At 47.8% G+C, this 41,590-nt stretch carries 35 protein-coding genes; 8 read left to right on the forward strand and 27 right to left on the reverse strand.

What is annotated here, in order from left to right; genetic code table 11:
- Both araD and CSX02_RS11885 read right to left on the reverse strand, forming a co-directional pair.
- On the reverse strand, window positions 1-487 hold a 487-nt coding region (gene araD / locus CSX02_RS11880; protein ID WP_099386828.1), incomplete at its 3' end, for an L-ribulose-5-phosphate 4-epimerase AraD.
- Between the two features lie 12 nt (window positions 488-499).
- Window positions 500-2,098, reverse strand: coding sequence for a xylulokinase (locus tag CSX02_RS11885; RefSeq protein WP_099386854.1), 1,599 nt, complete (start codon window positions 2,096-2,098; stop codon window positions 500-502).
- 193 nt (window positions 2,099-2,291) lie between these two features.
- Between CSX02_RS11885 and CSX02_RS11890 the strand changes: the two genes are divergently transcribed.
- Window positions 2,292-2,942 (forward strand): L-rhamnose mutarotase, encoded by a 651-nt coding sequence (locus CSX02_RS11890; protein WP_099386829.1) that lies wholly within the window; start codon window positions 2,292-2,294, stop codon window positions 2,940-2,942.
- Here the strand turns inward: CSX02_RS11890 and CSX02_RS11895 are convergent.
- The 11 genes from CSX02_RS11895 to CSX02_RS11945 all read right to left on the reverse strand — a co-directional run bounded on the left by CSX02_RS11895 (window position 2,930) and on the right by CSX02_RS11945 (window position 21,865).
- Window positions 2,930-8,140 (reverse strand): EAL domain-containing protein, encoded by a 5,211-nt coding sequence (locus tag CSX02_RS11895; protein WP_099386830.1) that lies wholly within the window; start codon window positions 8,138-8,140, stop codon window positions 2,930-2,932. The two genes, CSX02_RS11890 and CSX02_RS11895, sit on opposite strands and share 13 nt — an antisense overlap.
- Window positions 8,141-8,267: 127 nt before the next feature.
- Window positions 8,268-9,635, reverse strand: a complete 1,368-nt coding sequence (locus CSX02_RS11900) for a TrpB-like pyridoxal phosphate-dependent enzyme (protein ID WP_099386831.1) — start codon at window positions 9,633-9,635, stop codon at window positions 8,268-8,270.
- A 191-nt stretch (window positions 9,636-9,826) separates the two neighbouring features.
- Complete coding sequence (locus CSX02_RS11905) at window positions 9,827-11,089, reverse strand: zinc-binding dehydrogenase (protein ID WP_099386832.1); 1,263 nt, start codon at window positions 11,087-11,089, stop codon at window positions 9,827-9,829.
- Window positions 11,090-11,121: 32 nt separating this feature from the next.
- Window positions 11,122-11,544 (reverse strand): PTS sugar transporter subunit IIA, encoded by a 423-nt coding sequence (locus tag CSX02_RS11910; protein WP_031542879.1) that lies wholly within the window; start codon window positions 11,542-11,544, stop codon window positions 11,122-11,124.
- A gap of 32 nt (window positions 11,545-11,576) precedes the next feature.
- On the reverse strand, window positions 11,577-13,673 hold the full coding sequence (locus CSX02_RS11915; RefSeq protein ID WP_099386834.1) for a BglG family transcription antiterminator: 2,097 nt from the start codon (window positions 13,671-13,673) through the stop codon (window positions 11,577-11,579).
- A gap of 30 nt (window positions 13,674-13,703) precedes the next feature.
- Window positions 13,704-15,068, reverse strand: coding sequence for a PTS mannitol transporter subunit IICB (locus CSX02_RS11920; RefSeq protein WP_099386835.1), 1,365 nt, complete (start codon window positions 15,066-15,068; stop codon window positions 13,704-13,706).
- A 201-nt stretch (window positions 15,069-15,269) separates the two neighbouring features.
- Entirely contained in the window at window positions 15,270-16,955 is a 1,686-nt protein-coding gene (locus CSX02_RS11925; RefSeq protein WP_099386836.1) for a methyl-accepting chemotaxis protein, read from the reverse strand.
- A 74-nt stretch (window positions 16,956-17,029) separates the two neighbouring features.
- Window positions 17,030-20,092, reverse strand: a complete 3,063-nt coding sequence (locus CSX02_RS11930) for an HD domain-containing phosphohydrolase (protein ID WP_099386837.1) — start codon at window positions 20,090-20,092, stop codon at window positions 17,030-17,032.
- A 24-nt stretch (window positions 20,093-20,116) separates the two neighbouring features.
- Window positions 20,117-21,046, reverse strand: coding sequence for a cysteine synthase A (gene cysK / locus CSX02_RS11935; protein ID WP_099386838.1), 930 nt, complete (start codon window positions 21,044-21,046; stop codon window positions 20,117-20,119).
- A 13-nt stretch (window positions 21,047-21,059) separates the two neighbouring features.
- Complete coding sequence (locus tag CSX02_RS11940; RefSeq protein ID WP_099386839.1) at window positions 21,060-21,371, reverse strand: acylphosphatase; 312 nt, start codon at window positions 21,369-21,371, stop codon at window positions 21,060-21,062.
- A 44-nt stretch (window positions 21,372-21,415) separates the two neighbouring features.
- Complete coding sequence (locus CSX02_RS11945; protein ID WP_031542866.1) at window positions 21,416-21,865, reverse strand: Lrp/AsnC family transcriptional regulator; 450 nt, start codon at window positions 21,863-21,865, stop codon at window positions 21,416-21,418.
- Window positions 21,866-21,978: 113 nt separating this feature from the next.
- On the opposite strand from CSX02_RS11945, the gene CSX02_RS11950 reads away from it, so the two are divergent.
- The 6 genes from CSX02_RS11950 to CSX02_RS11980 all read left to right on the forward strand — a co-directional run bounded on the left by CSX02_RS11950 (window position 21,979) and on the right by CSX02_RS11980 (window position 29,025).
- Complete coding sequence (locus CSX02_RS11950; RefSeq protein WP_207653788.1) at window positions 21,979-24,369, forward strand: HD-GYP domain-containing protein; 2,391 nt, start codon at window positions 21,979-21,981, stop codon at window positions 24,367-24,369.
- A gap of 1,185 nt (window positions 24,370-25,554) precedes the next feature.
- Window positions 25,555-25,767 (forward strand): sulfur carrier protein ThiS, encoded by a 213-nt coding sequence (thiS, locus tag CSX02_RS11960; protein WP_242970482.1) that lies wholly within the window; start codon window positions 25,555-25,557, stop codon window positions 25,765-25,767.
- 1 nt (window position 25,768) lies between these two features.
- Window positions 25,769-26,404: a sulfur carrier protein ThiS adenylyltransferase ThiF gene (gene thiF, locus CSX02_RS11965; protein ID WP_099386841.1), complete on the forward strand. Its 636-nt coding sequence runs from the start codon at window positions 25,769-25,771 to the stop codon at window positions 26,402-26,404.
- On the forward strand, window positions 26,397-27,161 hold the full coding sequence (locus CSX02_RS11970; protein ID WP_031542857.1) for a thiazole synthase: 765 nt from the start codon (window positions 26,397-26,399) through the stop codon (window positions 27,159-27,161). Before thiF ends, CSX02_RS11970 begins: the two co-directional genes overlap by 8 nt.
- A gap of 9 nt (window positions 27,162-27,170) precedes the next feature.
- The gene (thiH, locus tag CSX02_RS11975) at window positions 27,171-28,445 is read left to right on the forward strand and encodes a 2-iminoacetate synthase ThiH (protein ID WP_099386842.1); all 1,275 of its coding nucleotides are present in this window, start codon (window positions 27,171-27,173) and stop codon (window positions 28,443-28,445) included.
- Window positions 28,438-29,025, forward strand: coding sequence for a thiamine phosphate synthase (locus CSX02_RS11980; RefSeq protein WP_242970483.1), 588 nt, complete (start codon window positions 28,438-28,440; stop codon window positions 29,023-29,025). Before thiH ends, CSX02_RS11980 begins: the two co-directional genes overlap by 8 nt.
- Before the next feature lie 16 nt (window positions 29,026-29,041).
- Here CSX02_RS11980 and CSX02_RS11985 read toward each other — a convergent pair whose 3' ends face one another.
- A complete protein-coding gene (locus CSX02_RS11985) occupies window positions 29,042-29,272 on the reverse strand; it encodes a purine biosynthesis protein PurH (RefSeq protein WP_099386843.1) in 231 nt (76 codons plus the stop codon).
- A gap of 132 nt (window positions 29,273-29,404) precedes the next feature.
- Here CSX02_RS11985 and CSX02_RS11990 point away from each other — a divergent pair, with 132 nt between their 5' ends.
- On the forward strand, window positions 29,405-30,478 hold the full coding sequence (locus CSX02_RS11990; protein WP_099386844.1) for a GGDEF domain-containing protein: 1,074 nt from the start codon (window positions 29,405-29,407) through the stop codon (window positions 30,476-30,478).
- Between the two features lie 347 nt (window positions 30,479-30,825).
- On the opposite strand, the gene CSX02_RS11995 is transcribed toward CSX02_RS11990, so the two are convergent.
- The 13 genes from CSX02_RS11995 to CSX02_RS12055 all read right to left on the reverse strand — a co-directional run bounded on the left by CSX02_RS11995 (window position 30,826) and on the right by CSX02_RS12055 (window position 41,504).
- Window positions 30,826-32,052, reverse strand: coding sequence for an MFS transporter (locus tag CSX02_RS11995; protein WP_099386845.1), 1,227 nt, complete (start codon window positions 32,050-32,052; stop codon window positions 30,826-30,828).
- 77 nt (window positions 32,053-32,129) lie between these two features.
- Window positions 32,130-33,005, reverse strand: a complete 876-nt coding sequence (locus tag CSX02_RS12000) for an Rgg/GadR/MutR family transcriptional regulator (protein ID WP_099386846.1) — start codon at window positions 33,003-33,005, stop codon at window positions 32,130-32,132.
- Window positions 33,006-33,008: 3 nt separating this feature from the next.
- Window positions 33,009-33,392: a DUF1284 domain-containing protein gene (locus CSX02_RS12005; protein ID WP_189281565.1), complete on the reverse strand. Its 384-nt coding sequence runs from the start codon at window positions 33,390-33,392 to the stop codon at window positions 33,009-33,011.
- Between the two features lie 17 nt (window positions 33,393-33,409).
- Complete coding sequence (gene sdaAA / locus CSX02_RS12010) at window positions 33,410-34,270, reverse strand: L-serine ammonia-lyase, iron-sulfur-dependent, subunit alpha (protein WP_099386848.1); 861 nt, start codon at window positions 34,268-34,270, stop codon at window positions 33,410-33,412.
- A 21-nt stretch (window positions 34,271-34,291) separates the two neighbouring features.
- Window positions 34,292-34,954: an L-serine ammonia-lyase, iron-sulfur-dependent subunit beta gene (gene sdaAB, locus CSX02_RS12015; RefSeq protein ID WP_099386849.1), complete on the reverse strand. Its 663-nt coding sequence runs from the start codon at window positions 34,952-34,954 to the stop codon at window positions 34,292-34,294.
- Between the two features lie 26 nt (window positions 34,955-34,980).
- Window positions 34,981-36,276 (reverse strand): DUF5605 domain-containing protein, encoded by a 1,296-nt coding sequence (locus tag CSX02_RS12020; protein ID WP_099386850.1) that lies wholly within the window; start codon window positions 36,274-36,276, stop codon window positions 34,981-34,983.
- A gap of 685 nt (window positions 36,277-36,961) precedes the next feature.
- Window positions 36,962-37,372 carry a flavodoxin family protein gene (locus CSX02_RS12025; protein ID WP_099386851.1) on the reverse strand — a complete coding sequence of 137 codons (411 nt, stop codon included), beginning with the start codon at window positions 37,370-37,372 and terminating at the stop codon, window positions 36,962-36,964.
- Window positions 37,373-37,464: 92 nt separating this feature from the next.
- Window positions 37,465-38,112, reverse strand: coding sequence for a YoaK family protein (locus CSX02_RS12030; RefSeq protein ID WP_031542834.1), 648 nt, complete (start codon window positions 38,110-38,112; stop codon window positions 37,465-37,467).
- A 20-nt stretch (window positions 38,113-38,132) separates the two neighbouring features.
- A complete protein-coding gene (locus CSX02_RS12035; RefSeq protein ID WP_099386852.1) occupies window positions 38,133-38,939 on the reverse strand; it encodes a nitroreductase family protein in 807 nt (268 codons plus the stop codon).
- A gap of 93 nt (window positions 38,940-39,032) precedes the next feature.
- The gene (locus tag CSX02_RS12040) at window positions 39,033-39,926 is read right to left on the reverse strand and encodes a hypothetical protein (protein WP_099386853.1); all 894 of its coding nucleotides are present in this window, start codon (window positions 39,924-39,926) and stop codon (window positions 39,033-39,035) included.
- Window positions 39,919-40,050 (reverse strand): hypothetical protein, encoded by a 132-nt coding sequence (locus CSX02_RS14000; protein WP_272756535.1) that lies wholly within the window; start codon window positions 40,048-40,050, stop codon window positions 39,919-39,921. Before CSX02_RS14000 ends, CSX02_RS12040 begins: the two co-directional genes overlap by 8 nt.
- A 1-nt stretch (window position 40,051) precedes the next feature.
- Complete coding sequence (locus CSX02_RS12050; RefSeq protein WP_031542829.1) at window positions 40,052-40,822, reverse strand: nucleoside phosphorylase; 771 nt, start codon at window positions 40,820-40,822, stop codon at window positions 40,052-40,054.
- Between the two features lie 28 nt (window positions 40,823-40,850).
- Window positions 40,851-41,504: an HAD family hydrolase gene (locus CSX02_RS12055; protein ID WP_242970484.1), complete on the reverse strand. Its 654-nt coding sequence runs from the start codon at window positions 41,502-41,504 to the stop codon at window positions 40,851-40,853.
- Window positions 41,505-41,590: the final 86 nt, after the last annotated feature.

Genomic DNA, 41,590 nt, shown 5'->3' on the forward strand with positions numbered 1-41,590 from the left:
GCGTGTATTCCGGATTGATGCCGCGTGTCTCGAAGGTTTCGATGATGACCTTTCCGGTATTTTGCTCATAGGCTTCATTGATTTCGTCGGTGGTCAGATTGCGTGCGCACGGAATCGGTCCAAGGAAATAATCGGCGTGCGTGGTGCCGTAGAGCGGAATATCACGTCCCGCCTGCGCCCATGCGACTGCTTCCGGAGAATGCGTATGGACGACACCTCCGATACATGAGTATTTGCGATAGAGCTCGATGTGTGTGGCCGTGTCGGAGGAAGGCTTGTATTTGCCCTCGATGCGATTGCCGTCGAGATCCATGACAACCATATCCTCCGGGGTGAGGACATCATAGTCGACGCCACTTGGTTTAATGACAAACAATCCGCTGTCGCGGTCGATGCCGCTGACATTGCCCCAGGTATAGGTAATCAGGCCGCGCTTTGGCAACTCCATATTGGCTTCATATACTTCTTGTTTCAGTTGTTCTAACATATCAATTCTCCCTTATGATAACGAAAGTGCTTCGATTGCAGCCTGCTGTACGGATACTGCTCTGCGGTAGTTTGCAATATATGCGTCAAATCCGCGCACATCGTCCGGATCCGGATCAACCGTAGTTGCTGTTTCATTTGCAAAAATACATTGATTCAGATACTGCTGCAATGTCGGATAGGTATCGCGGCAAAGCATATAGGAAGCAAGGATTGCCATGCCCCATGGGCCACCTTCGCCTGCGGTAGACATCAATGCGACCGGCGCATTCATTGCGGCTGCAAGGATGTTCTGTCCTACTCCTTTGGTTTTGAACAGACCTCCATGACCATAGATGCGGTCAACTGCCACCTGCTCTTCTTTGAAGAGGATGTCGCATCCGACCTTTAAAGTTGCAAGCGACGCATACAGATGCGCACGCATGAAATTGGCGAGATTCACCTTTGCATCCGGTTTGTGGAATACCATCGGGCGGCCTTCGTTCGTACCGATAACCGGTTCACCCGAAAGGGTATTGAATGCGATAATTCCGTCGCAGTCTTTGGCTCCGGTCATCGCATTGGTATATAATTTTTCATAAATGTCATTGATTGGAATCTGCATGCCGAACAAATCGGAAAATTCCTTGAACAAACCAATCCACTTGTTCAGATCCGAAGTACAGTTGTTGCAATGAACCATCGCTACCGTATCACCGGATGGCGTGGTAACCAGATCCAATTCCTCATGCACTTTTTGCAATTCCTTTTCGAGGACCACCATCGCAAAGACACTGGTGCCGGCTGACACATTTCCTGTGCGCACCGCAACCGAGTTGGTCGCAGTCATACCGGTTCCGGCATCGCCTTCCGGTGGGCAAAACGGAATCTGCGCCTGCAGATTGCCGCTGACATCAAGCAGTCCTGCGCCCTCCTCTGTCAATGTACCGGCCTCATCACCGGCCAAAAGCACCTGTGGCAGAATCTGCTGCAATTTCCACGGACAGGCTGCCACTTCGTCAAGAGAATTGAATTGTTCGAGCATGCGCGCATTGTAGTCTTTTGTTTTGGAATCAATCGGAAACATGCCTGATGCCTCACCGATGCCGAGCACTTTTTTGCCGGTCAGTTTCCAATGGATATAACCTGCCAGCGTAGTGATATAGTCGATTTTTGACACATGTTCTTCTTTGTTCAGAATCGCCTGATATAAATGTGCAATGCTCCATCTCTGCGGAATGTTAAAGTCAAATTCGCGCGTCAGTTTCTCTGCCGCCTCCTGCGTGATGGTATTGCGCCAGGTACGAAATGGTGTCAGCAATTCACCGTCTTTGTCAAACGGAAGATATCCATGCATCATTCCCGAAATTCCGATGGCCGCTACACGCGTCAGCGTAATGTCATACTGTTGGCGAACCTGTTGCGCCAGATCGGCGTAGCAGTCCTGCAAGCCCTTCCAGATTTGATCGAGGCTGTAGGTCCATATGCCGTTCACCAGCTGATTTTCCCAGTCATGTGCACCGGTTGCGAGCACCTGCGCGTTTTCGCCCACAAGCACTGCCTTGATTCGTGTCGAACCGAATTCGATTCCGATGACTGCTTTTCCATCTGCAATCAATTGCTTTTTGTTCATATATTTTCCCCCTTGAACAAATGTAATATATTTCCATATAAAAATATACAACTTATCCCCCCCTATGCACAAGTTGTATCTCATATTCATAATAAATTCCCCAAAACAGTATGATTTTCCCCTTTGTTCCTCATCTGCTTTGTACTACTCTGAAAATAGAAAAAAAGGCACTGCCGTGCCAAAGGAGGAGTCTATGATTCGTAATTCTTTTGCCTGGCGATTAAAGCCGGGAATGCGCGAGGCGTTCGGGCGCATCCTGCGTGAAAACTGGGAGGCAATCAGCGCACATCTGGCCATTTGCGAATTCCATAATTTTTCTGTCTGGAATGCCGAGGATTTATTGTTTGGTTATTTTGAAACGGACTATGACCTTGCAGAATTGAAGGAGAGTCGAAAAGAACCGTTCCGTGAATGGAATCGCAAGCTTTCAGACTGTATTGACTGGATTTCTGAGCCATGGAAGGCCATGCGCCTGATGTATCAGGACTTTGGAATTGTCCGCAGCGAAAAAGATCTGATTCGTCACCGCGTCTTTATGACGCGCCTGAAACCCGGTATGGAAGAGGAATACAAGCGACGCCACGACGCACTCATCGAGGCGCGCGGCGGAAAAATCACGCCGGGACCGGATAGCAATTTTTCTATCTGGTACGCCGGCGGATATATTTTTGGATATGATGAAATTGATACGACTATGGAGCGCGACCGCACGCAGGCCGACATTGATGCTGACATCGCCTGGGAGACACGCATGTTTGAAATCATGGACTGGATTACCAATGATGTCGACTGGATTTCCGGAGAAGTCCATGCACCTGTGCGCCTGATCTGTCAGCGCCGATAGCGCTCGTGATCACGATAATAGAGACTCTTGTCGTGATACATTTCCTGATCTGCTTTTTGAATCGCCTGATCAAGCTCGTTTGCCCCTTTGGCCCACGCGAATCCCGCAGCCATCTTCGGCGCGCGTGGGTCACTCAGACGCGCTCTTAGAATTTCATTTCTGCTTTCAAAATCACTTTTCGCAATTCCCTCCAGCACAATCGTAAATTCATCGCCACCACTGCGGTAGATATGGTCTTTGCCGTATACTTCCACCAATACATTGGCGGCATTGCGGATGAACTGGTCTCCCGCTTCATGTCCATTGACATCATTGACTTCCTTTAAACCATTCAGATCGAGGAAAACAATTCCCACCGGACCATCATAGTTTTTCAATTCGGCTCTGCGCATCAGCATGGCATTTCGGTTATGCACACCGGTCAGATCATCAAAGCTGTTAATGCGCTGGAAATAATGCGCATTCATCTTCGCGCCGATGAAGAATACCACCGCTTCGAGAATTTGTTTCGTCATATGCAGTTCCGAGATTCTGTAGTTTTCCACAATCATAAATCCGGTCACCATGCCGTTGTTGTAGAATGCGGTCACCATCATATTTCGAACACCTTTGCGTTTTAAAGCGAGATACAGTGCAGAATTCGTGATGCGATAGACTTCAATGTCCTCGATGACGATACATTTCTCATCCTTGAGCTGGCGCTCCCATGCTTTGCAATACGTCTCATAATCGAGATTCTGCAGCATATCTTTTTCCGATTCAACCGTTTCGGCGCACCACTCATAAATGTTGGTCACCATACTGCCATCCCGCTCGAACAGCATCACACGGTCCGGATGAATCTCTGCGGTAATGACTCCCATTACCTGCTCAAGTCCGGTCATAAAGTCATGCTGTTTTTCCAGTATTCGCTCAATTCGTGGTCCCATGTCGCGCAGGGCCGCATCGGTTGCTGTGATGGATTGCGGTACCGGCATGTCCACTTTGCTTTCTATATCAAGCATACGACGCATATACATCTCGCGCTTCATGAATTTTGCACCTATGAATTTGCCAATGGTCTCCAAAACCATTTGTGCGTTGATATAATCATCGGCATCAAAATTGTCCACGCCGAAATAGCCCACCAGATAGCCATCCAGGTAAATCGGCACAATCAGGATATTATAGATATCCATGGACCGCATATACTGATACGTCGCAGAATTGGTCTCTTTCAGTCCGCTGATATCATCCAGCCTGATGCACGAATTGTCTTCGAGTATCTTTTCCCATTGTGCAATCTTCTGATAAGGCATATCGTGGCGCTGTTCCATTGCGGATTTCACGCCTGAAGACAGCCATTCAAATGTGCAGGTAACCACATTCCGGTCTGTTTGCAACAGGTAAGCGCGATCGGCCTTGGCGCACTCGCCCACTTCGCTCAAAATGGTTCGGATCGTATCCTCAAAGTCCAGCACATTCTCGCTCTTTGTCAGAATCCGGATGATGACCTCCTCGGAAGAAAGCATACGGGCAATATTTTTCTCCTGTATCTGCTCATTTTCGATTGAAACACCCAGGAATACACAGCCTCCCTGCATACTGGCCGGTCCCGCGATCAGTTCTACATTTCCTCCAAGTGCTCCGCTGTATGCGCGTTCATGGATCAGCTCGCCTTTGCTTCCGCGTGCACAATACTCAAGCCAGCGCTTGCTGGTATTCGGAAACAGCTCGAGATAGCTATGTCCCAGCAGTTCTTTGCTCGATTTGCCGGTCATTTCACAGTATTTGTGGTTCGCATAAATATATGTCATATCCACATTCTTTTCGTCTTCCATAATCGGACGCATGATGACAAACGGCAACGGCATTTCATTGTAAGGATCAACCTCTGTCAGTGCCTTTGCGCCATGCTTGCGTTTCTGGCGCTGCTCATTCTTTTCATCCATGCGATTGTAGGCAAGCGTCATGACATCCCGTACATCCATGCCCTCCGATCCGCGTGCAATTCCATAGTGGAAATGCAGATTCACAAGGCGACCATTGATTTCGCGGATATGCTCGATGTGCTCCTTGCACTGCTGAATACTGCGCGTGATATCTGCATCCGCCAGGCCTCGTTCACAAATGCCAAATTCACATCCGTTCATATGTGCAATGGTCGCACGCACATCAAATCCCTTGCGAATCTCATCCGCAATCGTCTGAATCAGGATGTTGGCAGTCATTTCACCAAAGTCCCTCAAAAATGTCTCATATTCCGGCACCGTCATCAAAATATAACTGTAGTCTTCATCATTGAGCCGGTAATTGTCATCCAACGCCAAAGCCGTGCTAAACAGACAACTGGTGTTCATCATACCGGTGAGCGGATCCATCATGGCCGCATGGTACAAATCACCCTGCTCGCCCATGTCCTGATCAATATCCACAAAATAGCCCATCAGACCGCTGATGATTCCCTCATGATAAATCGGGAATTTGGATGCAAGAATATTATGTACCACATTGTCGACCACATTCTCGCCTCGCGAGTTTCGAATGACATTTCCGGTCTCAAGCACTTCATTTTCATCTTTTTGAAATGGCGCATCATTCAAATGCCAACGGATTTCCTCATCCGTTTTGCCTGCAATTTCAGACAAATCATCGAACCCGTAATATTGCAGAAATGCTTCGCTCGCTCCGCAGAATCTCCGCTTATCATCCTTCCAGAACAATTTGATTCCGGAATCATTGACAAACGCATCCACCAGGTCGCTGTCCGTAATCTGCGCCTCGTTTCCCTTGGTGCCTTTATCATCCGACATCAATGTCAGTCTGTCACCGATTGAAGTCGGTTTCACACATGCAAGAATACGTGAACGGTTCGCATCCGGAAGCGCAATCAGATAGAATTCCATCCAGTTATAATTGCCATTTGGCTGACGCACACGGAAATAATCCACAAAATATCCGTGGCTGCTCTGCGCAAGGCGCCTCCGCACGCCTTCGGCCGATGCCATATCCTTAAATCGTTCAATATCATCGTAATACAAAAATCTGGTCGGAAATGCATCATAAAAGGAGTCAATATCTGTTGTGACTGTGCCGAATTCCTCCACGCCGTTTGTCGTCGCAATTACGGTTCGTGTCTTTTCGTTGATGTCAAGCAGATACATATTGTCAAACAGCATCATCAGATTGCGGGATACCTCATCCAGCAATGTCTGGTCACGCATCTCCTCATATACGGTTGTATCGATTTCCGACAAAAACATCTTGCCGTCGCGGCTCTCGCCCAGCAGTTCCATCGAAAAATGGAAATAATGGTTGTCCACCACGAAAGTCATATTCTCGCGCCGTGCTTTTTTGACTGCCAGATCAACCAGATGTAAAAATTTGTGGCGCAGCGGGGATTCATCCGAATTCATATTCCATTTCAGCCAGTTTTCCCCATCTTCCGTAATGGATTGCAAAGCATCCACAAACATGTCATTTACATATACACACTGAAATTGTTTATCCGCGTACAAAAACATCGCAAGAGGTCTGTCTGAAACCAGATCTCTCGAACCGATTGCATCATAAAATGCAATCTGTTCACGCGTCTCTGTCGCCATCTGATTGTCCTTGATATATGCAACTGCCTCTTCAAACGGCATCGGTCGGCCAAAATAGTATCCCTGCATCTTTTCACAGCCGATGGATTTGAGGAATTCCACATGTTCCTGCGTTTCGACACCTTCCGCGAGTGTATGAATGCCCAGTTTTTTGGCCATCTGTACGGCCATCGTCACGATATTTTTGACGCGTTCGTCAAAGTTCTTCATGAATACCATGTCGATTTTGATTTCATCAAAATCATAATCCTTTAAGACATTCAAAGAAGAATATCCGCTTCCGAAATCGTCCATCCACACCTGGAATCCCGCCTGATGGAACTGCTCGATACCATGGCGAATCCGGCCATTGTCGTTGGTCAAAGCCGTCTCGGTAATTTCGATGTAAATCAGTCTTCGCGGAATCGCATATTCATCTACGGCCTTCACAACCATATCGACCGGATCAATCAGTTCGAAATCCGACCGGGAAATATTGACCGATACCGGTGTCAGCATCTCTTTTCTGCGAATCTGTCGCTGTAGAAGCTGTGCCACACGGTTGACCACAAAGCGGTCGATCTTGTAGGACAGCCCGTTTTCTTCCAGCAATGGGATAAATTCATTCGGCGAAATGGTGCCGTAATGCGGATCAATCCAGCGAACCAACGCTTCTGCACTGCTGACACGCCCTGACAGGGTCCGCACAACCGGTTGGAAATATATCTGTATCCAGCCGTTGACCAGCGCCTGATCGAGGTGTGTCAGGATATATTGCTTGCGGGTATATTCCGCAGACATTTTCTCATCAAACCAGACAAAGCTTGAGCCATACGACGACTTCTTTGCTGCTGCCGCCATTCGCGCCCAGTCACAGATGGTCGAAATCGGCACATCCGGCACATATTTGCAGATTCCGATTTTCACCGGCAATGACTTGCCGCTGTTTAGTTCATGCAATTCTACAATCAGTTCATTGAGCATTACATCGATCTGATAGGACTCCGTAAATGCATAGAAATGATCTTCTCCAAAGCGTGAACAATGCTCCGATCCAAAATATCTTTGAATCAGGTTACCAAACGCAACCAGAAGGTTATCTCCTTCTTCGCGTCCGTATTTATCGTTGTATCCCATCATTCCGACGAGGTTAAAGGTCAAAATGATGGGTTGAATTCCGGATTGATAGGCCCCCGGAAGCCAGCTCTGTGCCAGACCGAGAAAATACCAGTCATTTGGCAAACCGGTCAAAGGGTCGAGCTTCATCCTGCTTGTTGTGACAAACACATAAAACAGCGGTCCCTCATCCATTGTCTCCACATATCGTCCGTAATCTTCCAAATGGCGTATTTTGCCTGTTTTGGTGACAATGCGATAATGTACATAATCAAAATGCGTATCATCCGTCTGAATCTGTGCCACAATACGCCCCTCTACATAGTCGAGGTCCTGCGGATGCACCATTCCGTGGAAAGAGCCCTTCGTCACTTCCAAAAATTCATCATAGGTATCGCATTCAAAAATCTTAATCAGCTGTTCATTTGCATAAAGAATCTCTTCTGACTCATCTGCTCGATAAATGAGAAATCCCCCCGGAGCTGACTCGAGTCCATTTTTAATGAAGTCTCTGCTCATACCTTTTCTCCATTCCTTTTAGATAGTCTGTCATATCTTATAGTATACCGAATTTTTCAGATTGTATAAATAGTTTTCAGATTTTTCTACACAAAGAATCCCCGGATTTGATCTCCGGGGATTCTTGTTATACATTTGGTAATGTGGCAAGGCTCTTTGCAATTTCTTCGTCGGTTGGAATATAATCACTCATCTCGCCATCGTTGTATTTCTGATATGCCACCATATCAAAATATCCGGTTCCGGTCAGGCCGAATACAATGTTCTTCGTCTCGCCGGTCTCCTTGCATTTGAGCGCCTCATCAATGGCGACTTTAATGGCATGAGAGCTCTCCGGTGCCGGAAGGATTCCTTCTACCTTTGCAAACATTTCAGCAGCCTTGAAGACTTCTGTCTGCTCTACCGATCTTGCTTTTACATAACCGTCTTCGTACAGCTGTGAAACAATGGAGCTCATGCCGTGATAGCGGAGTCCGCCTGCATGGTTTGCTGATGGAATAAAATTGCTGCCGAGTGTATACATTTTGGCGAGTGGGCAAATCTTGCCGGTGTCGCAGAAATCGTATGCATATTTGCCGCGTGTCAAGGAAGGACAGGATGCCGGTTCCACTGCAATGATCTCATAATCCGCTTCGCCGCGCAGCATCTCGCCCGCGAACGGAGAGATCAGGCCGCCGAGATTGGATCCGCCTCCGGCACAGCCGATGATCATATCCGCTTTGATGCCATATTTGTCCAATGCAGCTTTGGTCTCGAGACCGATGACGGTCTGATGCAGCAACACCTGTGACAATACCGATCCGAGCACATAGCGATAGCCTTCCTGTGTGGTTGCCGCTTCTACGGCCTCCGAAATGGCGCAGCCAAGGCTTCCTGTGGTACCCGGATGCTCCGCGTTGATGCGCTTGCCGACTTCTGTGGTCATGGATGGAGACGGTGTTACCTTCGCTCCGTAGGTGCGCATCACTTCGCGTCTGAACGGCTTTTGTTCATAAGATACTTTTACCATATAGACCTGACAGTCGAGATCAAAATAGGCACATGCCATGGACAATGCGGTTCCCCACTGTCCTGCACCGGTCTCCGTCGTCACACCCTTTAAACCCTGCTGCTTTGCGTAATACGCCTGCGCGATTGCAGAATTTAACTTGTGACTTCCGGAGGTATTATTACCCTCGAATTTGTAGTAGATATGTGCAGGTGTTCCGAGTTTCTTCTCGAGGCAATAGGCTCTTACCAGCGGAGAAGGACGGTACATTTTGTAAAAATCACGGATTTCCTGCGGGATATCAAAATATGGTGTTGTCTCGTCGAGCTCCTGCTTCGCCAGTTCCGTACAGAAAATCGGTGACAGTTCGTCAATTGTAATCGGTTTTAAGGTTGCCGGGTTCAGAATCGGAGCCGGCTTATTTTTCATATCCGCACGCACATTGTACCATTGTGTCGGAAGTTCGTTTTCTTCAAGATAAATCTTATAAGGTATTTCTTTATTCATTTGCAATGCCCCCTTGCTTTATAGTCATCTGTTTATTATTTTAACGCACGCGCGCGCATTTGAGAACTACATCATAAGTTATATTATCCATAACTACGCAAAAAAAGCCGCAGTTCCATGCCTGCGGCTCTTTTGCTATGAAGGGGTATCGCAGATGGAGTGCGGGTTCATCTGCGATATAAGTATATCTCTTAGATTTCTACATGGAAGTGGTCAAGCAGAATTCTTTCTGCTTCCGGATTCCAGAGACCATTGTGCTTTTTCACACTTTCATCAAGCTTTGCAAAAAGCGGATCCGTCTTTCCCTTTTCCTCGAAATCTGTAAGAGCGGTCAGAGGGAGGTCAATCTGTGTATAGCACAGTTTCTTTCCTCCCGGGATGTCCGGCAGATTGCAGGTGGTTTCCGCAACCGAATCCAGACCTCCGATATGGGTTACCATTACGGATGGATTGATGAGTCCCTGCGCTGCGAGGTCAAGTGCCTCCTGCAGATCGTCATTGTTTCCTCCGGTAGTGCCCAGAATATGTGTACTCGTATAATGACAATTGTAGAGATTGATTTCTGCAGTAAACTGCTGGTTGGTCGGGCCTGCAAAGAAATTCATGCAGCCGTCAAATGCCAGAAGACGGTCTCCCATCTCTGCAACCGGACGAATCGGAACATAGACAAATACATCATCGTATCCGTGTCCGTCTGTAATCTCCATCAATTTTTCTTCTGCTTTTTCAACGGATGAGTTGAAATAAATCAGCTCGATACCCTTAGCTGCCGCTTCTTCCGGTGAAATCACCTCTGCTGCGCGCGCAAGCTTTGCGTCGTCCACATCGGTAACCACGATGCGCTTCGGACGATTCTCTGTATACAGTCCGTAGCTGACCGCACCGAGTCCCATCGGTCCGCATCCACCCATGATCAGGATGTTGCCACCGGTCTTGGTACCCATGGCGTGCTGATAATTCTGCTTGTTGGTATGATAGTTTGCATGATATCCACCAATGATACAGCTCATCGGCTCACCGAGTGATGCCTGATAGAATGCTTCTCCATTGTATGGCAGGAGTGCATCGAGTTCCATTACCTCATGTGGCATAATGCAATAGGTTGCATCTCCGCCGCAGAAACGATAGCTGTATCCAGGCGAGTCAAGCTTGCCCTGATAATTCAATGCCGGCTGCAACGCCCATTTATCACCTACATGATATTTGTCTTTCCATTTTGCACCGACTTCCACAATCACGCCGGAGCACTCATGTCCTGTGATAATCGGATTTACATCGATATCCTGCGGTGCTCTCTTGTGCTTCTTGCCCTGCTTTGCCAGCTTGTAAGTTGACATACAGATACTGTCACTGATAATCTTTACCAAAATTTCATCGTCTTTAATTTCCGGAAGTTCGAATTCTTCACAGCGAAGATCCATCTCTCCATACATGCGTACTGCTCTTGTCTTCATAATTTACACCTCTCGTCTATACAATCTGTTTGTTAATCCGCTGCAAATAGCGTATAAATTTCATCTTCGGTCATAGTAAGAAGTCGTTCGACTTCCTGCGGTTCCGAAAGTGTCATGGCAATTTTGCTGAGCACATCGAGATGCTCGTCCCCTACAGCAGCGATTGCAATCACCACTTTCACCATGTCACCATCCCCCCAATCAACTCCTTGCGGATAGGTTTGCAGGATCATTCCTGTCTTGAGAATTTCCTTGCGCGCCGACTCCACTCCATGCGGAATAGCGATGGCATTTCCAATATTGGTATTGAAAACGGTCTCTTTCTCCACCATGGCTTCCGTATAAAGCGGTGTTGTGTAGCCCTGCTCCACAAACATCTGTCCCATTTGACGAATGATGTCTTCCTTCGCCATCGTCGGACAATTAATTTTGATATTTTTCTTTTCTAATACCATGGTCAAATTTCCTCCATATTGATTAGGTCCCACTAAAAATGATTCAGAAAAGCGTTGAAATAGCGGCGTAATATGCTCTGCATGCGGTTACGAATCGTATCTTCCTGACCGCTTTCGATCAACGCAAGCAGGTCATCTTCGTCCACCAGCGCACTGCTGACTTCTCCCAACATTTTTCCGTTTTCCTTAATCTCCTGATCATCCGGCATTGTCATGCAGATGATCGCTTTGATTTGTTTCATGGACGGATCCGTGAACAAATCGCTTCCTTTGGCCGTTGCCGTCAGAATGCTGCATTCATTGACCGCCCGGCTCTTACAATGAAACAGCGCAAATCCCAGTTCCGGGAACAGCTGACTCATTATCTTTTCTCGGTTCTCAAAGTCTGCCCGAAGCACCATCGCGCTCATTGAGCTTCCGGTGACTTCCTCCGCCAGCAGCGTAAAAATGTCATCTAGCGATTGATTCGCCGGCAATTCCAGATGCCGATAGCGTCTGAGCACACTTTTTATTTTTGCTGTGAGATAATTGATCTCATCCAATTGTCTGGTAAAATCCGTCTCCTGTGTCTTTGCCGGCATATGTGCATATTCCTGGATTTTCATCCGGATTACTTCTATGTCGCGCACCGTAATCAGGGGCGAAATCTGTACGATATCGACTTTGTTGCCTTCCAGCGCCAGACTCGACAGGAAAAAGTCGATTCGACTTGTCACATAAGGAGTCAGTTCCTCAATCCCGAGGGCGGATAACTGCACATCTTCGTTTCGCAATTCTCTGGACAGTTTGGCCATCATAAGCCTCGCCAGACCGAATCCGCTTGCACAAATGACTCCGATGTTGACACATCTGCTGTTTTGTTTTCGGTCCCGGATTCGTTCGACTGCTGCACCAAAATGCATGGTCAAATACCCGATTTCCGCGTCCGGTACCTCTTTTTCGAATTCCTCTGTGATGACGCGCGCTGCTTTTTTGCACCGTGCAAACACATCCGGATATTCGGTTTGAATTTCCTCCAGAAGAGGATTGTGAATGTTCATCTCGTATTGGAGACGCACGATTGCAGGCTCCAAGTGCATCAGCAGGCCATGTATGAATTCTTCGTCATACTTGAGCTCGCTGGCAATTTCCGGATCGTAGGATTCAATCATGCTGTCGATGATTCCGAGCAGTTTCTCGGTCCCGATCTTGGTCTCGGACGATCCGTTAAAGTACTGGATTTTCGCGCCCTTGATGTGGAGCATGATGTTTTCCACTTCCTGCTTTGAAATACTGATCGCAAATTCTTCTTCCAGTTTGTCTGCGATTGTACGGGCCAGATGCGTGTCGTCATCCACACGGAACTTTTGTGTCAGAGTGTTTTCTTCCTCCACGAGTTCCCCCTGCAGAATGCGTTCCACTGCAATGGTGATATGAATGATCAGGCCCACATATGCTTCCGAAGCCAGCCTTTTGAGATGCTCATTATCAATGGATTCGAGCAGTCTCTGTACACGCGTCAGGATTTTTCCGTCCATGAGGCTGTAGATATTGTCGTCAAGGTTGTTCTGCTGGAGGGACTGAAGAACCACATTGCTGCCATTCTTCAGGAACTCCCTGACATGGTCATTCGAAACATTCGCACTAATCAGGCGCTGAAGTGCTTTCCGGAAATTCTTTTCCGAGCCCTCCAGCGTCACTCCGTAGCCCGGGCGCTTTAGGATTGAAAGATGGCATTCTTTTGCCCACGGCTCCAGAGATTCGAGATCAGTACTGATTGTTGCTTCGCTAACCCCTAGCTTCTGCGCATAATAATATAGTTTTTGCGGTTCCTTGCTTCCGAGCAAGAGCAGAAGGAGCTGATTGCGGCGGGCGTCTTTGTCGGATGCTTCCGCGCGACTCCCGTTTTCGAGCGACTCTTTGAATCGCGCGATTGTATCCGTTTCGCCGACCAGTCGGCTTCCTTCTCCCTTTTTTCGCTCCAAAACAAGTCCGTTTTGTTGAATAATCTCCGATACTTCATCCATATCGCGCAGGATTGTACGCTTGCTGACTCCAATCCGGTCAGCAATCTTCTGATCTGTCAGAGATTCTGACTGATGATCCAGCAACATATTAATAATCTGATGAATTCGTGGTGTTATATTCATCAGCACAATCCCCGCTTTCCAAATAATGATTTATCGCGACAATTCCTGTGCCAGCTGATCGTATTCCGGTGCTGACATAAAGTTTGAAATCAATACAAGTCTTGCCTGCGGTGCACTCTTGCGTGCGCGTTCCTGCAAGTCTTTGTGGGTGACAACGATCTGGGTTCCTGCAGGGATTTCAGATACAGAAGCATGTGTTACTTCGATATCATCGCGTCCGACTGCTGCCAGCTTTTTCTTTAATACGGTTGCGCCCATTGCGGATGATCCCATTCCGGCATCACATGCAAATACGATGTGCTTTACATCTGCTGCATCAACTGTAACACCCTTTGCCTCTGCCTTCATTGCCTTCATCTGGCTCTGAGACTCTTCCAAAGACTGCTTTCCGTTTGTTAACTTAATCAGTGGAGCTGCAATCAGGAATGATACAACAGCTGCTACTACTACGCTTAACAATACCAATACGGTTGATCCCTTAGGAGCCATTCCGACATAAGCGATTACGCTTCCCGGTGATGCAGGGCCTGAAAGTCCAAGTCCTAAAATGGTATTGAAGAACATTGCTGCTACGGAACCACCGATGGTAGCAAGAAGCAGAATCGGGTTCATCAATACATATGGGAAGTAAATTTCATGAATACCACCTAACAGGTGAATTACAAGTGCTCCAGGAGCGGATGCTTTTGTCACACGATCCTTTGAGAATAACCAGTAAGCAACCAATACACCGGTACCTGCACCAGGGTTGGTCTCGATCATGTAGAAGATAGACTTTCCTGCTTCAGCAACCTGCTCTGCTCCAAGTGGAGTAAAGATTCCGTGGTTGATTGCGTTATTCAGGAAGAGTACCTTTGCAGGCTCTACGAAAATGGATACCAGCGGAAGCAATCCGTGATTTACCAATACATCAACACCTGCATTTAATACTGCAAGTACAGCACCCATAAACGGTCCAATCAGGAAGAATCCGATGATGGCAAGTACCAGACCGAAGATACCTACTGAGAAGTTGTTTACAAGCATTTCAAATCCGGCAGGAATTTTTCCTTCAACTGCCTTGTCAAATTTCTTAATGATCCATCCGGCAAGTGGTCCGGCAATCATTGCGCCCATGAACATGGTGTATTCTGTTCCGCAGATGACACCGATGGTCATGATTGCACCCATGACACCTCCACGCTCTCCGCCGACCATCTTACCGCCCTGGTAAGCGATCAATGTCGGAAGCACATAGGTCAACATAGGTGATACGATACTACTTAACTTTTCATTCGGGATCCATCCCGTTGCGATAAAGAGTGCGGTGATTAAGCCCCAGGCGATAAATGCACCGATGTTTGGCATGACCATTCCACTTAAGAAACGGCCGAAACTTTGAATTTTCTGTTTCATTATACCTTCTCCTTTAACTTTAATCCTCGTGCTCGTCAGCACATTGTTTTCCTCAAGAAGAATCCTCCTGTTACTCTCATTAAAGCATGCCATCCGTAAAGTTTCAAACAATACATCTTCAACTTTTGTCCCATATGAAAGTGACAGAATTTAAAAATGAACAAAAAAGGACCGACAGGAGTCAGCCCTTTCATGTACATCTTATTCTTTTAATTCAAAGCGCTCTACGAGACCACGCAATGATTTTGCATGATCGCTCATCTCATAGCTAAGCGCAAGTGACTCTTCCGAGGTGGCAGCATTATTTTGTCCGACAGATGCAATCTGTCCGATGTTCGATGACATATCTTTGACAGAAGTTGCCTGAGAGGTGGATGCTTCCGCAATCAGTTTCACCTTGTCAGCAATACCCTGTACCTGCGATACCATACCACTGAGTTCTTCCGCGGTGCTGTTTGCAACCGAAATGCCGTCTGCCACGCTGCGCAGAGAGGTATTGATTAATTCCGCAGTACTCTGAGCTGCCTGAACCGTCTGTCCCGCCAGCTGCGATACTTCTGTTGCAACAACTGCAAAGCCCTTTCCCGCTTCGCCTGCGCGCGCTGCTTCGATGCTCGCATTCAGGGAAAGCAGATTGGTCTGATCTGCAATCGAATTGATGGTATCGATGATCTTTGAAATCTCCTGTGAAGAATCGGAAATCGCATTCATCGCAGTCACTACTTCCTGCATCTTGCGGTTTCCTTCGACAATATTTTCCGCCACGATTTCTACTTCGCGGGAAATGCTTTCCGCATCTGTTGAATTGCTTGAAATCTGATCGGTAATCTGGTTGACCGTCACGGACAGTTCGTCAACGATGGTCGCCTGATTTGTAACCGTATCCGCCAGATTCTGTCCGGCACCTGCGATCTGCGTTGCACCCTCGGAAACCATTCCGGATACTTCCATAATCTCATTCATGGAATCGGAAATCTCACGGGAGAAGCTCTCGATGGCATCCTGGATGGCTTTGAAATCGCCATCAAATTCTTCTTCAAATACAATATTGAAATTGCCGCCGGCCATGGTCGACATGACATCTCCGATTTTGTCGATGTAAGATACGAGTGCACGAACGGCCGCACGAAGCTGATCGGCTACCTTTCCAATCTCGTTGTCCACATCGTAGTCGATTTCCACATGTACATTTCCTTTGGCCAGTTCCGAACTTGCCTCAATTAATACATTAAGATCTTCCTCAATGTCATGAATCAGATTCTTGCTTTGCCTGCGATTTACCATCACAATCACAGCAAGTGCAACCAAAAGTACAATCACTGCGATAACCATGATTACCAGAATCGCCACATACTTGGAATGTGCCGCTTCCTCTGCAAGGTTACCTGTCTCATCAAGCGAATCCGCCAGAGTCTCGGACACATCATTTAATTTTGCATTGTAATATTCCAATGCACCGCTGATATCGCCTGCATTGATCAAATCGATCATCTCAAAGGAGGCGTCCTTAAACGCATTCCAATTTGTATCCAGTCGCTGGCCAAGTTCCTCATTATGCAAATTCTTTGAAATCGTTGAGAAATATCCGCTGATTTTCTCAAATCGTGATTCGAGGTCTTCGGCCTGTGCTGCCGTGACCTCTGCATCATTGGACGCCAACGCGAACAGCAAACGCTTGTTGATTGTCTGCACATCCTTGCGGATTTCCATCTGATACTTTTCCGTCACAAACTGTACATTGTAGAAATTCAAAAAATTCACTGCAATGACAGCCAAAAATACGAGCATCAGCACTGCGCTACCCAGAAACATTTTGATGGTAAAACCTGAGAAGCCATTCAGGGCCTGTGCGATTGTGCCCTTTTTTCGAGTCGCTTGATTTGCCATAAAAACCCTCCCTTATTCATTTTGGTTATAATTGTATATACAATATTATAATTCTATGTAATAGTGCCAGTCAATTATGATTTTTCAATATTGTCTATTACTTCTGTTACTCCCTCTCCTTCATCATCCGGTGCACGGAATTCTCCTTTTTCCACCAGCCGCAAAAATGCGTCGACCACGTCGGATGCCAGCTGTGTGCCGGATACTTCTATCATGACTTCCACAATCTTTTCAAACTTCATCCGCTTGCGATACGGACGCTCGGAATACATTGCATCGAACGTATCCGCAACTGCAATAATCTGCGCCACACGCGGAATCTGATCTTCTTTGAGACCTCTCGGATACCCCTTTCCGTCCGGTCTCTCATGATGTGCGCCTGCGCCGATTGCCAGCTCCGGCATAATACTGATATCTTTTAATACATTATATCCGAGTATGGAATGTGATTTGACGATGTCATATTCTTCCGGCGTCAGTGTGTCAGGCTTGTTGAGCACTTCAGACGGTACACCGATTTTGCCGATATCATGCAACAATGCAATGTTGTAATATTTTTCCACCGTCTCATTGTCATAGCCAAGTTCTTCGGTCAGCATTGCTGTATATTCCGCCACACGTTTGGAGTGACCATTCGTATAACGGTCTTTCATATCGATTGTCTTTGCGAATGCTTCCGTCATCTCGCGGACAAATGTCTTGCCTTCCTGCTCGCGCTGCTTATAGATCTTGGTGCGGTGTCCGATGTACAGTCGCACCAGCGCCCATGCCAGGATGAGCAGAATACACAGACATAACAGGTTGAACCACACCCATTCATAGAATGCTTTTTCTTTGATAATTTTGACACTCGCCACCTGCTGTACATTTTTGGTGGAGGCATTGACAACCGACATACAGAATTTGTATTCGCCGCCTTTGAGGTTGGTATAGCGAACCTCGGCCATATCCTTTTTGTCCACCATTGTCTCGGAATCCTCAAAGCCTTCCAGACAATATGAGATGCGCGGATTGACCATGGAATAAGTCAGTGCAAATCCGTATATGGTCACGACACGTGAAGAGGCCGGAATATGGAATGCATGATCATCTTCCTGGAAATAATAATTTCCGTCCGCTTCTATATAAGGTACAATCAGTCGAATATCATGTGTCTTTTCAAAATACTGGTTGATATTAACCCGACATGCGCCGGTTCGTGTCGCCACATACAGGACGCCATCCTTTGTCAGTTCGGAATATGAATTTCCCGTCGGCGAACTTGGCAGACCGCATGCAATATCATAAAAGAAATATTCAAACTCATCGCCGCTTAAGATTGCTTTGACATTTGCGACATAGATTCCGTTGGATGCAAGCACCCATGCATTTCCGTTATTGTCCAAATAGATATCATAGTTGTTGCTGTATGGGAACTGGTCAACCGTATGCACTTCCCCGTCCTTGAGATAGGAAAGCGAATTCGAAGAAATCACCCAGTAGACATCGTTTTCGTCATCCCGCTTGATGCGCATAATGACATCGCTGGTCAGTCCGTTTTCGCGTCGGATGGTCTTGATCACATCATGCTCAATCACATATATTCCATCGCCGTCGGTGCCGAGATAAAGCTCTCCGTTGGCGCCTTCTTCCACTGTCAGGATGACGCTGTTGCGCAATCCTGCATTTTCGTCATATACTTTTTTGACTTTGCCATCCTGCAAAACAGCCAGTCCGAGATTGGTCGCCACCAGGATGGAACCATCCTTTGCCTCCTTGGTTCCTCGCGTCTGGTTGCTCGGCAGACCGTCTTCCGTGGTATATGCGCGGATTTCATTGTTCTTCGAGTAACAAATCAGTCCCTCATCATTCGTATAAGTGGAGATCCACAGATTGTCATCGGAATCTTTCATGATGCAGCGAATTCTGCTGTCCCCGATATATTCGGTCAATTTGTTGGTTACCGGCTTCTGGTCTGTCCCGATGATCTGCAGGCCGCTGTCGGTACCGATATAGAGTGTGCCGTCTCTGAGGCAGGTAGTATTGACTACACTCGGTTCGAGCCCCGCCTGTTCCGACACATCGGAAAATTTGTTGGCCACAATCTTCATGACACCCTGACGCGCCGAAGAAACCCAAAGGTTGCCCTCGTAATCTTCCGTCATATTGCGCAGCGAACTGTTCACCGGCAAATCTTCAAGGAAATGAAACTTTCCCTCCGGATCGAGGTAGGTAACCTTGTCATCCGAAAGCACCCAGAACCGGTCTGCCGCATAGGTAATCCAGTTAATGGAAGTGTCAATCCTGTTCTCCGGGTTGTCGGCATCGCGCACGCGCCATTTGCGCAGATCCGCAAAGCGGCGTTCAAAGCTTCCCTCGCAAAACAGTCCATGACTGGTGCCGAGGTATACCTTGTCTGATGAATCCGGCTTCGTATAAATATCTGTGATATCGCCGATTCCAAGGTCCGAACCGCTGAAATGGGCATTGACTTTTCCGTCTCTGATGCGGAAGCATGCGCCGGTTCTCGCGCATCCGTATACATTTCCGTTGGCATCCGTAATCAGGCGGATAATATATGCATTGCTGATTCGGATGTCATGAAGGCGATGCATTTTCATTTCGGAATCGATATAGCAGATTCCCTGTGTCGTCCCCATATATACATTTCCGAGTCCATCTTCCGAAATGGTGCGGATGGTCGAAGAGGTCAGGCCGTCTGCATGGGTGAAATGCATACTGTGGCCTTTTTCGAGCATTACAACGCCGTTGTCATTTGTGCCGACCCAAATTCGTCCGAGATGATCCTCATAAAGTGCGTTAACATTCGCAACCCCTCCGGATGAACTGTGACGGCTGAAATTGGTGCCGTCATAGCGAATCAGACCACTGTAACCTCCTATCCAGATAAATCCGTCGCTGGTTGCATAAACCGTATTGGCATCCGAGGTCGGAAGTCCGTTTGATTCGTCATACAGAATTGCGGAATAATCCACCCCTTCTGCCTGTCCGGTCACCGCAGCCGCACCTCCAATGCTTCTGCTTTCCGACGACTCGTCACTCTCGTCCCCGAGAATGACACTGTTTATCACCATAACTCCCGCCAACAGTGCCCATGCACAGCGTTTTACAATCGGTTTCAAAAAATCTCGTTTCATGTTTCTGCTTTCTCCAAAAATATTTTATTCTTCAAACAAAGGTGTTGAAAAATATCTTTCTGCCGTGTCCGGCAATACCGTCACAACAGTCTTTCCCGGCCCGAGTTTTTTGGCCAGTTTAATTGCGGCTGCCACATTGGTTCCGCTTGATATTCCACACATCAGACCTTCCTCCTTGGCCAGGCGCTTGGATGTATTCAGCGCCTCCTCATCGGTGATGATATAAATTTCGTCATATATGTTTTGATTCAAAATATCCGGTATGATGCCATCGCCGATTCCCATCTGCAAATGTGTCCCGATGGTTCCACCGGCGAGAATCGCTGCATTTTCAGGCTCTACCGCCCATATTTCGATTTCCGGATATTGTGCTTTTAATACTTCGCCGATTCCGGTGATGGTACCTCCGGTTCCGATTCCGGAACAAAATCCGTCAATCGGCCCTGCAACCTGTTCCATAATCTCCAGTGCGGTATGGTTCTTGTGCGCACGGATGTTGTTGCGGTTTGCAAACTGCTGCGGCACAAAGACATTCGGATTCTTTTCCTGCATGCGCAGTGCGGTCTGCAGACATTCCTCGATGCATGCGCCGATGTCTCCGGCGTCATGGATCAGTTTTACTTCCGCTCCGTAATGGCGCACAATCTTGCGGCGCTCCTCACTCACCGAATCCGGCATAATGATAATCGTGCGATATCCTTTGACCGCTCCGACCAGCGCCAGGCCAATTCCCTGATTCCCGCTTGTCGGTTCAACGATGATGGTGTCCTCATTCAAAAGCCCCTCCTTTTCCGCCGCCTGAATCATCTCAAGCGCGGTACGGGTTTTGATGGAACCGCCAACATTGACTCCTTCAAATTTCACAAGAATCTCTGCACTGTCCGGCTCCGCCATACGGTTCAGCCGTATCATCGGCGTATGTCCGACAGCCTCCAGTATGTTGTTGTAAACCATTATATTTCCTCTCTTATTTACGATTCCAAAATCCGAAATAGTCTCCCATTGACTCACGGATTTCAAAGCCATATTCCTCTTCCACCAGTGGAATCGATTTGGCTTCAAGCTGTTCTATATTCACAAATGCTCCTTTTTGTATCATCAGAAGCATTGTATCAATCTGTTCTTCCGTGCCCTGTGCCTCCATGGTCACTGCTCCGTCCGCGTCATTGCGCACCCAGCCGGTCACGCCCACATAATCGGCCGCCTGTCTTGCTCTGTAGCGAAAACCGACGCCCTGCACAAAGCCCTGTACACGAATGTGTTTCCTGATTTTCTCCATTTTATCTCTTTCGCAGAAAACGATTCCGGTTTTATTCTATCACTCTATGGCTGACTTGAAAATGAAAACCAGTCTTTTCCGACTTCTTTTACCGCCCGACAGTTACAACTCTGAAACCACGGCTTACAGTCCGTCTGAATCTGGGCCGCAATCTGCCTCAGCCGCTCCACGCTCGATGAGCGAAGCTGCACCTGAATCCGATTTGCGTCACCATATCCGAGGACCTGCACTGCCTCCGGAATCCGGTTGGAAAAATAATCCATCGCCGCCTGATAATGCTCCGGATAAATCGCCAGATCCATCAAAAGAATGACAATATCATCCTCACGAACCAGCACGCGATATCCGGCAATCACACCGCTTTTTTCCAGTTTCTCCACGCGCTTTTTGGCTGCCACGCGTGAAATGCCCAGACGGTTTCCGATCTCCTGATAGGTCATGCGCCCATCCTGCTCCAGTAATTCAATTATCCTCTTGTTCTTATCGTCCATCATAGCTCGATTATATCCTAACCGGTTTCGTATCGCAATCAAATAAAAGCAATTGAGTTATTTTCGTAAGAGTCTTAAAATAAGAACATGGTTATGTAAATTTGGAGGGTTTAACTATGTGGGAATTTTTACGAGCACACCAGCTTTCAATTATGCTGTTTCTGAGTGGTGCCTGCGGTATACTGGCGCTTCTTGCGCTTATGACAACATCCATTTCCAAGTCGCGAAAACGGATTCTTGTTTCGATGGAAATCGGAGCAATGTTTCTTCTGTTGTCCGACCGCGCAGCATATATTTACAGGGGGGATACGAGCACCTTCGGGTTCTGGGCGGTTCGCATCAGCAATTTCCTGGTCTACTTTTTGACCTTGTTCTTGCTGCATGTCCTTACTATTTACCTGATTGATCTGTATCACACGGTCGAAGAATTGCAAAAAGCACCGCGTCGACTGATTGTTTGTGAAGTTCTGTTTACGCTCGGCACTATTTTGTTGATTATTTCCGCATTCACGGGGCTCTATTATACCTTCGATGCATCAAACAATTATCAGCGTGCTCCGGGCTTTTTGCTGAGCTACCTGTTCCCGGTCATGATCACCATGCTGCAATTGTCATTGATTTTTCAGATTCATTCCAAAATCAGCCGCAAAATCTATATTCCGATTATTATATTTACGCTGATCACCATGTTCGGTTCGGTGATTCAGCTTTTTGCCTACGGTCTGTCCGTCATCAACATCTCGACGGTCGGCATCTTTGTCATGCTGTTTATCTTTGTTCTGATGGACTTAAATGAACGGGCGGAAAAAGCCAACCGCATGGAAATCGAATACTTGAAAGACGAGCAGGAAAAGATCCATAACCTCTTCGAACAGACCGCAGAAGCACTTGCATCCGCAATCGATGCGAAGGATCAGTATACACACGGACATTCCACACGTGTTGCGGAATATTCCAGAGAGATTGCGCGTCTTGCCGGCAAGACGGAGGAAGAATGTGAAGAAATCTATTTCTCGGCACTGCTCCATGATGTCGGCAAAATCGGTGTTCCGGATGCGATTATCAACAAAGACGGACGACTGACGGATGAAGAATTCGATGCCATTCGGCGCCATCCGGTCATCGGCAATCAGATTCTCTCGAGCATCAGTGTCTCTCCATACCTGAGTATCGGCGCCCATTATCATCATGAACGATATGACGGACGCGGCTATCCGGACGGACTGATCGGGGATGACATCCCTGAAATTGCGCGCATCATTTCTGTCGCGGATTCCTATGATGCCATGACATCCAAACGAAGCTACCGTGATCCGATTCCACAGCAAAAGGTCCGCGAAGAAATCATCAAGGGATTCGATACACAGTTTGACGCACGCTTTGCCAAAATCATGCTTCATATGATTGACCTTGATACGGAATACGGCATGAAAGAGCAGTCTGATGCAGGTTCGCTGACCAAGCACAACGAACTTCACTGTGTCGACATCGGCAACGAATGCTCTCAGGGCATCCTGCTTACGCAGGCGCCGACTCATATTCGCGTCCACGTACGCCCGATGTCCGGTTACGATGAGAAACAGGCCAAGCCAACCCTGCTCCTCTTTGATGCGTTAGACGGTCGTGTCCATGGTCCAAAAGACAAGCTGCGCAAGGATTTGATGTATTTTGAATACGGAAAGCTTGATTTTGACGGAACCTTTGAGGCTGTGGGCTGCCGCAATTACAAACAGACCAGTACCAAGGGCAGTCTGCCGATTTCTCAGGACCGTCGTGGAATTGCATATGAAATTGATGCTGTGCGCGTCAAGGATCATCTCCAGCTGCGCGTAACCAATTATGAAAATACAAATGATATCATCATTGCCCTTCCGGACAGCACCCGATTTGCCTATTTGTCTTTGACCGGTGTCCACTGCGACATCACGATTTCTCAGGTGCGTAAAGGCGAACAGGATGTGGCCGACGATTACATTCCTCGCATCGCCGAAGAAATCAGCTATATCAAAGACATGCCGCGCGGCGATCTGTCAAATGTTCAGATTGACGGCTGGTGCCAGGCATTTACGGAACCTTTCCCAATCGTCGATGGCACGCAGATCCGCTTCCATTCCATGAGCCTGCCTACCGCACACCTCGTATGGCATTGTCCGTATATCAACATCTTCAGTTCGACTGACGGCACAGTCAAAGGTCCGGGCTACCGTGAATTTGTGCTGGTTCGCATGGATGGCGAGAACTGGGAATCCGATGCACATGTCAAAAACACCATGATGGTACAGCATTCCGAAGACTTCGGCACTTGGGAGCAGTGGAAAACCGAAAACAAGGCAGGGCTTGATTTCATCATCAACATCAAGCGCAGCGGAAACAGAATCACCATTGATTCCGAAAATGGGGGCATCATAATCCACTGCGTCACAGAAATCCAGGACAATGTGGATGCCATCTACGGTGCACTCACCGGAGATCAGGTTGCCCTGACCAACATTCATGTCACAAATTGATGCCAAAATTCACAGCATTCATTACAGTAGCATCCTCGCCCCATGGACCCGGTAAGCCCTGAACCATTTTGCGATTATTTTTTGGCTCATTCGTATGCTTTTGCCGCGCTGGGATGCATACGAACCCTATGTTTTTCGGCTCGTTCGTATGCTTTTGCTGGGCTGGGATGCATACGAACCCTAGGTTTTTTTGAGCCGGCATGCATACGAACCCTAGGTTTTTCGGCTTGTTCGTATGCTTTTGCCGCGCTGGGATGCATACAAACCCTGGGTTTTTCGGCTTGTTCGTATGCTTTTGCTGGGCTGGGATGCATACGAACCCTAGGTTTTCTTCGGCTCGTTCGTATGCTTTTGTTGGGCTGGCATGCATACGAACCCTAGGTTTTTTGGCTCGTTCGTATGCTTTTGCTGGGCTGGGATGCATACGAACCCTAGGTCTTTCGGCTTGTTCGTATGCTTTTGCTGGGCTGGGATGCATACGAACCCTAGGTTTTTCGGCTTGTTCGTATGCTTTTGCTGGGCTGGGATGCATACGAACCCTAGGTTTTGCGGCTCGTTCGTATGCTTTTGCTGGGCTGGGATGCATACGAACCCTAGTTGCCTCTTGACAAAGGTCATTACATATCAGGTTTTCATATATGCAAAAGCTCGCATCTTGATTGACAAGTGTCTTTTGAATGCCTGTACAATTTTGAAAAAAAATGTTTTATGGTTGGCGGACACCCAAAACTTTCGTATATGTACTTCTCATCTAAAGGATACCCGGGTGAATCGGAGTGCGCTATGCAAACGGAGTCTGAACCCGGGCATCCCTTAGATTGAGGAGTACATAATATCAATAAATTAAGTGTCCGCCACTTCATAAACCTGAAGGGCTTACCGGGTCCATGGGGCGAGGATGTTATTTCAAGATTACAGGCTGTGAATGGTAATAAAATGATATGAAATCGCAAGAATTTGGTTGTAACATGGTGCAGAAATGAGTATAATCACTGTTGGGTGAATCGGGAGCACCACTTTTCACCGACACAAAAGGCGCTGGATTATAAGTGAAGTCTATCCTGCGCAATATCATGAACAATTTTAGCGTCTGCGGATAGTCCGCAGACGTTTTTTTGTGGAAATTTGCGAAGCAAGTTCCAATTGAAATAAATGATGTGCATGGAAGGCAAATGAAAGGAGCAAATGAAAGGAGCAATTGATATGGTAACCATCAATGGAGAGCCGCATGATGCGGCAGGGCAGAATCTGCAATCCTATTTGCAGGATGCCGGATTTGATCTTTCGCGGATTGTCGTCGAAAAGAATCTTGAAATCATCCCACGCGATCAACTGAGCAATCATGTGATTCAGGATGAAGATGCAATAGAAGTTTTACGATTTGTGGGAGGTGGCTGAAATGATTGATCAAAAAACCTTGGATGCTGCCTTTGATGCACGATTCCCGCATGAAATCAAAGACAAACTGAGAGAGGCAAAGGTCGCAATTGCGGGATTAGGCGGCCTTGGCTCCAATATTGCTGTTATGCTGGCGCGCAGCGGCGTCGGACATTTGAAACTGGTTGACTTTGACCGGGTCGATGTGACCAATCTCAATCGCCAGATGTATCAGATTCAGCATCTGGGCCAGCCAAAGCCGGATGCTTTGCTGGATATTTTGAATCACATTAATCCGTATTTGAAATACGAAACGGTATTTACCAAAGTCACGGCAGACAATATTGTACCGATTTTTGACGGCTTCCCACTCATCTGTGAAGCCTTTGACAAACCGGACCAGAAGGCTATGCTGGTGCAGCAGACTCTGGCACAGCTGCCGAATGCCACTGTGGTTTCCGGCAACGGGATGGCCGGCATCGGCAATTCCAACGCAATCGAGACCAGACAAATGATGCGCAGACTGTATGTCTGTGGCGACCGTCAGACGGATGTCGGAAACGGAATCGGGCTTGTGGCACCACGCGTGGCAATCTGCGCAGGCCACCAGGCCAACAAAATACTTGAATTGATATTACAGGAGGGAAACCATGAATGATCCTTTGATCCTCGGAGGCAGGGAATTTGGCAGCCGCTTTATCCTTGGCTCCGGCAAATACAATATGAACCTGATCAAGGCAGCCGTAGAACAGGGTGGAGCCGAGATTATCACGCTTGCGCTCAGACGCGCAAATACGCAGGAAAGTGAAAACATCCTCGACCACATTCCTGAGCATGTCACTCTTTTGCCGAATACTTCCGGTGCGCGCAATGCCGAGGAAGCTGTCCGGATTGCGAAATTGTCCCGTGCCATGGGATGCGGAGATTTCGTCAAAGTTGAAATCATGCGCGACGCAAAATATCTGTTTCCCGACAATCAGGAGACTGTCAAAGCCACAGAAATCCTTGCAAATGAAGGATTTGTCGTGCTGCCGTATATGAATCCGGATCTCAATGTTGCGCGCGATCTGCAAAGTGCCGGAGCCGCCGCAGTCATGCCGCTTGCCGCACCGATTGGCAGCAACAAAGGTCTCGCCACACGAGAAATGATTCAGATTCTGATTGATGAAATCGATTTGCCGATCATCGTAGACGCGGGCATCGGCAAACCGTCTCAGGCATGCGAAGCAATGGAGATGGGAGCCGCCGCAGTCATGGCCAATACCGCAATCGCCACTGCCGGAAATATCCCGGATATGGCATCCGCATTCAAGCTTGCCATCGAAGCAGGACGAAAAGCTTATCTGACCGGTATGGGGCGCGTGCTTGCCAGAGGCGGCAGCGCATCGGATCCGCTGACCGGTTTCCTGCGTTAGGAGGCAGCCATGAACGAAGAGAATCAGATTTATTTTATCGACAGCGACGAGTTGCCTCCTGAGGCACTCGCACGCAAACATGCATTAGAGCAGGATCCATCCACCCGAACCGACCACATGGCTTATATGCCAGGTATGGAGGTGCTCTCCTCCGATATCAAGGACAAGGTCCTTGCTGCAATGGCAGCCTACGACTATGACAATTATACCGCCGCCGATGTGGAACGCGCGCTAGCCAATGAGCGCTGTTCGATTGAGGATTTCAAAGCACTCCTCTCCCCGGCTGCCGCACCTTATCTCGAGCAGATGGCGCGCAAGGCAGAGCTCGTGACACGCAATCACTTTGGCAATACAGTCTACATTTTTACACCGCTGTATATCGCCAACTATTGCCAGAATTATTGTGTTTACTGCGGATTCAACTGCTATAACAACATTCGTCGCAAAAAGCTCTCATTCGAAGAAATCGAGCACGAAATGCAGGTCATTGCCGCAACCGGAATGGAAGAAATCCTCATGCTCACAGGCGAAAGCCGCAAATATTCCGATGTTCATTACATTGGCGAAGCGGTCAAAATCGCACGCAAATATTTCCGCAACATCGGTATCGAAATCTATCCTGTCAATGTGGATGAATATCGCTATCTGCATGAATGCGGAGTCGACTATGTTACCGTCTTTCAGGAGACCTACAATCCGGACAAATATGAAACCCTGCATCTGCTCGGTCACAAGCGTGTCTGGCCGTATCGCTTTGATGCGCAGGAACGCGCCCTGATGGGCGGCATGCGCGGTGCAGGCTTCTCTGCATTGCTCGGGCTCGATGACTTCCGCAAGGATGCACTGGCCACAGGACTGCATGTCTATTATCTCAATCGCAAGTATCCGCATGCGGAACTCTCACTGAGTTGTCCACGTCTGCGCCCGATTGTCAACAATGACCGCATCAATCCGCGCGATGTCGGTGAACGCGAGCTGTGTCAGGTCCTGTGTGCTTATCGCATCTTCCTGCCATTTGCCGGAATTACGGTCTCAAGCCGTGAATCTGCCGCTTTTCGCAACGGCATTACCAAGATTTGTGCAACGAAAGTTTCTGCTGGAGTATCCACCGGAATCGGGGATCATGAGTCAAAATATGACAAAGAACATCCGGACTGTGCCGACAACAAAGATGCCGGTGATGAACAGTTCGAAATCAATGACAGCCGCTCCATCAAGGCAATGTATCATGACATGGAAAACGGCGGTCTGCAACCGGTATTAAATGATTATATCTATGTCTAAAGAATCGATGTGTAAAGAATCAATCGCGATTACGAATCGCAACCTTGCTAAAAATGAATATCTGCTGCAGATTCAAAAGATTCTGCAGCATCACCCGCGTGCGCTGATTCTGCGCGAAAAAGATCTGGATGAGGATGCTTATGAAATGCTCGCGCAGTCTGTGCTAACCCTGTGCCGACAATATGAAGTGCCCATGCTTTTGCACGGACATATCGAAACAGGACCGCGCATTGACTGCGATGCCATCCATCTGCCTTTTGCGCAATTCTGCAAATATGCAGAAGAAGAACCGGACCTGCTGTCTGCATACCGCATTCGCAGTGTCTCCTGCCACAGTCTTGATGAAAGCCTCGAAGCCGAGCGCCTCGGCGCAACACAGATCGTGCTGGGCACCATCTTTGAGACAGAATGCAAGCCGGGTCTTGCCGGCAGAGGCATCCAATTTGTGCGGGAAGTATGCAGTGCCTGCAGGATTCCCGTATATTCCATCGGCGGCATCAAACCGGACAATCTCCAATCCATCCTCGACGCAGGCGCGGCCGGCGGATGCATGATGTCCTGGTTTATGCAACTTCCGTAATCAAATGTCCGGGATTTTACATGACGCAGCTATGTCCACCGCGATATTCCATATCGTCGTCTTTGACATAGCGCGCCTGAAATTCCATATTGATCTCGCGCAATTCCTTTTTGCCTTCAATATAATCATCATACATTTCGGCAAGTCCCGCCATGCAGCCATCGCAGTTGGCGTCGATATTGCCTAATGATTCTCTTACAATCTGTTCTCTTTCTTCCTTTGTGGTATCTTTGATTAAGTATGACATTTATTTTTCCTTTCTGATTTTTACAACAAATATATTACAAAATATAGCACAATTATCAAAAATTCATAATATCCATTTTACAAATCTCATGTTAAAATAGTATGCAGTCTATTTTATTGAGGGGAAGTAAATATGATTACATCACTACGCATTGATAGGGCGCTTAGGGAAGACTTCTATCAATCCAAATTTGATTATTTTCGAACGGTCAGCTTCTATTCGGCGATTCTGACTGTTTTGATGCAGACAACCTATTTTGTTACCGATTGTCAGATTTTCGGACATTTTGCTTACAAAACCGTGATTCCGCGTTTCAGTGTCATCGTTCCGATTCTGTTTTTGCTGATTGTCAACAAACATATCAAAAGCTATAAGGTCGGCGCGATTCTGTATTATCTGTTTCCACATATTGCCATGTGGGCTACCATCTGGACGATTGTCTATCTGCCGAACCGTGATTTTGCACGAGAAGGATTCATCATCATGCACTTTGCCTTTCTGGCTGTCGGCATGGCGATGCCGATCAAATATCATCTTGTTGCACACGGTCTGCTTTTTGCCAATATCATCCTGTCCAATCTGTGGATTCACTATGCAACCTTTGATATGATGCTGACGCTTGCCGCGCCGCTGTTCATCGGATGCGTATTGATGCTTTACATCAACGAAAAAGCATACCAGGATCATTATCTCATGCTGCGCGATGTCGCACATAATTCCATCACAGACCAGCTGACCGGCGCCTACAACCGCAAGATTCTGACACGGATTCTGAATCAGGATCATCCGACGCTCAAACATGATTTTTCGGATGACATTGTCGTACTGATGCTCGATCTGGACAAATTCAAAAATGTCAATGATACCTACGGCCACGAAGCCGGAGACCACATTCTCCAGCTGCTCTGCGATACCATAAGCAAAACGGTTAAAGAAACCGACTATATTATCCGCTGGGGCGGCGAGGAATTCGTCGTATTCCTCATGGGCTATACGCTTGAACAGGGTCGTGCGACCGCAGAAGAGATTCGTTCACGCGTCTCCAAAGTCGAGACCGGAATCGAACCGATCACCGTCTCCATCGGTGTCTGCCAGTATCATGGCGAAGATTATCACGAGACCATACGCCGGGTTGACCATGCGCTCTATTATGCAAAAGACCATGGTCGCAACCAGGTTATTCTTGAGACCGAGATTCCGAATTAGGAATCCGGTCTCTCTTTTGATGAATGAACCATTTTGAAAAAAGGTTTATGAAGTGGCGGACACTTAATTTATTGATATTATGTACTCCTCAGTCTAAGGGATACCCGGGTTCAGACTCCGTTTGCATAGCTCACTCCAATTCACCCGTGTATCCCTTAGATGAGAAGTACATATACGACAGTTTTTGAGTGTCCGCCAACCATAAAACTTTTTTCAAAATTGTACAGGCGAATGCGGTGAATGGCAACAGTTCAAGTCTCGCTTGCGAGACTTGGCGCGAGATTTGCGTCAGCGTAGCTGACATATTTCATATGCAAATCTCTGCGCATCCTCGCGGAGCGTTTATCTCAGTCGGAGATTGTATCCCCGACTGAGATAAACAGATTGACAATCGTTACCAAGGAGATTCCGCCCCCTATGACATAAAAGCTCTCCACACGCTGCAAATCCAGCGCATGCGCGCAGACGAAGGAGCCACATGGCATAAAAAGTACTGCCACCGTAAAAATAATGCTAAAGACTCTACCGAGATATTCCGGATCAACCGCAATCTGGACATGCGACATGAACAAAATATTAAATCCGGCCAGTGCCATACTAAACAGTCCAAACGGGAGCAATGCCAGATATGCAAAGGCATGTTTTGCCAAAACCGGCTCCAGCAAAAGCGACAATCCTGTTCCAAGCAGGCAAAGGAGCAATGTACGCACGCGATTTTGCATTTTCACCAGCACTTTCGAGCAGAAAAACGCACCGATAATGCCTCCGACAGCGCTCACAGACAATGCTTTTCCGTAAAAATGCGGCACCTCTGCGGCAAACACGCGGTCCATATATGGCAAAAGCAGATTGTATCCGGCAAGGAAGAAATTGACAAATGCTGCGAGAATCAGCAAAAACAAAATATGCTTTTCACCCCACAGATAACGGAATCCGGCGGCAATCTGACCCAAAACGGATTCCTTTTGTTTTGGACTATCATTGAACGCTTCCGATGTGATTCCCGTCAGGCGCATTTCTAAAAGCGCAGATACGAGAAATGTACCTGCATCAAACCACATTGCACCACGGGCACCGATCAGGCCGACCAGCATCACGCCGATGACCGGTCCGATTAGCCCAATCATCTCGCCGCCCGCATGTGCAATTGAATTGGCAAATCCAATCCGATCTCTCTCGATCACTTCACGCACCAGCGCTTTGTACGTCGGCGAATTAAAGGCATATACGACCGCAAGCAGCGCATTCGCCACAATCATCACCTGCGCCATCCAGCCACTCCCGATGAACAATCCCAGCAAAGCGCAGATGCATGCGGCAATCAGATCCGTCACGATGACCAAACGCTTGCGATTGCCATGATCAGCCTTCGCACCACCGATCAGATTAAAGAGAATCTGTATCAGCGTCTCCGCACTCTGATACAGTGCCAGCACCCATGGCTTTCCAATCAGGTTAACAATCGTAACATTGTTTGCATAATCAAATACCAGATTGCCAAACTTCGAGGTCCATCCCCCAATCCACAATAAAGCTTCATTTTTTCGTATCCCACGAACGCGATTTTGACTCATAAAAAAACCTCCGTTTCTTTTCTCCTACTATAAGAGATTGAAAACAGAGGTTTATTCTTTTTGCATATATGCAAATTTTATGACTTTTTCGTATACTTCCGACAATCGGTGCGATAATTATTGGCCAGATTTTCGCATCCCAGCCACTCATAGACCGTAATCGCCTGCTGCATACGCTCCATTCCGTGTTCCCGCTGTCCGGTTTGATACTCGTACAAACCAAGCAGAAAATGATAGATGTTGCGCTCATACAACTTCGTCTCATCTTCCAGGAATTCCGGCAGATGCTCCCGGTAATAGTCTGCGTATTCCGTTTCCCTGCGCTGTATGCAGGTCTCAAAAATATTCAAAAGCACAACCACCGCGAGCTTTTGGTTCTCACCGGTCTCCTTTGACTTATGATAAATTTCCTGTCCCATCCTGTGCAATAACGGAATCTCAAAAAACAAATACAGATTCCCGATCAGAATCAATTCATAAATTCTCCACTGTTCGACGGAAAACAGATAGTCCGCCACCTCATCCAGATATTCCGGCGGAAACGGGATGGTCTCATCACATTTGCAGATGAAACTCTGCGCCAGAATCATATTCAAATGATACTGATAGATGGACGGATTTGCAGCATATTTTGCCTTTTGCTCCTCGAAAAGTCTCCGGAATCCGTCAATGTCGCGTTTGTATTCCAGTGGCACCAGTTGCGTCATAAATGCGATATTCTCTGATCTCTGATGATGGTACATGACATCCACGAATTCACCAATCTCAACCTTCATATTCGCCAGTGCCCGCATAAATTTTGTCACGGACAAATCACTCTCGCCCCGTTCAAACCGCGACAGCTGGGAAACCGAAACCTCCTCATCCGCCACCTGCTTGAGCGGGATATTGCGATTCTTTCGGATATCATGAAATGTCTGCCCGAATTCCCATGTATCTTCGTGATATTGCATGACTCAAAGCTCCTTTTCATGATTGACACAGATTTCGTTCCAGCAACAGTCGCCACAGATGTTCTCGCGCTTTTTCGCATCGATGATCCGGCTTTTTACGGTCTCCATAAAATGCGCATAGGTAATGCAGGCTCCATCCTGCAGACCGCAGGCCACAAGCACCGCCTCATCATATCGTTTTACCTTTGGATTGTCCTCACATGCGCCGTCAATGTTGTTCGGGCACTGCCTGCAGACTTCATCCGTCGCCACCTGCAGCGTGATCAGCTGCGCCGGATCCGCCTCGAGCCGCTGCATCACAGCACCCATATGGTCGGTGAACTCCTCGCTGTAGCCTTTTCCTTCATAAAATTGAAAGCACATCCCATGGTGCGGACGCAAAATCATATGATTCCCTCCCATTTTTATAACTGTTCCTTAATCTTCTGGCCAGTCGGAGTCGCCGCGATGCCACCGAGTCCGCTTTCGCGAATCTTATAGCTCATCTCTTTGCCGATGGCGCTCATAGCATCAAAGACCTCATCGGCCGGAATGGCACTTCGAATGCCTGCCAAGGCAAGCTCAGCAGAAGTAACTGCATTCATCGCGCCACAGACGTTGCGCTTGACGCATGGAATCTCGACCAGCCCGGCAACCGGATCGCAGGCAAGTCCAAGCAGATTCTTGAGTGCGAGTGCCGCGGCATTCGCGCAGATATCGCCCGATGCGCCCTGCAGATAGGCCAGTCCTGCTGCTGCCATCGCACTTGCGGCTCCGATTTCGGCCTGGCATCCGCCCTCCGCTCCGGAAAGGGATGCGCGCGCTGCTATGACACTGCCGACACCGGCTGCCACAAACAAGGCTTCCGTCATCCGCTCATCGGAATATCCCTTTGTCTCCTGTGCCGCGAGAAATACCGCCGGAACCACGCCGCAGGATCCCGCAGTCGGTGCCGCCACGATACGCTTCATGCAGGCATTGCTCTCTGCTACACGCAGCGCCAGCTCCATCACCCTTCCGGTGAATGCGCCGACAAGCGCGTCGCCGGAATCGAGATATTTGCGCAGCACAGCAGCTTCTCCGCCAACCAATCCGCTGTTGCTTTTTCTCTTTTCATCATAATTTTGTGCAGACTCTTTCATCGCCTGATACATCTGTTGCATTGCCGCAAAAGACGCCTCCTCCGAAATTGCACGCTCCTTGCAATCATCCAGCTGCACCAGCTTCCAGAAAGGAACGCCGGTGTCCGCTTCCTCACGACATATGATTTCTACCGATTCAAACATATTTTTCTCCGAAATAAAGATTTATTTTTTTGGCGAAAAATAAGCCACGCCATAGATTCCTTCGAGATGTTCCAGTGACTGAATCGTCTCTTCCGGTACCTGCTGGTCACACTCGATGACCATCGTCGCTTCTCCGCCGCGGTTCTTGCGATGCAATTGCATCGTCGCAATATTGATTCCACGGTCTCCCAGATGTCCCGTCACGGTGGTGATACAGCCTGGCTGATCGTAATTTCGTACGATCAGCGTCGGCAGCTCTCCCGAGAAATTCGCCTCGCAGCCGTCCAATTTGTTGATTTGGATGCGGCCTCCGCCGATGGAGGAAGCAATCACTTCCAGAACGCGTCCGCTGACACCTTGCATCACAATCTTAACGGAATTGGGATGGACATCGCCCAGATCGACAGAACTAATGGCAAATGCCATTCCGCGCGCTTTTGCCAGAGCAAAGCTGTTCGGGATTTCGATGTCGTCCACTTCCATCCCAAGCAGTCCGGCCACCAACGCTTTGTCGGTGCCGTGGCCTTTTCCGGTTGCAGCAAACGATCCGTGCAGATAAATATCCGCATGCGCAATCGGTTCCCCCAGCAGCTTGTTGCATACATTCCCGATTTTGACTGCTCCCGCAGTATGCGAGCTGGATGGCCCGACCATTACCGGTCCAACAATATCAAACAAATTCATACTATGTAATCCTCTCGTTTTTTGGTTTACATCGCGGTCGCCAGAATCGCCATATATGGTTTGCCCGGCAAATCGACTGTGACACGACCGGTCGCATGCGTATGCACCGTCGTGCGTGTCATATTCCAGGTGTCAATGACCTCGACGCGATATTCTTTGCCCTCCGGCAAATTCATATAATCGCGCGCACCGCAACGCTGATATAAATATTTCAACAGCACAGTCTGATCCTCTGTGCGTCCTGTGTATTCATGTTCAAAAATATCAAGCACTTTCTGCTCATCCGGGTCAGCCTGCGCAAGTGCAAGCGGAAAGCTCCTTCCGGATACCGTCCCCTCAAAATTCGCCTTCACTTCGTCCGGCAGATTATCCAGGAATTCAAATGGTGCCGCCTTGTATGGCATCATCGGTGCTCCAAACGATTCCACAATCCGACGCAAAAATGCGATGCGCTCCGGCGATTTGCCCTTTAATCTGCCGCCCTTTGCCCACCAGACGATATCATTGTCATCCAAAAATGTCTCGCCATGCGTGCAGTATGCGCCACTGGCGATTGCCATCCAAAACCGTGCCGTCATCTCCTCCCCGGAGAGATTGCCCCAGCCTTCCGGCAAATTGCCCTCATAGCAGCATTCATCCACACAGATCGGCTTGCGATGCTCCATGATGCGATCCGCGATATAGCTCAAATATTTCACCTGATACGAGCCGTGTGTGATATTCGGGCGCCCCATATCCCAAGTCCTAAAACAGTTGTGGTTGGACAGCAGATGTCCGCGCGGATTATGGGAAGCCACAAATTCCTCAATCTCATACCACTGTTCCATCGAAATGGAGGCAAGCATCAAATCATATTCATTTGCCAGCGACCACCAGACATTGTCACAGTCGCCCAGTCTCTTGAGACAGTATTCCAGATATGCCAGATTGTCGGCCTGCGACATGCTCGCAAATCCCCAGTGGTCATATGAATGAAACAGAATCAGATCACATTCTATCTCCATCTCATCGAGGCGGCGAATCACCTGCTCCAGATGATTCCAAAATGCCTCGACCGGCTTTGCCGTATCCCAGCTGCCATCCGCACGCTTCTCAAACGGCAGATACTTTGGCTCGTTTTGATTATATTGATAATGTTTCGGAAATACACACATACGCACCTTGTTAAACGGCGACTCTGCAAGCGACGCAAAAGTCTGCTCAATCAGTGCCTCCTCCTGATGCGCCAGTGCATAGATTGTCGTACCAAACGGGAAATACAATGTCCCGTCCTCATATTCAAAATGCGTGTCAGCTACACGCACCATTCCGTGTTTTCCCATCGTAACCCTCCTTTTTGACACATGTCCTACTCATTATATCACAAAAAACCAGAGTGTACCGATTCCATCGATACACTCTGGTTCCCATTCACAGCCTATATTTTAGTAACATCCTCAGTCCATGACCCGATAAGCCCTTCGCAATTTTGCGAATATTTTAGGGTTTCAATATGCAAAAGGCGAGCATCACACATGTGTCTTTTGATGAATGAACCATTTTGAAAAAAGGTTTATGAAGTGGCGGACACTTAATTTATTGATATTATGTACTCCTCAATCTAAGGGATACCCGGGTTCAGACTCCGTTTGCCAAGTGAAATGACAAAATGAGTTTTGTGTTTATAGGCACCATGCATTACGCAACGTCGTGTTGCAATCGCATTTGCGCCGCCTTCCGTGGCGGCGCATGCCTATAAACATCAAAACTCATTTTTATTTCACTAGGCTCACTTCGATTCACCCGGGTATCCCTTAGATGAGAAGTACATATACGAAAGTTTTGGGTGTCCGCCAACCATAAAACTTTTTTCAAAATTGTACAGGCATTCAAAAGACGCATGTCAATCAGGATGCGAGCTTTTGCATATATGAAAACCAAAATATTCTTGCAAAGCGAAGGACTTACTGGGTCATGGACTGAGGATGTATCAAACACTACAGGCTGTGAATGGTAAACCCGGTCTGATTATCTGGAGAATTGCTTTGCGAATTCCACAGCGGCCTTCAAATCCTCTGCGTTTGGTCTGCCCTTGTGCAGGCCCTTGAATTCGCCTTTACAATGAAATTCCTTTTCATCCATCTCGATTCCGACGCGCTTTGCCTCTGCCTTTACTTTTTTGTAGGTAGAATTCAGCATTGCTGCCGAACCAAAGTTGACGATTTTGCCAACCAGCTTCTTATCCAAAGAGGAAATGAACTGCTTCACCTCCGGATTAATTGTAAAAGCATAAAAAGAATTGCCCAGGAACAAATAGTCCACCGGCTCTGTCACCGGCTCTGTGATTGGCAGTGCCTCTACACCGAGCGCCTGCGCGATCTCTTCTGCCAATCTCTTGGTATTACCCGTTTTTGTATAATATCTAACTGCAAAAGTCATTCGAATAGCCTCCTTTTCCTTTTTCACTATTATATTGCGCACAATCTTTATTGTCAAGAAAATTCTGTTCATTTTATTTTGCATGCTGCACGCTAATGTTCTTCGCGGAACATCATCAGTGCAACAGCAAACAAAATTGCTACCGAAATCCAAATGGTATGCAGTCCCAGGTGAAGCGACAATACGCCGCCCACTCCGGCGCCGATTGCAAAGACAAGAATGATGCCAAAGAAATGCAATGCTTTTCTCAATGCTGCGCGGTCATGCTCCCGCAGATAGCACGAGAAACTCTCCGTGCCACTGCGCAGATTGCCGATGCACATCGTGCTCGCATAGCCATAGCCGTGCACTTTGCGAAATGTCTGCACCTGCATCGCACAGGCAAATGAGACCATCATGTTGGCAATCATGTTGGTCGAAGGAGCCATAAATCCCACTGCCAGCAAGGCAATCATCTCGATCACAAGAATAATCTGACGCCAATGCACACTCTTTTCATTTTTGAAACGGTTTTCGACCTGCTCTGCCACAAAAATGCCGAGTGCAAATGCCAAAAGCGGACTCATATATTGCAGTCCGCTCATCACCTGTCCCTGCATGAAATTCTGGCTCATCAAAACCACATTACCCGTCTGCGCGTTTGCAAATACATGCCCGCGCAGATTATAAGTATATGCGTCCTGAAGTCCGCCCGAAAATGACAATAGCGCGCTCAGGCGAAAACTCTCCGAAGTTTGCATCTTTTCCTCCAAATCTGCTTCTACGAAACAGAAACACTCAGTACATATTCTACACCCTGCGGAACTTCGATACCTGGATTAACAAACGAAACCTCCGGCTGTTTGCCCAGGTCTTCGAGTCCCATCATAAAATGGCACAATGCGATGCCAATGTCAATCTTTTGCAAATCGCCGGTTGCCTCTTTGTCATAGCCCTTATCTTTCTTCTCATAAAAATGATAGACGCCATCGATTTCCACGATTCTCCACGGCTGCTTATTGACAGCCGACGGAGCCAGACGCACCATCTCAAAGACATCCGAAAGCTCCGCTGTCGCCAGTGGATTACCCCATGAATCCTTGAAAAACAGTTGTTCCGCTTTCAAACGGGTGTCTGCCTTGACGCCTTTGCGCATCATCACCTCTTTTAATGAGCGCTTTGCGGCCGGATAACCCAACGGGCTGACACATGGCATCAGTTCATCAGCCTGTACATTTGCTGCCTTTTCAAACAATTCACGCTTCATGGTACCGCCAATGAATACGGTACCGATGCCAAGGCTTTTTGCATGAAGAACCAGTTTTTCAAACGAATAACCATATGCGACCTCTGCATTTGGCTGTTTTTTGACCTTCGCTGCCACATATTCTGTCTCTCCCGCAAGTACCGGACTTGAAAGCCCATGCTCCTTTGCATCCAGCATCACAAATTCTACCGGGATTTCAAACGGATTGCGAATTGCTTTTGCATATGCTTCCAGTTCGCTTTGGTGTTCTGCGCTCAATGGACGCGCATCATAGGTACGAACGCTCTTTCTTTCCTTAATCAGTTCTAAAAGGTTACTCATTTTTCTCCGCCTTTCATTCACAAAAACATCCTGTTCTATTGCTTCTTCTAAGAAACGAATAATAGCATCAAATTCCCACCGAGTCAATAGGGTTTAAAACAAATCCAGCATACTGTCCAGATAGATTTCTTCCCGTACCACGAGATGGTATTGCGGTTTGACCATATAATAAAGCAGCATTTCCAGCAACACCGCACTTCCGAGACCGCGTCCCTCCAGCTTGAACTGTGCAAATCCTCGTGGCGCATAAATGTTTTGAATCTCATGCAGCCCGATAAATCCCGGATTGTTCATTGCATCCGAAAGCCGATAGCCGCGCTCTGCCGTCGGCGAGACGCAAATATGATCTTCGACCGCCTCGCCAAGACTCTTTCTGCTGACATTCTCATAGCACGCCTTGCGGTCATAGCAGTCAAACCAGCAGCACTCGTTGCACAGGAATTCCACTTTTGCCTTCTGTTGCGGACTCATATTACTCAAACGCTCCGTCTCCGGATTCAGCCTGAAGTCCGGCACCACATAGCGAAATTCCGGTCGGTTACATTCCGTAACCAACTCCGCAAAGTCCGTCAGGACCTTTGTCGTAGAGGATACAAAATAAAATTGCGGGTATTTCTCCATCAGATAGGAAAGCAGCAGATCCGATGCAACAATGATTCCATTTTGAGAATCGGCAAACAGTTCACACAGACGATTGCACCTCGGGTCCTGCAAGTGCTCCGGTCGAAGCAGGCTGTTGCTGAAGGTCAGTCGCGCAGAGATCCCGTGTTCCCGCATCAGCTTTGCAACCGCTTTGGCATCCGCATCACCAAAGCCGACGCGACCGCCGCCCCAGATTGCATCCGCAGGTGCCCCATAGATGGAACCAATCTCGCACCAATCATAGAAATATTCCCGGTGCTGTCGATAGAGTTCCAGAAAGACCTGATAAAAATCATAAAATTCAAAGAGCCCCGGCAGATGATAGTAAATCTTATGTTTATTCATTCTTAAAAATTGCCCACGGAGAACGATTCGTGTGATTACGCTCCTGATCTTCTTTCCATTCCTCGATCATTTCTCCAAGTTGCTGTTCATACTGCTTTGTCAGCTTAATCAGTCTGAGTGCCATATTAATCCTCCCAAGTTGCTAAAATATCCAATCCAATTTGTAATGCTTTTGCGTGCGAATCACAACCGAAATCCCGCGCATCATACTCATGCACATTTGCAAGTGAGTCTCCTGTGAACAGAAATTGTCCGAATTTTGCACCGCGCTTTCTGCTGCATGCAGCAAGTGCCGCGCATTCCATCTCGACTACGCGACAGCCTTCCTTCAGGCGATATTGCACCATATCCTTGGTTTCGCGGAAGAAACCATCCGTCGTCCATGTCGTACAGGTGATAAATGGCAGATTGTGCTTCTTGAAACAATTCTCGATTGCAGCGACCGGTGCTTCGTCCAGCGCAATCGTGCGCGACGCCGGCAGATAATGATAAGAAATCCCCTCATCGCGAAGTGCCTTGGTTGGAACCAGAAATACATTTTCCGGAATCTCATCCAGCACACCGCAGGATCCTGTCGCAATAATCTTTTTACATCCGCATGCAATCAAAGAGTCCAGAATCATTGCAGATGCCGGTGCACCGACAATCGACTGCACCAGACAGATGTCCTCATCGCCTTCGTGAAGCACATAGATTTTCACCGGATGCGAAAAAGTGATCAGTTCCTCCACCACTTCCGCATGATGCGCTTTCGCATATTCGTGTACTTCATCACTCAAAAATGCAAAGAGACATTTCTCCGGCAGTTTTAATTCTGTAATATCATGATTTGGTGCGATGACCTCAAGCGATGTATCATCGTATTCCAAAATCGGTAACTCGTGTTTAGTAATCATTATATTTCCTCCTGATTATTCACGGGATTCATAGCAAATATGCAAGTACTGCTTCCAAATCTTCCAGAACCACCTCTGCCAACTCCTTCATTTCGGCATCAGCAGGCCGCAAATCCGGCACCATGATTGGTCTGAGTTTCCCACTGTGTGCCGCACGAATGCCATTGTAGGAATCCTCGATTGCAAACGCGCGAGTCGGCGCCACCCCGACCTTTTCGCAGGCAAGCAAAAAAATATCCGGTTCCGGTTTGCTTCTTTCCACCATATCGCCGGTGACAACTTCATCAAAATAATCCAGAATCTTTGCATCTCTTAGCTGATTGATCACCGTCTGACGGCGCGTCGAGGAAGCCAGCGCAATTCGCTTGCCATGGCTTTTGAGATACTCCAATATTTCGCGCACACCTCGCTTCATCGGCAGGCGGCCACCGTCATATCGCTCATGAAACATGACCGAAGCTTCCGCTGCATACTCGTCATACGGGAAATCCGGTCCATATGTTTCCATCATAATTTCGCGGGTGCGTGCCATCGTCGTGCCGGTGCAGGCCAGATACGGCTCCATGATATTTGGAATCGCATACTTGTCTGCCAGCTCCAGCCAGCACTCGAGCACCGCACGCTCCGAGTCAAAAATGACTCCGTCCATATCAAATACTACTGCATCAAAATCTCTCATCATCTCAGCCCTGCATCCTTCTTAATCGTAGTTCAAGTCTCGCTCGCGAGACTTGGCGCGAGATTTGCGTCAGCGTAGCTGACATATTT

Origin of the sequence: Agathobacter ruminis (assembly GCF_002735305.1) — a bacterium.
Taxonomy (GTDB): domain Bacteria; phylum Bacillota; class Clostridia; order Lachnospirales; family Lachnospiraceae; genus Roseburia; species Roseburia ruminis.

Coding starts and splice junctions, on each gene's coding strand:
- CSX02_RS11885 (WP_099386854.1), bottom strand. CDS start 2,098: ATGAACAAAAAGCAATTGATTGCAGATGGAAAAGCAGTCATCGGAATC.
- CSX02_RS11890 (WP_099386829.1), top strand. CDS start 2,292: ATGATTCGTAATTCTTTTGCCTGGCGATTAAAGCCGGGAATGCGCGAG.
- CSX02_RS11895 (WP_099386830.1), bottom strand. CDS start 8,140: ATGAGCAGAGACTTCATTAAAAATGGACTCGAGTCAGCTCCGGGGGGA.
- CSX02_RS11900 (WP_099386831.1), bottom strand. CDS start 9,635: ATGAATAAAGAAATACCTTATAAGATTTATCTTGAAGAAAACGAACTT.
- CSX02_RS11905 (WP_099386832.1), bottom strand. CDS start 11,089: ATGAAGACAAGAGCAGTACGCATGTATGGAGAGATGGATCTTCGCTGT.
- CSX02_RS11910 (WP_031542879.1), bottom strand. CDS start 11,544: ATGGTATTAGAAAAGAAAAATATCAAAATTAATTGTCCGACGATGGCG.
- CSX02_RS11915 (WP_099386834.1), bottom strand. CDS start 13,673: ATGAATATAACACCACGAATTCATCAGATTATTAATATGTTGCTGGAT.
- CSX02_RS11920 (WP_099386835.1), bottom strand. CDS start 15,068: ATGAAACAGAAAATTCAAAGTTTCGGCCGTTTCTTAAGTGGAATGGTC.
- CSX02_RS11925 (WP_099386836.1), bottom strand. CDS start 16,955: ATGGCAAATCAAGCGACTCGAAAAAAGGGCACAATCGCACAGGCCCTG.
- CSX02_RS11930 (WP_099386837.1), bottom strand. CDS start 20,092: ATGAAACGAGATTTTTTGAAACCGATTGTAAAACGCTGTGCATGGGCA.
- cysK (WP_099386838.1), bottom strand. CDS start 21,046: ATGGTTTACAACAACATACTGGAGGCTGTCGGACATACGCCGATGATA.
- CSX02_RS11940 (WP_099386839.1), bottom strand. CDS start 21,371: ATGGAGAAAATCAGGAAACACATTCGTGTACAGGGCTTTGTGCAGGGC.
- CSX02_RS11945 (WP_031542866.1), bottom strand. CDS start 21,865: ATGATGGACGATAAGAACAAGAGGATAATTGAATTACTGGAGCAGGAT.
- CSX02_RS11950 (WP_207653788.1), top strand. CDS start 21,979: ATGTGGGAATTTTTACGAGCACACCAGCTTTCAATTATGCTGTTTCTG.
- thiS (WP_242970482.1), top strand. CDS start 25,555: ATGAAAGGAGCAATTGATATGGTAACCATCAATGGAGAGCCGCATGAT.
- thiF (WP_099386841.1), top strand. CDS start 25,769: ATGATTGATCAAAAAACCTTGGATGCTGCCTTTGATGCACGATTCCCG.
- CSX02_RS11970 (WP_031542857.1), top strand. CDS start 26,397: ATGAATGATCCTTTGATCCTCGGAGGCAGGGAATTTGGCAGCCGCTTT.
- thiH (WP_099386842.1), top strand. CDS start 27,171: ATGAACGAAGAGAATCAGATTTATTTTATCGACAGCGACGAGTTGCCT.
- CSX02_RS11980 (WP_242970483.1), top strand. CDS start 28,438: ATGTCTAAAGAATCGATGTGTAAAGAATCAATCGCGATTACGAATCGC.
- CSX02_RS11985 (WP_099386843.1), bottom strand. CDS start 29,272: ATGTCATACTTAATCAAAGATACCACAAAGGAAGAAAGAGAACAGATT.
- CSX02_RS11990 (WP_099386844.1), top strand. CDS start 29,405: ATGATTACATCACTACGCATTGATAGGGCGCTTAGGGAAGACTTCTAT.
- CSX02_RS11995 (WP_099386845.1), bottom strand. CDS start 32,052: ATGAGTCAAAATCGCGTTCGTGGGATACGAAAAAATGAAGCTTTATTG.
- CSX02_RS12000 (WP_099386846.1), bottom strand. CDS start 33,005: ATGCAATATCACGAAGATACATGGGAATTCGGGCAGACATTTCATGAT.
- CSX02_RS12005 (WP_189281565.1), bottom strand. CDS start 33,392: ATGATTTTGCGTCCGCACCATGGGATGTGCTTTCAATTTTATGAAGGA.
- sdaAA (WP_099386848.1), bottom strand. CDS start 34,270: ATGTTTGAATCGGTAGAAATCATATGTCGTGAGGAAGCGGACACCGGC.
- sdaAB (WP_099386849.1), bottom strand. CDS start 34,954: ATGAATTTGTTTGATATTGTTGGACCGGTAATGGTCGGGCCATCCAGC.
- CSX02_RS12020 (WP_099386850.1), bottom strand. CDS start 36,276: ATGGGAAAACACGGAATGGTGCGTGTAGCTGACACGCATTTTGAATAT.
- CSX02_RS12025 (WP_099386851.1), bottom strand. CDS start 37,372: ATGACTTTTGCAGTTAGATATTATACAAAAACGGGTAATACCAAGAGA.
- CSX02_RS12030 (WP_031542834.1), bottom strand. CDS start 38,112: ATGCAAACTTCGGAGAGTTTTCGCCTGAGCGCGCTATTGTCATTTTCG.
- CSX02_RS12035 (WP_099386852.1), bottom strand. CDS start 38,939: ATGAGTAACCTTTTAGAACTGATTAAGGAAAGAAAGAGCGTTCGTACC.
- CSX02_RS12040 (WP_099386853.1), bottom strand. CDS start 39,926: ATGAATAAACATAAGATTTACTATCATCTGCCGGGGCTCTTTGAATTT.
- CSX02_RS14000 (WP_272756535.1), bottom strand. CDS start 40,050: ATGGCACTCAGACTGATTAAGCTGACAAAGCAGTATGAACAGCAACTT.
- CSX02_RS12050 (WP_031542829.1), bottom strand. CDS start 40,822: ATGATTACTAAACACGAGTTACCGATTTTGGAATACGATGATACATCG.
- CSX02_RS12055 (WP_242970484.1), bottom strand. CDS start 41,504: ATGATGAGAGATTTTGATGCAGTAGTATTTGATATGGACGGAGTCATT.